36 protein-coding genes are annotated in these 41,982 nt (G+C 59.6%); 15 read left to right on the top strand and 21 right to left on the bottom strand.

The features are described 5' to 3' along the window. The first annotated feature begins 556 nt into the window (after positions 1–556). The 7 genes from CRO06_RS19235 (at position 557) to CRO06_RS19205 (ending at position 8,309) form a co-directional block, all read left to right on the top strand. Positions 557–2,689 (top strand): type VI secretion system Vgr family protein, encoded by a 2,133-nt coding sequence (locus CRO06_RS19235; RefSeq protein ID WP_244902859.1) that lies wholly within the window; start codon positions 557–559, stop codon positions 2,687–2,689. A gap of 47 nt (positions 2,690–2,736) precedes the next feature. Next, complete coding sequence (locus CRO06_RS19230; protein ID WP_097059172.1) at positions 2,737–4,095, top strand: DUF2169 family type VI secretion system accessory protein; 1,359 nt, start codon at positions 2,737–2,739, stop codon at positions 4,093–4,095. Next, a complete protein-coding gene (locus CRO06_RS19225) occupies positions 4,085–5,083 on the top strand; it encodes a DUF4150 domain-containing protein (RefSeq protein ID WP_082439224.1) in 999 nt (332 codons plus the stop codon). The genes CRO06_RS19230 and CRO06_RS19225 overlap by 11 nt, the downstream gene beginning before the upstream one ends. A gap of 128 nt (positions 5,084–5,211) precedes the next feature. Beyond that, positions 5,212–5,562, top strand: a complete 351-nt coding sequence (locus CRO06_RS19220) for a hypothetical protein (RefSeq protein WP_143247775.1) — start codon at positions 5,212–5,214, stop codon at positions 5,560–5,562. A 38-nt stretch (positions 5,563–5,600) separates the two neighbouring features. Next, complete coding sequence (locus tag CRO06_RS20155; RefSeq protein ID WP_051414532.1) at positions 5,601–6,803, top strand: hypothetical protein; 1,203 nt, start codon at positions 5,601–5,603, stop codon at positions 6,801–6,803. Positions 6,804–6,876: 73 nt separating this feature from the next. Continuing rightward, the gene (locus tag CRO06_RS19210; protein ID WP_143247773.1) at positions 6,877–7,839 is read left to right on the top strand and encodes a WD40/YVTN/BNR-like repeat-containing protein; all 963 of its coding nucleotides are present in this window, start codon (positions 6,877–6,879) and stop codon (positions 7,837–7,839) included. Positions 7,840–8,033: 194 nt separating this feature from the next. Then, positions 8,034–8,309 (top strand): hypothetical protein, encoded by a 276-nt coding sequence (locus CRO06_RS19205; protein WP_097059169.1) that lies wholly within the window; start codon positions 8,034–8,036, stop codon positions 8,307–8,309. A 42-nt stretch (positions 8,310–8,351) separates the two neighbouring features. On the opposite strand, the gene CRO06_RS19200 is transcribed toward CRO06_RS19205, so the two are convergent. From CRO06_RS19200 to CRO06_RS19165, 8 genes are all read right to left on the bottom strand, one after another. Further along, a complete protein-coding gene (locus CRO06_RS19200) occupies positions 8,352–8,870 on the bottom strand; it encodes an AmiS/UreI family transporter (RefSeq protein ID WP_097059168.1) in 519 nt (172 codons plus the stop codon). Between the two features lie 45 nt (positions 8,871–8,915). Further along, on the bottom strand, positions 8,916–9,518 hold the full coding sequence (locus tag CRO06_RS19195) for an ANTAR domain-containing response regulator (protein WP_022996199.1): 603 nt from the start codon (positions 9,516–9,518) through the stop codon (positions 8,916–8,918). Then, positions 9,515–10,672: an aliphatic amidase expression-regulating protein AmiC gene (gene amiC, locus CRO06_RS19190; protein ID WP_097059167.1), complete on the bottom strand. Its 1,158-nt coding sequence runs from the start codon at positions 10,670–10,672 to the stop codon at positions 9,515–9,517. Before amiC ends, CRO06_RS19195 begins: the two co-directional genes overlap by 4 nt. Positions 10,673–10,705: 33 nt before the next feature. Further along, positions 10,706–11,827: an AAA family ATPase gene (locus CRO06_RS19185; protein WP_097059166.1), complete on the bottom strand. Its 1,122-nt coding sequence runs from the start codon at positions 11,825–11,827 to the stop codon at positions 10,706–10,708. Between the two features lie 72 nt (positions 11,828–11,899). Beyond that, complete coding sequence (locus CRO06_RS19180; RefSeq protein WP_014994904.1) at positions 11,900–12,940, bottom strand: aliphatic amidase; 1,041 nt, start codon at positions 12,938–12,940, stop codon at positions 11,900–11,902. 344 nt (positions 12,941–13,284) lie between these two features. Next, positions 13,285–14,598, bottom strand: a complete 1,314-nt coding sequence (locus tag CRO06_RS19175; RefSeq protein ID WP_022996202.1) for a sensor histidine kinase — start codon at positions 14,596–14,598, stop codon at positions 13,285–13,287. Beyond that, positions 14,591–15,298: a response regulator transcription factor gene (locus CRO06_RS19170; RefSeq protein WP_425319676.1), complete on the bottom strand. Its 708-nt coding sequence runs from the start codon at positions 15,296–15,298 to the stop codon at positions 14,591–14,593. Before CRO06_RS19170 ends, CRO06_RS19175 begins: the two co-directional genes overlap by 8 nt. A gap of 19 nt (positions 15,299–15,317) precedes the next feature. Continuing rightward, entirely contained in the window at positions 15,318–16,145 is an 828-nt protein-coding gene (locus CRO06_RS19165; RefSeq protein WP_097059165.1) for a MipA/OmpV family protein, read from the bottom strand. Positions 16,146–16,304: 159 nt separating this feature from the next. Between CRO06_RS19165 and CRO06_RS19160 the strand changes: the two genes are divergently transcribed. Then, positions 16,305–18,440, top strand: a complete 2,136-nt coding sequence (locus tag CRO06_RS19160) for an IgaA/UmoB family intracellular growth attenuator (RefSeq protein WP_179746665.1) — start codon at positions 16,305–16,307, stop codon at positions 18,438–18,440. A gap of 125 nt (positions 18,441–18,565) precedes the next feature. Here the strand turns inward: CRO06_RS19160 and CRO06_RS19155 are convergent, their stop codons facing one another. Next, on the bottom strand, positions 18,566–19,444 hold the full coding sequence (locus tag CRO06_RS19155; protein ID WP_097059163.1) for a LysR family transcriptional regulator: 879 nt from the start codon (positions 19,442–19,444) through the stop codon (positions 18,566–18,568). A gap of 141 nt (positions 19,445–19,585) precedes the next feature. On the opposite strand from CRO06_RS19155, the gene CRO06_RS19150 reads away from it, so the two are divergent. Further along, the gene (locus CRO06_RS19150) at positions 19,586–20,029 is read left to right on the top strand and encodes a VOC family protein (protein WP_022996207.1); all 444 of its coding nucleotides are present in this window, start codon (positions 19,586–19,588) and stop codon (positions 20,027–20,029) included. A gap of 21 nt (positions 20,030–20,050) precedes the next feature. Further along, positions 20,051–20,644, top strand: coding sequence for a glutathione S-transferase family protein (locus CRO06_RS19145; protein ID WP_097059162.1), 594 nt, complete (start codon positions 20,051–20,053; stop codon positions 20,642–20,644). Positions 20,645–20,768: 124 nt separating this feature from the next. Here the strand turns inward: CRO06_RS19145 and CRO06_RS19140 are convergent, their stop codons facing one another. Genes CRO06_RS19140 through pqqA form a run of 7 tightly spaced genes read right to left on the bottom strand, consistent with a single transcriptional unit; the run spans position 20,769 to position 28,305 of the window. Continuing rightward, complete coding sequence (locus tag CRO06_RS19140) at positions 20,769–23,261, bottom strand: insulinase family protein (RefSeq protein WP_097059161.1); 2,493 nt, start codon at positions 23,259–23,261, stop codon at positions 20,769–20,771. Further along, entirely contained in the window at positions 23,258–25,135 is a 1,878-nt protein-coding gene (locus tag CRO06_RS19135) for an alpha/beta hydrolase family protein (protein WP_097059160.1), read from the bottom strand. The genes CRO06_RS19140 and CRO06_RS19135 overlap by 4 nt, the downstream gene beginning before the upstream one ends. Continuing rightward, positions 25,110–26,258, bottom strand: a complete 1,149-nt coding sequence (pqqE, locus tag CRO06_RS19130; protein ID WP_097059159.1) for a pyrroloquinoline quinone biosynthesis protein PqqE — start codon at positions 26,256–26,258, stop codon at positions 25,110–25,112. The genes CRO06_RS19135 and pqqE overlap by 26 nt, the downstream gene beginning before the upstream one ends. Beyond that, on the bottom strand, positions 26,230–26,508 hold the full coding sequence (pqqD, locus tag CRO06_RS19125) for a pyrroloquinoline quinone biosynthesis peptide chaperone PqqD (protein ID WP_055099660.1): 279 nt from the start codon (positions 26,506–26,508) through the stop codon (positions 26,230–26,232). The genes pqqE and pqqD overlap by 29 nt, the downstream gene beginning before the upstream one ends. Beyond that, entirely contained in the window at positions 26,505–27,269 is a 765-nt protein-coding gene (pqqC, locus tag CRO06_RS19120) for a pyrroloquinoline-quinone synthase PqqC (protein WP_055099661.1), read from the bottom strand. The genes pqqD and pqqC overlap by 4 nt, the downstream gene beginning before the upstream one ends. Continuing rightward, positions 27,266–28,177 carry a pyrroloquinoline quinone biosynthesis protein PqqB gene (pqqB, locus tag CRO06_RS19115; RefSeq protein ID WP_097059158.1) on the bottom strand — a complete coding sequence of 304 codons (912 nt, stop codon included), beginning with the start codon at positions 28,175–28,177 and terminating at the stop codon, positions 27,266–27,268. The genes pqqC and pqqB overlap by 4 nt, the downstream gene beginning before the upstream one ends. Before the next feature lie 56 nt (positions 28,178–28,233). Further along, positions 28,234–28,305, bottom strand: coding sequence for a pyrroloquinoline quinone precursor peptide PqqA (gene pqqA, locus CRO06_RS19110; RefSeq protein ID WP_081586962.1), 72 nt, complete (start codon positions 28,303–28,305; stop codon positions 28,234–28,236). A 391-nt stretch (positions 28,306–28,696) separates the two neighbouring features. Between pqqA and CRO06_RS19105 the strand changes: the two genes are divergently transcribed. Further along, positions 28,697–29,866, top strand: coding sequence for a putative solute-binding protein (locus CRO06_RS19105; protein WP_425319677.1), 1,170 nt, complete (start codon positions 28,697–28,699; stop codon positions 29,864–29,866). A gap of 130 nt (positions 29,867–29,996) precedes the next feature. Here the strand turns inward: CRO06_RS19105 and CRO06_RS19100 are convergent, their stop codons facing one another. Then, positions 29,997–30,989 (bottom strand): putative solute-binding protein, encoded by a 993-nt coding sequence (locus CRO06_RS19100; protein WP_022996532.1) that lies wholly within the window; start codon positions 30,987–30,989, stop codon positions 29,997–29,999. Positions 30,990–31,793: 804 nt separating this feature from the next. Here CRO06_RS19100 and CRO06_RS19095 point away from each other — a divergent pair. The 3 genes from CRO06_RS19095 to CRO06_RS19085 all read left to right on the top strand — a co-directional run bounded on the left by CRO06_RS19095 (position 31,794) and on the right by CRO06_RS19085 (position 34,354). Beyond that, positions 31,794–32,525: a transposase gene (locus tag CRO06_RS19095; RefSeq protein ID WP_097059156.1), complete on the top strand. Its 732-nt coding sequence runs from the start codon at positions 31,794–31,796 to the stop codon at positions 32,523–32,525. Between the two features lie 33 nt (positions 32,526–32,558). After that, a complete protein-coding gene (locus tag CRO06_RS19090; protein ID WP_097059155.1) occupies positions 32,559–33,446 on the top strand; it encodes a type II secretion system protein N in 888 nt (295 codons plus the stop codon). Positions 33,447–33,643: 197 nt separating this feature from the next. Then, positions 33,644–34,354: a DUF3239 domain-containing protein gene (locus CRO06_RS19085; RefSeq protein WP_097059154.1), complete on the top strand. Its 711-nt coding sequence runs from the start codon at positions 33,644–33,646 to the stop codon at positions 34,352–34,354. 116 nt (positions 34,355–34,470) lie between these two features. On the opposite strand, the gene CRO06_RS19080 is transcribed toward CRO06_RS19085, so the two are convergent. The 3 genes from CRO06_RS19080 to CRO06_RS19075 all read right to left on the bottom strand — a co-directional run bounded on the left by CRO06_RS19080 (position 34,471) and on the right by CRO06_RS19075 (position 36,679). Then, positions 34,471–35,274, bottom strand: coding sequence for an Rpn family recombination-promoting nuclease/putative transposase (locus CRO06_RS19080; protein ID WP_280522557.1), 804 nt, complete (start codon positions 35,272–35,274; stop codon positions 34,471–34,473). Between the two features lie 36 nt (positions 35,275–35,310). Next, positions 35,311–35,490, bottom strand: a complete 180-nt coding sequence (locus CRO06_RS20265; RefSeq protein WP_244902857.1) for a hypothetical protein — start codon at positions 35,488–35,490, stop codon at positions 35,311–35,313. Between the two features lie 220 nt (positions 35,491–35,710). Next, entirely contained in the window at positions 35,711–36,679 is a 969-nt protein-coding gene (locus CRO06_RS19075) for an Rpn family recombination-promoting nuclease/putative transposase (protein WP_179746662.1), read from the bottom strand. A 729-nt stretch (positions 36,680–37,408) separates the two neighbouring features. Between CRO06_RS19075 and CRO06_RS19985 the strand changes: the two genes are divergently transcribed. Further along, a complete protein-coding gene (locus CRO06_RS19985; protein WP_143247770.1) occupies positions 37,409–38,086 on the top strand; it encodes a hypothetical protein in 678 nt (225 codons plus the stop codon). Positions 38,087–38,536: 450 nt separating this feature from the next. Here the strand turns inward: CRO06_RS19985 and CRO06_RS19070 are convergent, their stop codons facing one another. Next, a complete protein-coding gene (locus CRO06_RS19070; RefSeq protein WP_218839907.1) occupies positions 38,537–41,956 on the bottom strand; it encodes an Ig-like domain-containing domain in 3,420 nt (1,139 codons plus the stop codon). Positions 41,957–41,982: the final 26 nt, after the last annotated feature.

Genomic DNA, 41,982 nt, shown 5'->3' with positions numbered 1-41,982 from the left:
GCTGTTTCATGGGCTCGCCCTCGCTGTCGTTGACATGTTTAGAATGCCACCGTGGCGCCTAGACGCCTCGGCGAGGGCGAGTCCATCCGATTACAGCGGCTTCGTGGCCTGGTCCGTGGTAACCCACATTCGGTGAATGTGATTGCCATCACAAAAGCAGGACGAAGAAATTTGTTTGTGTGGCGAAGAGAATGGTCGTTTGGCGTCTGTCGGGATTATGAAAATGTTTTGTTGCCGTACCGAAAAGCTTCCTCATTCCACGCCGAAGAATCGGCGTTAGCGCTCTGATACGATTCACTTTCTTTATTGTCATCGAGCTGTCTTCAACGGATGGCATCATACCGTTTCATGGTCCGTTATAACCCCTTTATAAAGACCTGTTCGTTGTCGTTATTTGGTTGACAAACCTGGTGGTATAAAAGAAAAAGACGAGCTGAGATATTCCTATTACGGATATGGGAATGACACTATCAACAGGGAGCGTTCCTTCTGTGATCTTTCCGCGCACTTCTTCTGATTCCCTTCTGTCTCAACACCGTAGAGCGGCGCCATGAGCATGCTTGTGCAAGCTTTTCGTTCCTTGATCAGCGAGCAGCACAATCGCCTGCTGCGCCTGAAGTTTCCCCATAACGATGGGCCGGATGCGGTACTGCTGCCGGAGCAACTGGATGCGACGGAAGGCCTGTGCCGGGATTTCAGCTACACGGTGACATTGATATCCGATGATGCCCATCTTCATGCCAAGAGTTTCATCGGCCGCATGGTGACTCTGGAACTGGTGCGCAAGGACGGCTCGCTGCGTTATTTCAACGGTTATGTTTTCGAGTTTTCCCGGCGCGGCACCGATGGCGGCTACGCGACCTATGAAATGCAGCTGGGGCCATGGCTTAGTTTCCTGAAGTTGCGCAAGGATAATTATCTGTTCCAGAACCAGACCGTGGCGGAGCAGACCGCGGAGGTCTTCGCGGATTATCCGCTGCGGGACTACCGTACCCATTTTATCAAGCAGGAGGACGATGCCACGCTCACTTTCGCCATGCAGTGGGATGAGTCCGACTACAACTATCTGCATCGGCGCTGGGAGGAGCGAGGCTGGTATTACTGGTACGAGCATCGGGCCGATGGTCATACCCTGGTGCTCAGTGATGACTCCGCCACCTCGGACCCTGTCGATGGTTCGGAGCGGGTGCGTTATCACAAGGAAGGGGGCAGCCGGGTCAGCGACGCCATCAGTGAGTGGTTCGCCCATCGCCGTCTGGCGTCCACCGCTTACAGCGCCTCCAGCTTCAACTTCAAGAATCCGCAACCGCAGATGGCCAGCGCCGCCACCGTCAATGATCAGGGCATGGTGCCGGACCTGGAGGTTTACGAGTACGCCGGCGCCTACGGTTTCAAGGCCCGGGAGAGCGGAGAAATGCAGAGCCGCCGCCGCATGGAGGAAATCGAGGCCCACGCCAAGGTGTTCCAGGGCGAGGGGGATTGCAGCCGGTTGCAGCCGGGCCGCTGGTTCGGACTGATGGATCATTTCGATCATGATGTGGAAGAGGAAAGCGACCACCAGTTTCTGGTAGTGGAGACGCACCATCAGGCGCGTAATAACTACCTTGGCAAGGAGTCGGCTTCCCATTACGAAAACCGCTTCCAGTGTCTGCGCAAGAAAGTGCCCTGGCGGCCCGGGCGCGGCTTCAACAGTCAGCAGCCCAAGCTGTACGGGCTGATGACCGCCACCGTGGTGGGCCCCAGCGGTGAGGAAATTTATTGCGACGAGTATGGGCGGGTGCGGCTGCAGTTTCATTTTGACCGAGAAGGCCAGAGTAACGAGGCCAGTTCCTGCTGGGTCAGGGTGGCATCGAACTGGGCCGGTGAACGCTTCGGTTTCATGGCGGTGCCGCGCATTGGTCAGGAAGTTCTGGTCCAGTTTCTGGACGGTGACCCGGATAAGCCGATCATCACCGGCCGGGTCTATAACCAGGCCAATATGCCGCCCTGGGATCTGCCCGCCAACAAAACCCAGACCGGGATTCTGACCCGTTCCAGCCAGGGCGGCGGCTATGACAACGCCAACGCCATCCGCTTCGAGGACAAGAAGGGCGAGGAGCAGCTCTGGATCCACGCGGAAAAGAACCAGGATATCGAAGTCGAGAACGACGAGACCCACTGGGTCGGTCAGGATCGCAGCAAAACCATCGACCGCGATGAAACCAGCCACATCAAGCGCGACCGCACGGAAACCGTGGACCGTGATGAAACCATCACCGTGCACAACAACCGCGCTGAAAGGGTGGACCGGAACGAGACCATCTCCATTGGCGCCAATCGCACCGAGGACGTGGGCGGCAATGAGAATGTGGTGATCGGCGGCAACCAAACCGAATTGATTAAACAGGCCAAGGCGGAAACCGTGGCCCTGGCCAAGGCGCTGACCATCGGCGGCGCTTATCAGGTTTCCGTGGGCGCGGCCATGAACACCACGGTGGGGCTGTCCCAGTCGGAGCAGGTGGGCATCAATAAATCGGTTCTGGTGGGCAAGCGTTTCACCATCAATGCGCGGGATGAGCTGTCCATCACCGTTGGCAAATCCTCGCTGGTGATGAAGTCCGATGGCACCGTGCGCATCAACGGCGTGCAGTTTGAGTTCGGTGCCAGCGGGCCGGTTCACATCATCGGCAAGGACGTGGATATCAACTAGGGCATCCAGAAGACGCCATTCAAATAGTGTGTACAGGCCCTCGGACGATGGAATTCCGCAACCTCACGCCTTTCGATGCGCTTTGCTACGGTGGTCTGGATCCGGCCGGCGCCGAGCATCGCATCATCGCGATGAAAGTGGGCTACCGTCTTGTACCCGACGACAACGAGGCGGGCGTGTTTCATGCCCGGGTGATGGACGATGAACCGCTGCCGTTGTGTATGGAAGACCGTTACTACGGAGAGCCGGGGCACTCCAGCGCTTTCGAGGAAAGCGATCTGGCGCCATACAAACCCAAGTGCGATGTCCTGCTCAGAGGGCAGGCTCACGCGCCCGGGGGCAAGCCATCCCGATCATGGCGGGTGCGCTTCAAGCTGAGTCTGCCGATGGCTCCCGCGGAGATACAGACACCGCCGCCGCGGCCGCTGAACCCCCGTATGCCGTTGTCGGAAAAACAGCGGGATCAGTGGCAGCTTGAGCTTCAGCAGGCGGAGCGGACTCGATTACAGGCGCCCACCGCCCGCGTGCTGATGGACAAGGTGCTCCAAGTCACCGGGGAGCGTTATTTCAAACGCCGCTGGGGACGCTGGTGGCTGTCCCGCCCGGCCCGTGCGCGGACGGTGCCGTTGCGCTGGGAATATGCCTTTGGTGGGCGTAGTGAAGTCGCCAATCCCGGCCATGCCGGCGATCCGTCCGCGCCTTCTCATTGGCTCAATGAAGTCTGTTTCAGCAACCCTTTGGGCCGTGGCTGGATCGAGCGCCGTCATCGCCGCCTGGCGAACAAGGCCGGTCAGTCGCTGACCCGGCTGCCGGCGCCGCGAATTGAAGACCCGCAACAGCCATGCCGTGAGCTGGTGAGGGGCCGTCATCCGGACGGTGAACAGGACGCCACGGCAATGGCGCGTCTGGCCGCCGGGTACGGCGCCGCGCCGGCGGGGTTTGGCATTGTCGGCCGTGCCTGGGCACCGAGGTTGGCTCATGCCGGGACTTACGATGATGACTGGCTGAAGCGGCGCTGGCCCGGCTTGCCGGAGGATTTCGATTTCGCTTATTGGAATGGCGCGCCGGCGGATCAACAGATCGAGTATCCGTTACCGGGAACGCGTATTGAGTTGTGGCATCTGACCGACCCGTCGCAAACGCCGCGCGGCTATTTGCGAACCGAGCTGCCGCAACACAAGCCCTTTGTTTTGCTGCGGATGAGCAACGGGGCCATGGTGCCGATGCCGCTGTTGACCGACACCCTGATCGTCGATACCGAAACCATGGAACTGCATGTGACCCACCGGATTTCGATTCCCCAGGGGACGCCGGTACGCGTGATCGAAGCCCGGTTTGAGACCGATCCGGAAGCGCCGCTGGTGAAGGCCGGGATCGAAGTGGAGGAAACCACGGATGGCGGATGACTACATCGCCCGCAAGCAAGGTGGCTGGAAGGTAGTGAGCCTGGCCCCGGATGTCTGCAAGACGCCCATGGGCAGCAGCACGCCGCCGGTGCCGTACCCGGTTACCGCCGAGCTGGCGCAGAGCGGCAAGACCGCGGCCACGGTGCGTGCCAACGGCCATGAATTGGTGCTGTTCGATGCCAGTCTGGTGTCCAAAACCCTGGGGGACGCCGCCGGCAGTGCCAAGGGGGTGAAGAGTGGTACGGTGGGGGCGGCGAGCTGGCCCAAGGGGCGCAGCAGCAGTGTCTTCGTACAAGGCAAACCGGTTGTCCGCCACGACGACGAGTTTTGGATGAACGGCAGCCATGGTGGCAACTGGACCATTGCCGAGTTGCTGAAGGTGCTGTGTCCCAAGGATAAGGACGTGGTGGATGATCTGGCCGAGACCGATGTCTACATCGCCGATGATATCTACTATGACGACCTTATCTACGACGGCAGCCAATGGACTGTTGATCGCTTTCCTGGCGGCGGCTCCTGGGGTGGTGATTCGCTGTTGATGCTGGCGACCGGTTCCGCACAAGCCGCCGCGACCACCGCCTATCACGAGCTGATACACAAACATCAGGACCCGTCCATGAGCTGGCAGGCGATGGAGGAAGATGCCTACTACAGAACCGAGGCGTGGGCCATTGAACGAGGGATGCCAGCACCGGATATCGACGGGTTCGAGTTCCGGACCACCAAAGCGGATGGCGCGCTTGTGCCGAACCGTGATGACATCGAGCGGTTCGTACAAGAGACTTATCCTATTCCGGCGGATCCAAACGCGGCTTTTCCGGTGGGAGTGAACGCTTCCGGTGATGTGCAATTGAGCGATGGCACGACGCGGCCACCAGAGAGAGGAGACCGCATAGCGGGACAGGAGGAGACGGCCCGTAAAAGGAAAGTACCTCGCTCGGTATGGAAGTGCCCGGGTGAAAGCGACACCCCGCCCGAGGAGGAATGAATATGCTCAGGGCCATGGAGCGTTGCTCGTTTTTGTTGAGTCTCTTGTGCCTGACCGCCTTGACTCAGGCCTGTGTTGGAAACAACAACGGAAATAACAGCGGGCAGCCCCCGCCAATGGATACCACCATGACCAGTATCGAAGTGAACACCGCCGACGGCGTCCACCCGCTCACCATGGCGGATCTGGAAGCGCTTAAAGAAAACCTGATTGAAGTCCTGTCGGAAAAAAAGCCGGAGCAGGACTACGGTTTCCTGATTGGCGAACTGCGTGATCATTCCGCGCCCATGATCAGTGAAGACGGCGTGGCCAGAATAGGCGGCTGGCGCCTCACTGAGATTTCCGGGAGGCCGGTGTTCGAACGGCAACAGATGCCGCGGGCGCCGATGATGCGTTTTTTCCATGCGCCGATTGCCTTGGATGAAAATGGTCGCTGGCGAATCACGGATGTCATCATCGTCAAGGTGCGGGGCCGATAAGTACCGGACCGGAATGGCTATGGGAAGGGATGCCGGAGATGGATGACGTCATCGTATTACCCCCGATCACGATCTACGGGGGCAGGGAACTGCCGAATGGCGATTGGCTGCATGTGAACCCCAGAACCGAAGGGGTTCTCATGGAGGTGTTCCCGGCGGATGAAACCATTGCAACGCCGTTGTCCCGGGAGCTGCTCAGCTATGACGATTACGCCGCCTACCGAGAGGCGCATCCGGATTTGGATCTTCCCGAGTTCGAACCGCCGGACGAGGAAGAAGAGCAAGCGCCCATCGGCCGCCAGAACCGCTCCATTCAGAGCCACGGCGGTGGTAACACCATAGGGCGAGTGGTCGGCGAAACCGGCGCCACTCCGGGACCGGCCAGCGAGGCCAACCCTCCGCTGGAGCCGGAAACCGAACAGGAAGAAGGGTTCTGGTCCCGGAACGGTGAAGGCATTCTGGATGGCACCCAGTTGGTCCTTGATGGCGCGGGCCTGATTCCCGTGGTCGGAGAGGTGGCCGACGGCATAAATGCCCTGGTCAGTTTGGCGCGCGGCGATTATGCCGGTGCCGCTCTGTCCGCCGCCGCAATGATTCCCTTCGCCGGCTGGGGCGCCACCGCCGCCAAGGGCGTGCGTAAAGGGGCGGACGCCCTGGAAGGCGCGGGCAAGGGAGCCAGGGAAGCGACGGAGCAGGGGGCGAAAAGGGCGAATGAGCCTTCGACGAGCGGCGGCGGTAAAGATGGGAAAGGCGATGGCGCTAAAACCAAGGGGCGGGGGAAATGTGTTCTCAGGCCTTACCGGCCCGACACCTGTAAAGCAGAAGAAAAGATTGGGCATCATGTCGTCCCTGATCGGGCGTTCAGACTCGGAGGTCGTAAAGGTGCGGGGAGACGTCAGATTCCCGGTGGCTTATCCGAGCCGGAGGGTCTTGTGATCTGCCTGACGAGAAGCCAGCATACCCGAGTGCACCGGCTATACGACCAAAAGTATGAGCCTGGAATTGGTGCACTGGGTTCCCCTCCGGGAACGGCCAGCCTGCTTGCTTTGGAGATGGCGGGGGCTAAAGCTGCGGCTTCGGTCACCGGTTGCAAGACATCCAGCCTCGCGGCTCAATTACGCGCTTACCATCAAGCGAAAGGAATGGGGCCGGACTTCAAGGTCAGGGCTAATAAGAGCGGCAAACTGACGCGTGAGCTGTCGTTTGGCGACTTGGGTAGTGAAGGACCCGGGGAATTCTAGAAAAGGCAATACTATGTCAAACACGAAAGGTTCACCGATTACATTCGTAAATGGCTGCGCAATAAATCGGGATATGTACTACATCGCTTCTTCCCCGGACCTATGGACTGAGTCGGAGGATGCGCCTTATTCCGTGATGTTTATATACCAGGATCAGACGGAAGAGAAATGGTTCTATCATGAGCTGCCGAACTGGGAGGTGGTCTCAACGTGTTTCCCGGAACCGATGGCCAATGAAACGCGAAAAGCCTATGCGCTCAACATAGACGGCGAGGTCGAGTGCTACAGCCGGGACGGCACCATCATTGAGGTGATAGACGATGCGGGCGATAAGGAAGGCGGCCCGAATTACGGTCCGGTGAACAGAATTCGCAAGCTGGGAAAACATCTGTACGTTTGCGGCCATGGCGGCCAGGTCTACAGGAGGGTGGATGCAGGTTGGGAGCATTGTGATGCTGGTTTGCTGCAGGCTCCCGTCTCCGCTCAGCCGTCTTCGGGAATCACGGAAGAAGAGCGGCAACAAATGATCCAGAGCATGATTGATGCAATGGATCATGAGGTCGCGCTTTATGATATCAACGGCCCGAATGAGGATGACCTGTATGTCGTCGGTAGTGATGGCTTTATGGCTCACTACGATGGCAAGGTCTGGAGCCAGTTGGATCGTGCTACCGGTTCCCACCTGAATTGTATTCATGTTGTGTCGCCATCGGAGCTGTGGATCGCGGGGAGTGCGGGGACGGTGCTGCGAGGCAATGCGCGACAGGGTTTCAAAGTTGTTGCCCGAAAAACATCGGAATGGGACTTCTTGTCCATTACTTCCTATGAAGGTTCTGTTTATATTGCCGCTGACGACGGCATTTATTCCATGCGAAATGAGAAGCCAGAACGTCTGGATATCAGTGACAAACTGAATTTGAGAGACGTCTCCGATATTGAAGCCAAGGATGGTGTTCTTTGGGCTCTTTCGCCGAAAAAACTGCTTCGCTTCGACGGAAATGAGTGGGAATGCTTTGAACATCCGAATAATCAATAAAAAGACCTGACTCTCAATATCAAGCTGGATATCAAGAGCTGGGAGATCATCTTCAGGATTGTGTTCCGGTGCCGTTTGTAAGGTCAGCAGGCCTTTTTGATCTGGATCAGGATTTGGCTCTCCCGACACGGGCAGACTGCTGTGGTGCGGAGGATGGGGAAAGGAGCTTGGAGGACCCTCATCTGGAGAGCGTCATGGCAATACGGAAACTGGAGTCTGAAGCGGATTTCCAAACCTATGGGCAGGTGTTTCTCGGCTATGTGGTGTACTCGGCCCCGACCCGGACCTACCTTACCCACCGAGGTCGGAGGGAGGGGGAACCGCCCGTGTTGAGCGGCTACCACCCGGCCTGGGCCCATCGGTACGATAGGCTGGAAGACGCCATGGGCGACGCCACGCTTTTGCGAAATGGCGCCGTGGTCATGATACTGGCGGACCAGGCCGGTGAATACTGCCTCCATGAGCTGTAACACGGCAAGGGGCGGTTCGTACCTGGAGCGGGGCTTCGCTGATCAGGCTTGAACAACCTGTTCAAGCAGTAACAATCCCGGTATCCAGCCGGTGAATACGGCGCATAACAGAGTGAGCCATGCCACCGGCTTCTGGATGTTCCGCGACAGCCCCAACAGCAGAAAGAAGCTGAACCACAGCACAGTCCAGGCTACCCAATTGAAGGTATTCCATAGACCGAATTCGCCACCGATGTCCGCCAGTGATTGGATCGCGATGATGCCGGCAGTGAGGCTGACAAACAGGCAGAACCAGCCCAGCCCCTTGCCGTCCACATTGAGAAACTGATTGGCGGCCACCCACAGATAGGTGAAGGCAAACAACAGAGTGAAGGCGCCGGCCTTGATCGATAGCGGGCCGGAGGGTTCGGCGAGAATCAGGAACAGGGCGATGCACAGGCTCAGTGCGCCGACGAACAGGTTGATGACGGCGACCTCGCGGCCGCTGATCTTGTTCATCAGCCAGATGCTGTTGAGAAACAGCACGGCGCCGACGTACAGCAGAGTGAGTCCGAGTATCATGATGTGTACTCCTTGTTGTTATTGGCATGATTCGGGGCCGGCTCTTTACCGTCCCGGGTTCTGTTGCAAAATCTCCCTGGCGATTTCGAGGATGGATTTCCGCTTCTTCATGGCTTCCCGGGAGAGAAAGGTATGGGCTTCCTCTTCCTCCCAGTCGTGGTGCTTCATCAACCGTACCTTGGCGCGGTTGATATCCGCCTGATTGCCCATCCGGTCCTGGAGCTGGGCGTTCTTTTGTTTCAATTTCGCTGTTTCTTCACTGTTGCGGCGGGCGGACACCAGCACTGGCAGCACCTTATGGCTGTCCAGAGGCTGGGTAATGACGCCATGGCAACCCAGTTCCAGGATCTGTGAGAGAACGGCGGGGCTTTCGTATTCCACCAGCGCCACCACCGTGGTGCGCGGATCGCCGGTGGTGACCAGGCTGCTGATCTCTTCATGGTGGCGGCTTTGGAAAATACCGGTGAAGATGACGTCCACCGTCACCTCGCACTTTTCCGGTGGCGGCCAGAAGTGACGCACGGAACAACCGATGCGGATCAATTGCAGTACCAGAGCGTCACTGATGTCCCCAGGCGGATTGATCACCAGGACCTGCAAGTCCCGGAGCGTATTGAGAATGGCCGCGGCGCTGGTCGGGGTGGTCATCGGCGCTCCTCCCGGCCCATGCTGGCGGACCAGTCGTCCAGGTTGTGCACCACCACGTAAGGGTCTGGCCGGATCGGTTGCGGAGACTGCCATTTGACCTGGAATACGCCCCGGGCATCGATTTCAGCGATCCGGGACGTTAAATGGGTGTGATTGTTTTGCCGCTCGATGCGGATCGGTCCCTGAGGGGCATTCAGCTCCAGTTCATAAAGATGACGCCGAACGTCTTCCACGTGCCAGCTGCCAGCGGCCCGCATCGCTCTGGCCAACATCAGGGTTTGGCAATAGGCCGCCTCCGTCCAGGCGGTGATGGTGACATCCTCGGGGAAAAAAGCATGGCAGGCATCGATGAAAGCGCGGCTCGCCGCGGTGTCGATGCTGGAGAAATAGGGGGCTACCACCACATGGCCTTCGGCGACCTCGTTGCCCATCTCCACGACTTCCGCCTCGCTGGTGGTCAGGCTGGCGATGGGGGGACGCGCCGAGGTGCTGTAGTGACGGGCAAAGGCGCGGTACAGTTCCGCCGTGCCGGTGCCCACCACGGTGGAGAACACCACATCGGCCTGTGCTTTGATGATCCTTTCCACCGCATGCTTGACTTCATCATCGGAGGGATAGAGGGGGATATAGATTTCCTCCACCACGCTGCCGCCGTGTTGCCGATAAAGATGGCGCATGACGTGATTGCTTTCCCGGGGATAGATGTAATCCGAACCGATGAAGACCACGCGCTCACCGTAATGATTGATCAGGTAGGCGGCCAGGGGCGCGCTGTTCTGGTTTGGCGCGGGACCGCCATAGAAAATGTTCGGGGAATATTCGAAGCCTTCATACGGTGTGGGATAGCAGAGCAGGGCGTCGGCCCGTTCGATCACTGGCATCACCGCCTTGCGGGTGTGAGACATGTAGCACCCCACCAGCAATTTGACGCCTTGATTGCGAATGAAATCTTCCGCGCACAGCCGGTAGCGGTCCGGATCACCGCCGGGATCGTGGCTGACCGATTCGATCGGGTAGCCGTTCACGCCGCCTTCGCGATTGGCCTGATCGATGGCGAGCAGGGCACCGTAGCGTTGCGAACGCTCGATGTCGGCGGTAACGCCGGTGGCGGAGAACAACAGACCGATGGTGGGGCGGTCCCGGTGGTGGGGCATGGTACCTCTCCTGTTATTGTTATGGGCCCGCCACTACAGTGGTAGGAAGACCACGCGTTGGTGTTCCAGCCGGGCCCAATACGCGGTTGGGGTATCTCCATTGTCGCAGGGGTGATGATGGCGCAGAAGATACTCCGCCAACGGCACTTCCAGATACCGCCGGACACCACGGCGCAGGGAGCGGGCGCCAAATTGCCGATCGAACCCCTGCCTGGCCAGGAACGACACCACCTTTGGGTCCACATCGAGATGGCAATGGTGTTTGATCAGGCGCTGATTGAGCCGGCTGATCTCAAGCGCCACCAGTTGCTCAACGATGTCCGGTTCGATCCAGTTGAACGTGATGGTGGTGTCGATGCGGTTGACGAACTCCGGTGAGAACGCCTTGAGCAGTTTGCCGCGCACCAGCTTGTCGATATGGTGATGGCGGCGGTCGTGGCCCCCTGGCAGCAGGGAGCGGGGAAAGCGGGCGCGCCGTTCGTCGTAATGCTGAATGTCCCGGGCACCAAGGTTGCTGGTCATGAAGATCAGGGTATCGCGAAAACTGTAGGTGCGCTCACCGGACGCCACGGTCAGCATGCCGTTGTCGAAGACGTTCAGCAGCGCCTGAATCACTTCGTCACTGGCTTTCTCCAGTTCATCGAACAGTACGATACCGGGGCGGCCCTGGGTGCCTTCCAGTTTGTCCTGGTCGAGCAGAGTGGTGCCCTCCTTGGCGCCCACATAGCCCGGTGGCGCGCCGGTCAGCGCGGCGGCGTAATGCTCCTGGGACAGGGTGTTCATGTCCACCCGGCAGAACGCATCGGCATCACCATGCAGAGCCCGCGCCAGGGCGCGCACGATCTCGGTTTTGCCGACGCCGGTGGGGCCCAGGAACAGAGCGGTGAACAAAGGCCGGCGTGGGTCGGTGATATCGGCGCGCACCACCTTGAGAATGTCTTCCACCGCCTGCAGAGCCGGGTCCTGGCCGAGGATTTCGCCACGCAGGGTGGCCATGATGGTGCTCACGTCGAAACGATAACGGCTTTGCAGAGCCGATTGATGACGCAAATGGGCTTGCACCACGTTGTGCCGCGCCGCGTTTTCATGATTCAGAGCCAGGTGTTGATCGCGCTGTCTCTGATTTTGTTCGATCATATCGTTGAGAAAGGGCATGGCGTATCCCTATTGTCCGGAAAAAAGCTGTCCGAAAAAGGGGCGGCGTGCCGATCGGCACGCCGCCGCGACTCAGGCTTCTTTCTCCAGGCCCTCGTAGGGCACATTACCCACCGGGCATTGCGCGACACCAGCGCTGGAGCGGGTGATCTTCTCCACGTTTTCGCGCGCTTTTTCCGCGTCGTTGACCCAGGTCTTGTAGAACTCGAAGGGACATTCCGCCAACCCCTTGTCACCGTCGCCGGAGGCGTGCATGCCGCTATAGCCCCGGTGCAGGATCTTGAACAGATGGTTCTGGGATTGATCGTTGGCGCGGGCATCGCGGATTTGCGAGAGCGACAGCTGGGCGAACTGAATACCCATTTCCTCCTCACCGCATTCACCCAGCGTGCGGCCATCGAAACCGATGAGCGCGGAATGCCCGAAGTAGGAATAGACGCCGTCGAAACCGGCGGCGTTGGCCACCGCCACGTAGCAATTGTTGGCCCAGGCCATGGCCTTGGACATCAATACCTGCTGTTCCTTGGCCGGGTACATGTAGCCCTGGCAGCGAATGATCAGTTCGGCGCCTTTCATGGCGCAATCCCGCCAGATTTCCGGATAGTTACCGTCGTCGCAAATGATCAGGCTGATCTTCATGCCTTTCGGGCCGTCGCTGACATAGGTCTGGCCGCCGGGGTACCAGCCTTCGATCGGACACCAGGGAATGACCTTGCGGTACTTCTGGACGATTTCGCCCTTGTTGTCGATCAGGATCAACGTGTTGTAGGGCGACTTGCGCGGATGTTCCTCGTGGCGTTCGCCGGTCACCGAGAAGACGCCCCAGGTGTTGGCCTTGCGACAGGCGCGCGAGAAAATTTCCGTTTCCTCACCCGGCACGGTGGCGGCGGTCTCCATCATTTCGTCGGGGTCGTACATGATCCCCTGCAGGCTGTATTCCGGAAAGATCACCAGATCCATGCCCGGCAGACCTTGCTTCATGCCCACGATCATGTCGGCGATTTTCTGGGCGTTTTCCAGAACCTCGGCCTTGCTGTGCAGGCGCGGCATCTTGTAGTTGACCACCGCCACGCCGACGGTGTCGTTGCTGCTGGAGATATCTCCATGACGCATAACTCGTACCTCTTGTTGTCGTTTTCATTAGGGCAAATGGAGTGGCCGTCACGGATGACGAACCAAAAAAAAGGCTCTTCCGGGACAAGTCCCGGAAGAGCCCATTTGCTCTGTTGGCATTGTGCAATCTGGTTGGCGTAACCGCATCGCCGTTGATGGGCGCCGCCTGTTTGTCACGTTATAGGCGCTCCTTGCCGCCGCTGTCAAGCACTCCAATCCGATGCAGGAGTTGGGATATTCGCTTGCGGACAAGCTCCCACAGGGGCTTCGTAGTGCGGACTGTGGGAGCCAGCCTGCTGGCGAATGTGGCCTCCGGTATGAGGTATTCGCTTGCAGGTTCGCCCCTAAGGTTGGAGCGTAGCGACACTGCTACTCAGATCGAGAGTGGCCCGGGTACCTCCTCCCGGCATCGAATCAAAATCCAGCGTCCAACCAAAATGTTCACAGATCCGCTGGCTCAGAAACAAGCCGAGCCCGGGGCCTGTTCCCGGGGCGGGCAGCGCGCGCAGACTTTGGGTGTAGTCGCGGGCAACCTGTTCCGGGTCGAAGCCCACGCCGGTGTCGGTGATCCGCAATAGCACGCCGTCATCGGTATTGACATCGATTCCGATGGACCCCTGATGAGTATTTTCGGCGGCATTGCGGAGCAGGTTGCTCACGGCGATACGAAGCATTGCGGCGGGCGTGTTCAAAACGGTGGCGGGCAAGGGGGTGAGCTCGAATGCCACCGGTTTGTTCGACACCAGATGTTGATGATCGTGGACCAGCGCGGGCAGAAGCTCACGCAGATCGCACCACTCCCGTGTGCCATTATCCGTAGGTTGCTCCCGTGACAGGAACAGTAGAGCGGCCATGATTTCGTGCAGGTTATCCACCGTCTCCCGAATACGGTGAAGTGGCCGGTGAGCCGTCGCCGGTAACGCCGGCAGGGTATCGAGCACATCCACCGCGCTGGCGATCACGGCGATGGGGGTGCGGAATTCATGGCTGGCCTGATCGAGCAGTTGCCGCTCCCGGTCGATGAATTTGTCCACCCGGTCCAGATAGCCGTTGGCGGCCTGGGCGATGTGGTGAATCTCCACTTCCTTGTAGTCGACCGGCAGACGGGCGCCGGCCTCTCGTGGATCCAGGGACGCCATGCGTTTGGCGATGTCCTTGACCGGCGCGGAGAGGCGCCGGGCCAGAGAACGTACCAGCAGAATCGCCAACATCAAGCTGATGACGGCGATTACCGCGCCGAGCACGGCACCCTGATTTTGTTGTGTTTCCAGTTCCGTGATGTCCAGCGCCAGCACCACTCGCTCGGTGTCATTGGGATGGACCAGAGCCACATAGGTCCGCCCTTGCCATTCAATTTGCCGGCCCTGGAATCCCAGAGGCAAATCACGAAAGGGCGGAGGGGCGGACTCTTCCCCTTGCCTGGCGGGAACGTACCAGCCACGCAAAGGGCCGACCTGCGGCAGCTTCCTGGTTTTCAGGGGTTTGTCGGCATCCAGGTCCGCCAGGGTGGATTCCAGAATGATGCGCCAATACTGACTTTCGAGCAGGGATTGCGACAGGTAGCTATGGAAGGCGATGACGGCGGTCAGAAGAATGATCACCAGCAGGAAGCGGCTGTTGATCCGCCGGCGAAGACTGGTATGCCGGCAGCTATTCATGGTCAAGCTGGCACAACCGGTAACCGACCCGGGGCGCGGTGTGAATCAGCTTTCTGCTGAACGGACGATCCACCACCTTGCGCAGGTGGTACATGTGCGAGCGCAGAATATCCTGATCCGGCGGGCCGTCGCCCCAGAGAGTGGACTCCAGTTTTTCCCGGGGCACGACCTTGGGGGATGCCCGCATCAAAACTTCCAGCAGCCGCCGACCGGCCGGCGGCAGGGAAAGCATGCGGCCGCCGCGTTTGATTTCCAGTGTCTGAGGGTCAAATCGCAAGTCGCCCACGCAGAGGTCGGCGGAGCCGGCGTCCCAGCCCCGGCTGACCAGGGCCCGCAGGCGGATTTCCAGTTCCGCCAGAGCGAAAGGTTTGATCAGATAGTCGTCGGCGCCGGCCTCGAAGCCGGCGATTTTGTCCGGCAGCTGGTCCTTGGCGGTAAGCATCAGCACCGGTGTGGCGAGGCCGGCTTCGTCGCGCAGGCGCTGCAGGAAATCGAGCCCGTTCAGGTGTGGCAACATCCAATCCAGGACGATGACATCGTAGTGGTTATGGGTGGCCAGATGCAGTCCCGAAAGACCATCCGGTGCCGCATCCGGATAATGACCACGGGCTTCCAGGTAATCGAACAGGTTGCCCGCGAGGGCACTGTTGTCCTCGATGATCAAAACTTGCAGGTGGTTACAGCCCGCCAACCGGATCATGGTGCCCTCCCGTGAAGCCTTAAAAGCGGTAGCCGATGGACAGAGCCGCCCGTGGCTGGGTGGCGGAGCCGTGGTCTTCCACCAGCGGGCTGTCGGCGGCGTCGCCGAGCAAGCGCGCCACGCCCACCTGCGCGCGCACCAGCCAATGCCGGCCGGGGGAATAGTTCAGTCCCAGGCTCAGTCCTACATCTTTCATGCCAGCTTCGGCTTCATGCACAGGCAGACCGGTTGTCATCGCCTGATCCGGCGTGATTCCGAAATAGGCATCGGTGAAATCGGCGTCGGCCCAGGTGGCGCTGGCTTCCAGTTCCAGTTGTAGACGCGGATTAAGGGTGAAAGTTCGGCCCGCTTCCAGATCAATGTGCAGGCCGTCGTGGCTGCTGGAGATATCCTGATAGACGGCAAGTTGCGCTTTCCAGGGGCCTCGCCCCACGTTCAGGGCAAGCCCTCCGTCGACACCGGCATCGATATCCTCCAGGCCCTCAAGGATCGAATTGTCGTCGCTGTCGCGGCCGGAATGATAACGGGCCACCGCATCCAGCCCCCACACGCCATTGCCCCATAATCGTGCGCCGGCGGTGGTACCACGCAAATACAAGCGCTCCCCATAGTCAGCGAAGATCAGCGGTACCGCGCGTGTCTCGAGGTCATCGGAGCCCGGGTAGTCGGGACGGTAAAGCGCGCCGGCGCCAAGAATAAGACGCCAGTCCGGTTTACCGTGAGGCTCTTTGCCGGAAGGCGTTGGGGGAAGCGAAGGCGATGGGGGAAAGGCCAATAACAGGATCAGCCGGAGCGCTCGCGCGTTCCGCCAGCCCGGGCGAAGCGCCAATGTGGACGATGGGAACATGTTTTCCTCCAGTCGGCCGGTGGGGCCAGGAGACTCACCCTAGCGTCGCGGGTGTGGAGAAAATGTCGTCGGCTCGCGGGGAAAGCACCGGGCGGCGATTTTTCGTACCGGCGCGAATGCGGTAGCATACGCGCCACTTTTATCAAGGAGGATAAGGCCTTGGAATTATTAGGGCTGCTCAAATTGCTGTTCATCGTGGTAGTGCTGGGGCTCACCGCCAGCAGCCTGATCGGCTATTCATCCCGTCGCCGCCGGAGCAAGAAGGCGTTGGCCGAAGTGCGTGAGCAGGGCGGAGTGATCCGCCGGTTGAGCGAGGCGGAACAGCAGGCCTTGCCGCCGGTCCACGATCCGGCCAAACCGAAGCGTCCGCTGGCGCTGGAAAGCGATGACGTTTTTCTGCTGGAAGGCGCCTATTCCCGTCATGGTATTGAATCCAACGGAACCAGCACCTGGCACGACATCATTGGTGGCGTGGAGGTGTTCCTGCCATATGACGCCGATCTGTTCCTGGCCGAGCACAACCGCGCCGAAGTGGTGTTCGCCGGCAAGATGGCCGTGGTGGTCGGGTTGAACCAGGAGTTCGATTTGCTCAGCGCGGTGGAGCGGGATCAGCGCCGTAACACCGCTGATCAGCAATGGCAGGACGGTGCTCGCGGTGCTCTGCAGGATGTGTTTGTCGACAGCGATGACGATCCGGATCGGGACAAGGAAAAGGACGAAGAGGAAGCGGCACGTAAACGCCGGGTGGACATTTACTCTCAGCGGGACGAGACCGTGGCGGAGATCGAGGCCCGTCGTGGCCGGGGCGTGGGGCTTTTGCCGGGGCTGTTGCTGACATTCGCTTTCATTGGCCTGGGAATCGCCACGGCCCGAACCAGTGTGTTGGCAATGTCCCTGTGGAGTGGTGCCGCCGTGCTGTTGACGGTCTGGGCGTTGTGGCTGTTCTGGCGCCGCTGGCGCCCCGGCCCGCCACGGAAGGTGAATACGGTTGCCGGCACTCTGAATCTGACGCCGCTGCTGTTTGATGAAGCCAACAGCCGTGTGACCGTGGCCCCCACCCTGGGCGACAAGCTGGTTTTCAGCCTGCCGGAGCATTGGCGTCCCCATGTGAGCTATGAGGACGGTCAGCGCTTGGAGATGGATCTGCGCGTGGACGACTACTCGGTGGTCAATTACAACCGCCAGCTGTCCCTGGACGAGGAAATCCGGCGTTTCCCCCCGGCCTACTGGGGGCGGCACCTCACCATGGCTCTGGTGGCGGGCGTGGCGCTGGTGGTGGCGTTGTTGTTGTCACGGGCGCCCTGGGCTGATCTGATGCTGGCCTGGAACGCGGTGTCCGGGAGCAGCTATGTGGAAGCGCGGGAGGCGTCGGATCTGCTGGCGGCGCCGCCGGATCTTGGCAGCATGGTGGATCTGGCCGGTTCGGGGCGGTGCCAGGTGCGTGCATCGATGGGGGATTGGCAGTATCCCAGAGTGCACTGTGACTGGATCCGCTGGGGAGGCGATACTTCCGAGCTGCCCCGGGTGGAGATCGACGAGCTCACCGCCGGGCTGTTCTCCGATGAGGTGGTGAAAACGCGCCGGGATCCGTATGTGGAGATGATGGTGAAGCTGTACGGCCGGGATCCGGGTCAGGCGCCGCTGGTGGTAAGCAACCCCGAGGAGTTGATCGAACTGGTGGAGAATGCTTGCGGGTCGCGGCAACAGCACGCCTGTGCCTACCTGCGCGATACCATCGTCGAACATCTCCGTGTCGCCTTGCCGGAACGGCCCAGCGATTGGCGGACACTGCGCGAGGAGGTGGCCGGCTATGACGGTGAGAAACCGCTGCAAGCGGTAATAGGGCGCTCTCAGCTTAGCCTGGTAAAGCGCCGTCTGCGCGCGGTGGGGCGGGAACGGGCGGAACAGGCGGTGCCGGATCTTGGCCGCCAGATCCATGAAAAGGAAAAAGGCGGCGTGCTGGTGCACATGATTGGCGACCCGGGGCTGACACCGGCATCGATGACGGATATTCAATTGTGGCGGCGTTTCGTCGAACTGACCACGCCAGGTAGCGCGGAGCCGTTCTCGGCCAAGGGGATGGTGGTCCATCGCGGCGAGGACGAATCGGGCGCGCCGATATTGGTGGTGGATGTCACTCGCCAACTGGACTGGCCCTGGCGCTCGCTGCTGCTCAGCTTCTGGATACTGTTGTGCGCCGTGCTGCTGCCGGTTCACCTCTGGCTGGCGGTGCAACAGTATCGCGCCAAGCGTCGCCGCGAGGCGGATCTGGCCCGCCTGCATGGCTGGGCGTGACCGTCCTGACGGGGCACTGTTGCTCGGTCATTGCTGACAACGGTTATTCGCGAGTGAACTCGCTTCCCACAGCGGCTCCGTAGTTTTTTCTGTGGGAAGCGGCTTTAGCAGCGAATGGCAGTCGATCACGCCGCCAGCCGGGGAGTAAGGCGTGGCGCCAGCCAGTCGATCACATAGCGTACCCGCCGTGGCAGCAGTTGCGAGTGCGGGTAGGTCAACAGTACCGGAATGGGATCCGGCTCGAAGGCTTCCAACACTTTTACCAGAGTACCGTCCGTCAGGGCATCGCGTACCTGATAGTGATAGAAACGTCCGAAGCCGAGGCCGGCGATGCAGGCCTGCCGGGCGCTTTCGATCTGGTTGGTGACGAGGGTGGGATCGATCCGTACCGTCTGGTCGTGAAAGCTCCATAGCGGCCCCTGCGGTGCGAACAGCACACAGGGGCGATGTCCCAGTTCTTGCGGCGTCACTGGTTCTCCCTGGCTCTCCAGATAGTCCGGACTGGCGCACACCACCGTCGACATCTGTCCAAGGGGACGGACAACCAGGGAGGAATCCCGTGGATGCCCGATTCGGATCGCCAGATCCAGGCCCGCTTCAACCAGATTCACCACCTTGTCATCCAGCACCAGATTGACGCGCATGGCGGGGTGGTCACTGAGAAAGCGGTTCACCAGGGGCCCCACGTGATAGCGGCCAAAGGTCTCCGGAGCGGTGATTCCCACGATGCCGGAAGGCCCTTTCTGACGTTCCTGCAACGCGCTTTCCGCCTCGCTCACTTCGGTCAGAATGCGCCGGCAGCGCGCCAGATAATCCCGGCCTTCATCAGTGAGCGACAATTGGCGGGTGGTGCGATTGAGGAGACGGACGTTCAGGGAACGTTCCAGCGCCGCCAGGCTGCGCACCACTGAAGCCGGGGATTGTCCTTGCGCGTCCGCCGCCGCGCTGAGACTGCCGCTGTCGACGATACGCACGAAGGTGGCCATCGCTTTCAATTTATCCATGCTTCGCTCTCCAGGCTCCCGCACCGGGCTGATTTGTGCGCCGCGCGTAATACTGTTCTGCGTTCGGGGCCATTTTTCACCTATCCAAACTAGGTCAGCATCGGTGGCCAATCAATAGGCCGAAAGTGGAGGTTTTGGGCTATGCAGGTGGACGACCCGACGACATCGCATGACTGCCCGGTGACGGCGACTGGCTATGACCACGTGGGCATTCGGGTAACCGATCGGCGCCGGTCGCTGCGTTTCTATGAACGCCTGGGGTTCCGGCAAACCCACCATTTTCCCGACGCCGAAGCCAATGAAATGGTCACCACGGCCGGGGTGCGGATCAATCTGATTTTCAATGGCGCTCATCGGCCAGGCGGTCGCAATGTGTTGCTGGATGAACCGGTGAAACTGCCCGGTATGACGCACCCGGCGTTTCTGGTGGAGGACCTGGCCGCGCTGCGGGCCTGGCTGGAACGGGAGGCCATCGTCATTACCGAAGGCCCCAAACGGATCGGTCCGCGCCGGGTGGCGCTGTTTATCCGTGATCCCGACGGCAACGTTCTCGAATTCAATCAACTGATTCCCGAGCGGGACTGATTTCTCGATAGGAGAGCAATGATGAAGCTGTATGACCTGGAGCCTTCGGGCAATTGCTATAAAGTGCGTTTGTTCGCCGCGCTGGCGGGGCTGCCACTGGAGATCGAAGCGGTGGACTTTCTCGCCGGCGAACATAAAGGGGAGCGCCTTTCCGCGCTGAATCCCTGGGGGGAATTGCCCATCCTCGAGGACGGCAAACTGGTGTTGCGGGATTCCCAGGCGATATTGGTGTATCTGGCCGGGCGCTATGGTGGCGAGGCGTGGTGGCCGGGGGAGGCGCACCTTCAGGGTGAGGTGATGCAATGGCTATCGGTGGCCGCCAATGAAATTCAGCATGGTCCCAACGCCGCGCGTCTGGTCGACAAATTCGGTTATGCCCTGGACAAGGCGCTGGCGCTGGAACGCAGCGAGCGGATTTTAAGGTTGCTGGATGATCATTTGGCCACTCACCAATGGCTCGCCGCGGGCCGGCCCACCATTGCCGAATGCGCGGTGTTTCCCTATCTGGCGGTGGCTTGGGAGGGCGGCGTGGATCCGCGCCCCTATCGTCATGTGAATGCCTGGATGGATCGAATCAAGGCGTTGCCCGGCTTTCAGCCCATGCCCGGGATTTAGTCAGAGGTCGCTACAGGGCCGTTGTGGGAGCTTGCCTGCAAGCGAATCTTTCCCCGAGATACAATTCGCTTGCAAGCAAGCTTTCCACAGTGGCTTCGTAGGCCGGTATTCTTGTTGGCGCAAATCACCCGGCGATGGAATAGAGGGTAAATGGCCGGGCCAGGGCGTACCGCTCCAGTACCTCGTCGCGCCAGTTCTTTGCTGTCAGACGGTCCAGCAGAGGAAGCTCCGCGTCGGCTTCTCCGGGGCGCTGATAAAACGCCTGATTCCAGCGTTGCTCAAAGGGGTATCCGGAGGCGCTGTGTTCCCGCTCCACTTCCGCCCGCAGTGACCGTATCGTCCTTTGCCAGTCGTCGAGGGACGCCGCCGTCAAAAGCGCGCCAGCGTTTTCAAGAAAGCCAGACAGGGCCGCTTGCAGCACCCTCTGTCCGTGATCCGGTGACTGCACCAGTAGAAGCAGGCCGCAGCGGCCGTCCGCTTCCTCCTGATAGCGGCAGTCCACCCAATAGCCCAGCTGCTGCCGTAATCGCAGCTGCTGATAGAAGGGGGCGGCCAGATGGCGTTGCAGCAATCGCCAGCACAGGCGGTCCAGTGCGTGGCGATGCGGCGCCGGCAGATAAAGCAGACGGGCGTGATCGGGGTAGGCGCAGGGAACCGCTTGCTGCCCGGTGGGAATCGCCGTGGCGAGGGTGGTGTCCGTGGCGGTATCGGGGAAAAAGCGGGCGGTTATGGGGGACAGCCCCGTGGCCAGCCGTGTCTCCGGCCAGGTTCGTGGGTAAGCGCAGTACAACGACGCGGGAGAGGAAAGGGGCCCCTGGTTTTCCCGCGTCACGCCATCAAGGCGATCCCGCAAAGCCTGAAGCAGGCGGTGCGCCGGCGCTGCCGCGTCCTGTTGCCGGCACCAGATCCGATGCCGGTGTTCCGTCAGACGTTCCCAAGGGGCGTCCGTTGGCGCGAACAGGGTCGCCAGCGTTGTCCGGATAGCGGTGCCATCAGCGGCAAGGTCCAAGATCAGCTTGGTGCCGCTTTGATGGACACGGACCTTGGGACCGGTGAAAGGCGCATGCTCCAGCAACAGGCGCCAATGCAGGCTCAGCCGTTCCACCGCTATTGTCTGATCACCGGGCCAGCGCCAACCGAGCCTGAGGGTGTCCTCGGTATCAACCGGGATGCGAGTGAGCGTCTTCAAGGACGGCGGGGCCGCGGTGGCCGTTGCCGATGGCGCCAGCAATGTCTGGAACGGATCGGTTGCCGCCGGCCGTTGTCGTGGAATGGCACGGTAGGGCGTGCCGGTCCAGGGGGTGAAGCGAGTGAAGTCCCGGCCGTTGTCGTGGTCAATGACCATGGCGCCGGTGTCGCTCAGCCCCCGTAGAGTGTTATGCCAGGTGTGGTCATCGGGCGGGGCTGGGGGCGCAAGCAGGGTATCGGCGTCCGTCTCTGGCTCTCCGGCAACGCGGTGTGCCAGATAGCACAGGCGCGCCAGCCGGGCGTCCGGGGGCGCGGGAAAACCTTCCGGGTTCGGGGTGGCCAGCCGCGCCGTTGACGGCCATCGGGAGGGGACATAAGCCGCCATTCGTGACAGCCAATGCTCCAGCAGGGCGGCGGCCTCCTGGCCGCGCCCGGGTGCGTCCAGCTCAATCAGGCACTCTCCTTGGCTCAACCCTTGGTTCAGCCCCTGGTTCCGGCTGCGGCGCTGCCCGGTCACGGTGATCGTCGAGGCCATGCCGGTGGCGCGCAGGCCGCCCAGCGCGCCGTGATGGCCGGGTTCCCGCAACCAGTGGCGCAACCAGGGCCAGACCCGCTCGTCCTCGGGTAGCGGAAACAGCAGTGTGCAGCTGGTATCGGACCGCGGGGCCCGCCAGAGCCAGTCCTGTTGCTGGATGTCGCTGGGGAATGCGGTGGGCAGAGGTGGCCGGGATGGGATCGGGCCGCTGGGCAGCCGTGAAAGCGTTTCCGCCAGTACGCCATCCACGTTGTCCGGTAGCGCGCCCTGCAGAACCAGTGTCATGTTGCCGGCGCGGAACCAGCAAGCGTGAAAGGCCCGGACCTCCCCGGTCAGGGAAGTCAGGGGGGCGCTCAGGCTGTGGGCGTTGCCGGCGGTGAAGCGGGCCAGCGGATGTGACGGCCGCGCCAGCCGAGCCAACAGCGCCTGACGATGCAGGCGCGGATCCGCCAGCCGGGTTCGGAACTCGGCATCCAAAATCCGTCGCTCCCGCGCCACCGATTCCTCGGTCAGCAAGGGCCGGCTCAGCATGTCGATCAGATGGGCCAGGCAGGGGGCCAGTCCTTCCGCGTCCATGGTGAAGAAGAACGCCATGGTATCGTCCAGGGTGCTGGCGTTGTAGTGGCCATTCCAGCCCTGGATGCGGCGGGCGAAGTGATGGACGTCGGGATAACGCTCACTGCCGGTGAACAGGACATGCTCGAGCAAATGTGCCAGCCCGGGGCGGGTTTCGGGTTCATCGTGACTGCCCACGCCGATTTGCAGCACGGCTGTCACCCGCGACCCTGGCTCCGGCAGCAGCAGGGTGCGCAGGCCGCTCTCGTGATGATAGAGGCGCGCCCGGGAGTGAGACTGTGGCAACCGTCGCGGGTCGTGGACAGTGAATGCGGTCATTGGCCGGACTCCTGGCCAATGGGGGCATGGCGTCGGTAGAAGGCCAGTTCCCGTTCCAGCACCAGTGCCCGGTTGCGCGGCAAGCGAAAGCCATGCTGCTCTTCGGCGAAGCGCACGCACTCCACCGGCACGCCGTTGGCGTGCAACGCCGCCACCATGGCTTCGGTTTGTTCGGGTAGCACGACGGCGTCGCGCAGGCCCTGGAAAAACAGGGTCGGAGTGCGCAGGCGCGCGGCGTTGGCCAACGGTGAGCGGGCCTGATAACGGTCCGCGTCCCGCTCGGGATCACCGATCAGCCAGTCGATGTAGTCCGCTTCGAATTTGTGCGTTTGCCGGCGCAACCGGAGCGGATCGCTGACGCCGTACAAGCTGGCGGCGGCGCGGAATGTGGCCGGCGCGCGGGCCAGGGTGTTGAGCACGGTGAAGCCGCCGGCGCTTTGTCCTCGCAGGAACAGCCGGCGCGGATCCGCCAGCCGTTCCCTTATCAGTGTCTGCACCGCGTACAGCACATCGTCCACGTCGCTGACGCCCCACTGTCCCGCCAGGGACTGACGATACGCACGGCCGAAGCCGACGCTGCCCCGGTAATTCAGGTCCAGCACGGCGAATCCGCGCTGAGTCCAGAACTGTATTGCCGGATTGAACAGCGGAAAACTGGCCGAAGTCGGGCCACCGTGAACCGTCACCAACAAGGGCGGCGGCGTACAGTCGCCGGGGCACGGCGGGTAGTAAAAGCCGTGGCGGTGAGTGTCGTCGGCGCTGGTGAACGTCAGCGTTTGCGGTTCCGATACCGTGCCCGCTTCCAGAGGCAGGGGCGCGGCATCGAGTATGGAGAGATTGCCGCCTTCCTTTGCGCTCAGATGTAATAACGTGGTGCCCCGGCGTGGCCCGGCGGCGAGACAGAACACGCCCAGGGGGCCGGCGCTGATGGCAAGAAAATGCTGATAGTCCGAAGGCATCGCCGCCGGCGGGACGGTGTCTTCCGCAACGCTCAAATGGCCCCGGCCGTCCCGCCACCAGGCCACCACCGGGCTGCCGTCCGGCAGGGTATCGTAGTGGCGGGAGCCGAGCAGCCAGGGGCTGGGGGTGTGATCCGCTTCCCTGCCGGGCAGACATTGCCACTGTCCATGCCCGAACCGCCATGGGCGCCAGTGTCCGCTGCCGTCGAACAGGCAAAGCAAACGCCCTTGCCGGTCGAAACGGGGTTGTTGCGCCGAATGCTCCGGTTTGTCGAGGCCGGGCAGGGCCGTGCCAGGCAGGCCGTGGTCAGTCAGTTTCACGTGGCGCAGGCGGCTGGCCGTCCAGGGCTGATGGGGGCGATCCCATTCCACCCAGGCCAACTGTTGGCCGTCGTCACTGATGGCGGGGGAGGCATAAAAATCGGCGCCCTCGCTCAGCACCCGCAGGGTGCGGTCGCGCCCCACCGCCACCAGCCGGTGCCGTGTTTGCTGGTTCTCCGGCCGCTCTTCCACGGCGATGATCCGGTCGCGTTGATGGTCGTAGGCCAGTCCGCCGTAACGGCGATCCGGGTGATCGGTGAGCGGATGGCATCGCGGCTGCGAAAACCCCTGCCAATAAAGCTGCTGGTCGTCCTCGTTGACGAAGGCCAGACCGTCCGTGCCCAGACACAGAGCACTGCCACCATACTCGTAGACCCGAGAGCGCACGCTGAACCCGTCCGGCGTCAGGGTGCGGCGGCCCGCCGCCGTCCATTCCTGCACCCGAAAGCGCCCGTCGCGGGGATCGCTCCGGGTCCAGATCACCCGTTGCGCGTTGCTGTGCAACTCGCCGAACTCCACCGTGGACGCCACCGCCTGGCGGGCGCTCAGTGGCGATGATCGGGCCGGATCAGCCCCGGTAGATGAGCCGGGCATTGCGTTCATTACGGTAGGTCAGTGGCGGCACCTGATCCAGAGGTGTGCCGGCCTGTTCCCGCGCCGCCACGATGGTGTGGTGATGCGGCGACTTGGCGCACACCGGATCGGCGTTGGCGGCATCGCCGGTGAGCATGTAGGCCTGGCAGCGGCAGCCGCCGAAGTCCTCGTGCTTCTCGTCGCAGGAGCGGCAGGGTTCGGGCATCCAGGCGTCGCCGCGGAAATGATTGAAGCCGGGAGAGCGATGCCAGATGGTCTCGATGGTGTGGTCTCTGACGTTGGGGAAGTCGATCGGCAATTGCCGGGCACTGTGGCAGGGCAGCGCGGTGCCGTCCGGGGTGATGGTCAGGAACATACTGCCCCAGCCGTTCATGCAGGGTTTCGGGCGCTCTTCATAGTAGTCCGGCACCACGAAGATCAACTGGCAGGGATTGGTGGCCTCTTCCAGGCGGCGCCGATAGTCCGCCACCGTTTGTTCCGCTTGTTGCAACTGCGCCCGCGAAGGCATCAGGCCTTGCCGGTTCAAGTGGGCCCAGCCGTAGTACTGGCAGGTAGCCAGCTCCACATAGTCGGCCTCCAGGTCCAGACACAGTTGGATAATATCGCCGATACGGTCGATGTTGTGCCGGTGAATGACGATATTGAGCACCATGGGGAAATCGTGCGCCTTCACCGCCCGGGCCATTTCCAACTTATGCTGGAACGCCTTGCGGGAGCCCGCCATCAATTGATTACCGGCCTCTTCGGCATCCTGGAAACTGATTTGAATGTGGTCCAGACCGGCGTCCGCCAGGGCGCGGACCTTGTCCCGGTTCAGCCCCATGCCGGAGGTGATCAGGTTACTGTAATAACCCAGTTCGCGGGCACCGGAGACCAACTCGACCAGGTCCGGCCGGGTCAGCGGTTCGCCGCCGGACAAGCCCAACTGGGCCGCGCCCATGGCCCGTGCCTGGGCGAACACGTCCAGCCATTGCCCGGTGTCCAGCTCCTGGCCCTGGTCGGCAAAATCCACCGGGTTGGAGCAATAGGGGCATTGCAGCGGGCAACGGTAGGTCAGCTCCGCCAACAGCCATAACGGCGGTCCCGGGCGGATCTCAGCGTTCGGTGAGCCAGTGGTTGCCATGGGCGGCCTCGAGAAAATCCAGCACGTCCGCTTCCAGATCCGGTACCTCCGGGAAGCGCTGATGCAGAGTGGCGACAATGTCCGCGACGCTGCGCTCGCCGTTCACCAGCGTGAGGATCTGGGCGGCACTGTCATTCAGTTTCACCATGCCTTCCGGATACAGCAGCACATGGGCCTGCTGCGCCGGTTCCCATTGCAGACGGAAGCCCCGGCGCAACAGCGGAATGGCGTCGTGATCTGGTGCGCTCATTGCTGCAACCCCCGGTGCCAGACGCCTTTATCGGTGACGGTATGGTAGGGCGGCCGTTCCAGTTCGTAGGCCATGCTCATGGCGTCGAGCATGGTCCACAGAATATCCAGCTTGAACTGCAGAATATCCAACGCCCGCTGCTGGGCCTCGTGGGTAGTGAAATGATCCAGCGTAATGCGCAGACCATGTTCCACGTCCCGCCGTGCCTCGCCCATGCGGTTGCGGAAGTAGTGATATCCATCCTCGCCGATCCACGGATAATGCCGGGGCCAGCTGTCCAGCCGCGACTGGTGAATCTGCGGCGCGAACAGTTCGGTCAGGGACGAACAGGCCGCCTCCTGCCAACTGGCGGCGCGGGCGAACTGCACGTAGGCGTCCACCGCGAAGCGCACCCCGGGCAGCACATGTTCCTGGGAGCGTATTTCTCCGGCGCTCAGGCCCACCGCCTCGCCCAGGCGGATCCAGGCTTCGATGCCGCCTTCGCCGCCGGCGGCGCCATCGTGGTCATGAATACGCTGCACCCATTCGCGGCGGACATCCCGGTCCCGGCAGTTGGCGAGGATGGCGGCGTCCTTCACCGGAATATTCACTTGATAGTAATACCGGTTCGCCACCCAGCCCTGGATTTGCCGGCGGCTGGCGCGGCCCTCATACATGGCCACGTGGTAAGGATGATGGATGTGGTAGTAACGGCCCTTGTCGCGCAACGCCTGTTCGAACTCGGCGCGGCTCAGGGGCAGGGCGGGGGCCTGCTCGCTCATAATCGGATCGCCATTCCATCGTAGGCCACCTCGACCCCCTGGCTTTCCACCCGGGCGCGCTCCTCGGAGCCGTGGTCGAGGATCGGATTGGTGTTATTGATATGGATGAGTATCCGGCGTTGGGGTTCCGGCAGACTGGCCAGCAGCTCCAGCATGCCGCCCGGGCCGCTCTGCGGCAGATGGCCCATTTTGCTGGCTGGTTTGGTGCCGACGCCGGCGTGGCGCATTTCGTCCTCGCGCCAGAAAGTGCCGTCCACCAACAGGCAATCGGCACTGGCCATCAGGCCGCGCAAATCGGCGTCCACCTGGCCAAGGCCGGGCGCGTAGAACAGGCGCTTGCCGTTGGCATCCTCCACCAGCAGGCCGATGTTGTCGCCGGGGTGGGGATCATTTCGGTGCGGAGAATAGGGTGGCGCCGCGCTGCGCAGCGGGATTGGCGTGAGGCTCAGTCCCGGACAACAGGGGATGCGGAACTCACCGGCCAACGGAATCGGGTTCCAGCGTAGTCCGCCGTTCCAGTGGTCGAGGATGCGGAACAGCGGAAAGCCGGTGCACAGATCCTGATGGACCATCTCGGTACACCACACCTCATGGGGGCAGCCCTCGCGCAACATCAGCAGGCCGGTGGTGTGATCGATCTGGCTGTCCATCAGCACGATGGCGCCAATGGCGGTACCGCGTTTGCCGTCCGTCCGGCGCAGTTCCGGCGTGCTTTCCAATTGGGCGCGGATGTCCGGTGAGGTATTACACAGAATCCAGTGCTCGCCATCGTCGGACAGCGCGATGGAGGACTGGGTGCGGGGCACCGCGTCGATGGTGCCCTGGCGCAGCCCGGCGCAATTGGCGCACTGGCAATTCCACTGGGGAAAGCCGCCGCCGGCCGCCGAGCCGAGAACTCGGATATACATAGGCGTCAGAGCCTGGTCCCGCGGATCCCGCCAGCGCGGGACCGCGGGCACCAGCGTCAGCGATTGGAAATGTACATGGTGACTTCAAAGCCGATGCGCATGTCCACATAGCTGGGTTTGGTCCACATAGCGAGCTCCTCGATTGTTATTCGTGTCAGAGATTGGCCGTGATCGGCCGATTCATTTGAGCACTGCCGAGGGAGTCGGATCACTACTACTTTAGTACTGAATGTGCCGGTCCATAGGGCCCGACTCGGCGGTGATTACATTTGCAGGAGCCAGCCCTGCCTGGCTAATCCCGGCCTCCGGTGTGGGTACGTTCGCTTGCAGGCAAGCTCCCACAGCGGCTTCGTAGCGCGAACTGTGGGAGCCAGCCTGCTGGCGAATTTGCAGGGCAAGCCACGCTTCCGCTTGGCATCAACGCCCCTCGCCATGTCGCTTTGGTCAGGCGTTCGCCAGACGGCTTGCCCATAATGCGAAGCCCAGGCATCGGATTCGCTGACCGGAGGTTTCGTGCGTATTTTACGGCTGCTTTGTGTTTCTCTGGTTTTATCCGTTTCTCTCCCTGCCGGTGCCGACAAGGCGCTGGATCTGACCCCGGCGCAGCAGGCCGAGATCAAACGCTTCGCCCCCGGAGTAACGTTGACCCCGGAGCTGGCGGACAAGCTGCGCGCCATCGCCTTTGACCAGGACCGCTCCCTGGATGAGCGTATTCAGGCAATGCAAAAAGTGGCCGGCTATAAGCCGGGAGAGCCGGTTAAACGGCGTATCTGCATCTGGGACATCGCCGGCCGCGCCGGCCCCATCTTCAAGGCCGCCGAGGATCAGCGGAGCCGGGTTCTGAAGTACGGGGTGGATCTGGAAATGGTGCCTTACACCAGCGAAAGCGTGGTGGTGGAGGATCTGAAAGCCGGGATTTGCGACGCCGCCCTGATCAGTGGCCTGCGCGCCCGTTTGTTCAATCAATACACCGGCACCATCGATGCCATCGGCGCGCTGCCTTCCGACGATCACATGAAGCTGTTGTTGCGCGCCATGGCCAGCCCGAAAGTGGCGCCGCGCATGGTAGCCAACGGTTATGTGGTGCTCGGCATCGCCCCGGCCGGACCGGCTTATATCTTCGTCAATGACCGCGCCATCAATACCCTGGCCAACGCCGCCGGCAAACGGGTGGCGGTATTGGATTACGATCCGGTTCAAGCGGAAATGGTGGCGCAAATCGGCGCCACGCCGGTCAACTCCGATATTGTTTCCGCGCCGAACAAATTCAACAACGGCGTGGTGGATGTGCTGGCGGCGCCGATCGTGGCCTATGAAGTGCTGGAGCTGTACAAGGGTATGCGCCCCAATGGTGGCATTATCAATTACCCGTTGGCGCAGATCACCATGCAACTGATCGGACGTGCCGATAAATTCCCCAATGAAGTGGCGCAACTGGTGCGCGAGGAATTCTTCAACGGTTACGACCGGATCATGGCGTGCCTGGCGCAAGAGCAGGCCAAGGTACCGGGTCACTGGTGGATTGAAATTCCGGATCGGGATAAACGCGAGTACGAGATGATGATGCAGGATGCCCGTTTGACCCTGCGCGGGAAGGGGTATTACAGCGCGGACATGTTGACCCTGGAACGCAAGGTGCGCTGCAGGCTGGACCCCAACCGGGGAGAATGTGTCAACCCGGTGGAATAGAGCAGCTGCCCCGATTTCCAACTACTGTAGGAGCCAGCCCTGCTGGCGAATGCTTTTTCTTCCACCGCCAGGGTGATTCGCCTGCAAGGCAGGCTCCTACAGAAGAGAATTAATGCTTCAACCGACAACCTCAGGTGCACTCGGCCCGGGAGGCGTCCAGCTTGCAGCGGATCTTGCGCATGATGGTCAGCATGTCCGGATCGTAATAGCCCTGATCGCGGAGCTGATCGCGAGCTTCCTGCATCATCAATTCGTATTCCGCTTTGTCCTCATCGGGAATTTTCACCCACCATTTTGGATCCACCGCTTTTGATTCCTGTTCCACCTGCTGCCGGAAGCGGTCGAAGTTCTCATAAAAATAGCTGCGTGATTTCTGGAACATCTCCTTGGGAAAGCGATCGGTCTTGGCGATAACCTGCAGGGTCAGTTGCACCAGCGGATAGTCGATGATGCCGCCGTCCGGGGAGAGCCCTTTATACAGTTCCAGCGCCTGATAGACCGCCAGGGGCGCGAAGATCACATCCACCGAACCGTTGTTGAATTTAGTGGAGAAGTTGGTGACATCGGAATCCACTGGCGTGGCGCCCACCTGCGACACCAGGCCGGCCTGGGTTTCATCGTATTCCAGCACCGCCACTTTCTTGCCGGCGGCCTTGTCCAGCGTATTGATCTTGCGATCATTGACGAAGATATAAGCGGGGCCCGCCGGCGCGAAACCGGCGACGGAGTAGTTACCGCCTTCCAACTTGTCCGCCATCTTCGGGCTGGCCAGAACCTGGGAGATGATGCGCAAGTGATCCATGCTGGGCACCGCGCCGATGGCGTCGATGGTGCCGGCGAACTTATTGAATCCGCGGGCGCGGATCCCGGTCACCAGCGCGGCGTCACAGACACCGGCCTTCAGATCCTCGGTGGCGATCAACTCACTGGTATAGGGCAGCAGTTCCACATCCAGGCCCCAGGACAAAGCGGTGGTCTTCCAGTCGCGGGCGCTGTTCATGATCGGCCCGGCGTTGCCGACGATGTCGAACACGCACACTTTGCGCTTGATCGGTTCCGCCAGGGTGGGCAGGGAGAGGGCGATGAGCAGGGGGGTAAGCAAGTACAACGCGGTTCTTTTCATTGGGGGCTCCGTGATCCGACAGAAAATCGGGTCTGTTTTCGCTGTCGAGAGGCTGGCTTCGCTAGGCGTGTGTGGAAACGCGTCCACGAGGGCTTTGAAAAACAGGTCATACCGGACGCTCAGGGCATCGTGACGATACGCGTTTGAATGTATCAGCGGGTATGGAGGCGATCAATTTACCGTACTGGCCGCATCGCCATGGAAGGCAGCAGAAACAGCCAATTGCTTTGCTGGCGGACCGGTGTGGCGCGGTAGTTGGGGAAGGACGTGAAGGACACGGCTTGGCAGCTGATCCGATGTCAGCGGCCAAGGAGCGTCCCCAAATCCTGTCGTCGCTGCCAAAGAGGCCAATGCCGTCCTTGTAAACCGCGCGGGTTTACCTCTCATAAAGAGCGAACAAGTGAACTCTAGGGGCGATCGGAGGCAAAAAAAATGACTAAGCGGAAACGCGCTTATTGCGATTTATTTGGTTCCTGTGTGTGGATGCAAAAAACCGGACGTAAGAACCTTAGAAAGGCGCAAAAACGGGTATACAAAGGCGGTTTCAATATACACCGATTTGTAATCAAGTGAGCGTTTGCTAATCCCGGAAAAGGCTTTAAACGGGGTGCTTAAAAAGGGGACAGGAAATACAAAATCATTGTCTTATTAAAAGTGCACGACTGTAAATATTAAAGGGTTCCTAAAGAGCTCTAAAAGCGTTAGGGTTTTAGTTTCATAACCGTACCAGGAAGTAATGTTATGTAAGCCCGGCGCAGTCTGGGCCGGGGAAGCTCAGCGAAATCAATAACAAGGAGAAGCGCTATGAGCAGCAAGGAACGCGTTTTGCTGCAAGGTGTCCCTCACTATGTAGTGCATAAAACCCGAGACGGCAGCCCGATCTTTCGTACCACGGTGGATTTCAACTACTGCGAGCGGCAGCTGTTGGAATTGCGCAGGGAGTACGAAGTCGAGATCCACGCCTGGTGTCTGCTGCCCGGCGAAGTCCATTTGTTGATCACCCCCACCGGGCGGGCCACGGAAGTATCCCGCTTCATGAAAGGCTTGTCCTGCCGCACCGCTCTGTTCTTCAAGAAGATTCATGGGGAGGAATCGCCTTGGGAAAGCCGTTTCCTGTCCACGCCGGTGCAACCCAGCCAGTGGGTCCTGACCATCATGCGGATGATTGAGCTGCTGCCAGTGACGAGGGGGCTGGTGCAGAAGATCAATCAGTACGCCCATAGCAGCTTGCGCATGCGCTGCGAGAAGACTCAGACCAGCTGGCTGGACGATCCGGAAGAGTACCTGCGTCTGGGAACGAACCGGGATGAGCGTCGCCTCGCCTACCGGGAATATCTGCGTATGGGCAACAACCCGAAGGAAGTGGACTTCATCGTCAACGCGGTGACCCGGGGGCTGGTTACCGGCTCGGACCGCTTCATCCGTGAAGTGGCGGAAAAATACGGTGAGCGCGTGTATGGCCGGCCCCGGGGGAGGCCCAGAAAGAGCCCAAGACAGGAGGGTGAAAGCCCACCGGGCGACGACAGTGAAGAATAATCGGCGGTGCGTTGATCAAGAGGTCTTTTGGCAATGAACCGTCTTGCTCTGATCGCCGTGCTGGGTCGCGCCGCACGCTACCTGATATCGCTGGTGCTGCTTGGCGTGTTGGTATACTTGGTGGTGTGGACCGTGACGCTGCTGATCCACGGCCCCAAGCCGCCGGAACGGATACCCGCGGACGATTTCCCCGTAACCGCGGCTTCGCGAAACCCAACGCTGACGAAAGTGGAAATCGAGAGCTGGAATCTGTTCGGTGAATACCTGTCCGGGAGCGGTACGGTTGAAGTGCATTCCGATGCTCCAGAAACCCGGATGAAACTCACCTTGCTCGGCGTTTTCCATAACCGGATGGACGAGCACGGCTGGGCGATCATCCAGCCCGAAGGTGGAGAAGCGGGGTTGTATCACGTGGGCGATGAGCTGGTCCGTGGCGCCACACTGAATGCATTACGGGTGGATCACGTGTTGCTCAAGCGGGGAGGGCGCCTGGAGAAACTGCCGCTACTCGACTGGGAAGCGATGCCAGGGATCGTGGCCTCGGCACAGCCGGCTCGGGATGACAAGAAAGACGATTCGGAAGTGGAAAAGCTGCTGAGTGACCGGGAAAAGGCCATGAAAACCATGGGCGTCGAGCCGGTGAGCCCGGAGACAGCCAATGGCTACCGGGTGATTGATGAAGAGGGTGACCTGGTCAAGAAGTTCGGCTTCCAAAAAGGCGACATTATCTTTTCCGCCAATGGCTATCCACTGGGAACCAAGGAAGACGACCTGCTGGCCCGCCGCTCCGTGGTGGATAGCGGCATTGGTGAGATCATCGTGAGGCGGGGAAGCAAGGAGTTTCTGATCGAGTATCGCACCGGCAAGAGCGATATTCGAGGCATGGCCGCCCTGACCGCGAAACCCTCCGAAGGCGGGTAGTCCCTGGGGATCACACTACGAAGCCGCTGTGGGAGCCAGCTTGCTGGCGAATCTTTTCATCTTTGTGCCGTTATTAACCAGCAAGCCGGCTCCCACGGATCAAGCGGTTCACAGGTACGCCGCTTCAAGCTGTGGGAGGGCAGAAGGGTGTGCTAAGGTTTTCCTGTTTGAATCATCCCTTGTGCAAGGAGAGCGGAATGACCGATGACAGCCGGGTTGGTCAGGTTGGTGAGTCCTGGAATGATACGTTTGCCTCACGGGCCATGAATATGCCGCCGGATCCTGTTCATATGGAGACCTATGACGAATACCCGAGTAAGTTCAGTCCTCTGTTTTACGTGGTGATTGCCCTTGCCGTGTTCACCGGCGTCTGCAGTTTCTCCCTCTACAGGAGCGGCAATACCAGTGGGTGGCTGATTCTGCTGGTCATGACATTACTGCTGTTGCTTGTACTTCGTGCTTTTCCCAGGCCCGTCGGTCACCGGGACATCGCCTATGAAAACGGCCTGCTGATCCCCGCCATTGTAATCGAGACCAAGCCGCTGACCTTGCTGGCCCTGGCCGATATGCGTGGGCAAGAGGATGTGGATCTGGTGTGGGGGTGTCTGAAGCTGCCCGTGAAGCAACTGCCCAACCACACCATCGCCATTGATGAGAAAGTGCCCTGCGTCTCGATGTTTGGAATGCCGGAGAACGGCTACTGGAGCCTTTTTCTGCCCCGCCCGGTGGCCTGGGGTTACAGCGATCCAACCCTGGTGAAAAAAGTAACCGAAAGCCTCACCGTGGACGATGAGGATGACATTGATGAATGGGCGGTGTTGCAAGAACTCAAGGATGCCATGAAAAAAGCACCGAATAACAAGGTGATCTACTTCGACGCGGCCCTACAGAAAACCGATAAGCCATAGAGTAAAAGAGCGCTGCCATTTCTGATTCCCGCGGAGCCGGGAAGCCACTGTGGGAAGCTTGCTGGCAAGCGAATCCCGGTTCGCGAACCGGAACCGAGCCAGAATCCCCGACCTGATCAGCGAAAGACGTCTTCCAGCTCTTCCACCTCGTAAGGCCGGTCGATCCAGTCTTCCAGCTGTTCCCGGCTGGCGCCGTTCAGTTTGACATCGATGTGTTCAGGGACTGTACCGAAACGGCGTGCCAACTGACGCCGCAGAATATTTCGGGCCTCGGCGGTGGAACCTTCCTCCCGGCCTTCCTTCCGGCCTTCCTCTCGGCCTTCCTCCAGACCTATTTCCCGACCTTCCTCTCGGCCTTTGGTGAGCCCCTCCCGGCGGAATTGGGCTTTCCACTCTTGTATGCGTTCTTCCAGCATGGTGTTCGCCTCCTGTAAGTTTCGAACTTCCCGCCAGCTGATTTCCGGAGCCAGACTGGGGCCCCGGCGATGTAGCCATTCCAGAATAGCTTGTCTGAGTTCACTCTGCTCAGGCCCCTTGAGCCATTCTAGCAAATGGGAGAAGGCCCGAGACAGGTCTTCCGGGGCCTGGCTTTGCTCCAGCCGGAATATAGCGGCGACCAGATTACGCTGCCCAGGCAGGGCGCCCTCGTGAAGCAGAGCGCCCTCATCCAAAAGTAGAAACTGTAGCCGGGGCAAATAGGGGAGCACGGCGTGGGGAGGGGGCTGAATCAAATTGTCCAGGGCCACCGGAGCGCGCCAGCGTCCCTTTCCGTTGTACAGCACTATGGGCAGTACCGGTGGTAACCGGCGGTCTGGGCTTAGTTCCTTACGCCGGATCAGGTCCTGATACAGCAGACCGATGTAAGTGAGGATACGCACCGGCATGAAGCGCTCCACCGTGGACTGAAACTCCAGCATCAGATAGAGATAAACCCATTCGCGTTTCCAGCGTACCCGTCAGAGCGCGTCATTGTGGCGGCTAAGCAGATCCCCGGTAGCGTAGCCGTCACTGACCTTTTCCAGTGAATCCAGATCCAGCTCCCGGACCCAGTCCCCTTCCATGAACCCAAGCAGCAAATCCCGCATCAGGGCGCGATGCGAAAACAGAAATTTATAAGCGGTGTCGTGCTCCCCCATGAATCCTCCCCAAATCAGCAGGGGAGTAATATGACGGGCACCCCGCGATCCGTCTGTCAGCCCTGACGGAATACTCTGTCGGTTGGAAGTGACAGGCATTGTAGGAAGGCTCCCCCTAGGGGTGACGAAGCCGCTGTGGGAGCTTTGTCCGGGCGGCGGGCCGCTGCAAGCGAATCCTGGCTCGTGAACCGGGGCACCGCACCAGAATCCCCAAACCGGATCAGCGAAAGACATCCTCCAGACCTTCCACTTCATAGGTCCGGTCGATCCAGTCTTCCAGTTGTTCCCGGCTGGCGCCGTTCAACTTGGCTTCAATACGTTCGGAAAGAGAGCCGAAGCGGCGTACCAGTTGGCGCCGCAGGATACTACGGGCTTCGTTGACGGAGCCTTGTTCAAGGCCCTGCTGCAACCCTTCCTGCAAACCAGCCTGGTGGTGCATGTCTTTCCATTCCTGGGCGATATCGCGGGTCATCTCCTGAATCTCCTGCAAGTCGATCATTTCCGGGATGGTGATACCGGGCAACCATTGACGTAAACGTCGGAGCAGCCACGCCACGAAACTATGACGCAATCCCGTTAGCTCAGGCGGGTTTAACCAGTCTATCAAATCGGTCAGGACTTCGGCGACTTCAGACAGGGTGCGGCGCCGCTCCAGACGGAACAGAGCGGCGACCAAGTTGCGCATTGATGCCAGTTGATCCAGATCAAAAGCGCCTTGGTCCAAAAGCAGAAAAGCCTGCTCTGGCTGAAGTCCCGCAAACTCCGCCGGACCTGGCTGAATCAAATTCCGGACATGGATCGGAGCCCGCCAACGGGATTCTCCATTATATAGCACGACTGGCAGAACGGAGGGGAGCTTCTGGTTATCATCCACCTCATGGCGGCGAATGAGATCCTGGTACAGCAATCCGGTGTAGGTATGAACCCGTACCGGCATAAACCGCTTCACGGTGGATTGAAATTCCAGCAGCAGATAAAGATAAATCCTCTTCCGTCCCCATCGCACCCGCCAGACCGCGTCATCGTGACGGCTGCGCAGATCATCACTGACATAGCTGCCGTTCACCTTTTCCAGGGAATCCAGATCCAGTGCCCTGAGCCACTCTCCGGAGACGAATCCCTCAAGGAAATCCCTGACCATCCTCGGATGAGAGAACAGCAGCTTGTAACCGGTATCGTGATCCATCATGCCCCCTTACACATCACAAGGGACAGTATGCGGTGGAGACGAAGACGGGTCTGTCAGCCCTGACGGAAAACTCTGTCCGCGGAAAGACGCGGGTAGTGTAGGAAAGCCTCCCCCTCGAATAGCACACCACCTCACTACAAAGCCGCTGTAGGAGCTTGCCTGCAAGCGAATAACCCCCCGCCGGCTCTTCACCACACAACCCCCAAGGCCATCTCCGTCCTTATGGCCCCGCACTAGCTCCTCAACCAAAGTCCCTCTACTGTGGGAAGCTTGCTAGCAAGCGAATAACCGCCGCTCCTTCTCTCCCCTAACATCCCAACAACCAATCACCACCACTTTCGATAGCCGATTTCAGAAAAATAATAATTACCCCAGAAGATCCCGCAAATTCTGGGGTAATTAAAATACCCAAAAAGATCAAGAAAATACCCCAGAAGTTCCCCGAAAATGGCGCAGAAGTGAAAGGTTAAGTGTTTGATTTTGAAAAGGTATTTTCTGTTACATAAATAAAGTCTGGTTTGCATCTGAATTTAATCTGGTTACGTATTGTTAATTTTTTTGGGATTGGTACGGTCGTAATGGCTTGGCTTCAAGGAAGGTCCGTAAGGGCTGAGTAGGGCGCTTCAACGAAGCGTGGGAACAAAGCAGTAAGGCAGCCGAGGGTCGCCTTGAGCTTGGCGGGAAATAACAAATATTCCTCATGCGAAATGGAAATAAAGGAGAAAGATTATGAAAGCGAAAATCATCATGCTGTCGGCACTGGGTGTCGCCTCATTTGGGCTGACTCAGGCGGCTAATGCGAGCTGGGATTCCGGGGCTTGTCCTCAGCCACATACCGGTCCTGCACCGTGTGTGGAGAGAAATATTAATGGAACTTGGGAACACTTTAACGGTGATGGAAGTCACGCTGACGAGTGGCATGGTCCGATTGAATTTGTGGGCACTTCTACTTTGGGCTGCTCAATCGCAACTGCGGAATGTACACTATCTTTGACTGGTAATGTTAAAAAATTCCAAGACGGGAGCGGCAACTGGCACATTGGTATTCAGGTTGTTGACGGCGATGTAACGGGTAGTGGCCTTTGCCCAGGCATCAATCTGAGTGGCTTCCCATGGTATGCAGGCCCTACCACTATGCACACGGGCTTTAGTTCAAGCACAGGAATTCCTTATCCTGGACCGTACGTAGGGAATATGGGGAATATTAACCTAACCGCGCTAGGCGGGTTGATTACCGTTAATAATTCCCACGTGCATGATGTGACGTTTGACAACAATGGTAGTGGCGCATCTTATTTCGATTTCGATAGCCCACTTTATACCGGTGGTAATTCGGACAACGATAGTGGATGCGATGTTGACGGTAGGCTTTTCGTGAATACCTATGATGATATAAATATTTACTGATCGACTTTTTATGAACAACCTGGGGCGACTTAAAGGTCGCCCCTTTTTTGTGCCTGTCATGGATGTATTCCTGGAAAGGCAAATCCTACTGCAGGCTGGCCACAGCTAACAATGCGAAACGCAACTGAGAGAAAGGGTGGGCGACCTGTGGAGAGGAGGTGTGGATGGTGTGAGATGAAGAATCGAAAGAATAGGAGAGGAAGCCCTGGTTGTTGGCTAACGGTTACCTCAGATGTCCGCGTATCGAAGTTCTCTGGGCTAAACCTGGAGTATAAGGGCAACGACAAACCTTCCCCGATAATCAGATAAGGTTGAAGTGGTTCAATGGATGTGACCGGCAGAACACAAACTTGGTGACTTCTTTGCGGTGTAATGGAAGCGGCCTAATCTGAATGAATGGGACGGATAGAGACCAGCTTGTGGCTGGTCTCTATGGTTGTGAAAGGGAAATTACTTTATAGGTTGAGAGATGTAGTTTAGGCGGCTTCCATATTTGGGTATAAATAGGTCTGCGTACCCGCCTAAATATCCTTCGGATGGATGATGAAATTCAACTATAATGTCAACATCATTGGTATTGAATTGCTCGACTGCCATGCGACCATCGTCCATAAAGTGTATATCTCCACTGATTTTCATGGTTATTGGATATGAACGAGTGTTGGCACCATTGGTTGCTGACCCAATACCCCATTCGGTCGTGTATGGAAGGTCCAGATAGAGATCTAGTTCCGTTTCTAGAATCAACCGGCCCTCGTCTGATTTAATCCATGCTGTTATTGGCGCTGATCTGTCAGTGCCGCCATATCTCATGCGAAGAATTTGAGTTCCTGTTATCCCGGGAATTCCGGCTAGAGGAGCACCTACAACGAGATTGCTAAGTGCGTAGAGGTCAATGGAAGTGCCGGCGACTATAGAAGGGTGAAGTTCTACTATGATTCCGTTGTCGTCTATATCGTTGGTTACCTCAGCGATGATTGATGATGTGAGATATGTGAATTTATGCTCCGGGCACTCAAAAGGAGAGTTTTCATCAAAGTATGAGCACCCCATATTAAAGCCAAAGATGCCCTGGCTCGTGTCAATGAATCGGTCTTCGATATCTTGATTTCGAAATCGAGAAAGAACCTTGGCGCTATTCTTTGATGGCTGTACCCCCCCGGGGTCGTAGTCGGGGTATTGTCCATCTGCTTTATTGGATGGGCCGTATTCTTCTTCGGGAAACAGGAACTCGCCTACGGACAGCCCAGGGATCAGCCCATTTCCAATGTTGCTACGTTCGCTAAAGAAATTGTGATTGGTATCTGAGAGCGGGGATGAGTTTAGTATTTGAAGAACGGTTTCCGAAGGGGAGGTGCCTCTAAAAAACTGTATGAAGTCTGGGCCTCCCGCATCAGGAATAGGGCCGCTCATAAGTCCAACATAGTCATGTTCTTGACCTGTTGGGCTACCATCTGGGTTGACAGATTGTACAATGAGATTACCTAGTACTTGGGTTTGGACAGGTAGCCCATTTTTTGAACAAACGGTGTCCTCGCCACATTCATAGTCTGAATGGTCTGCAACTACTCTGGTGCTTCCTTGCTGACAATCAGTAGCATCTTGGCGTTCTGGATCTGTAACTATTTTTCGAAAAGTTTTTCCGTTGCCCTGTAAAGTTTCACAAAGCGCGTAGCCAGAAGATTTTAGTGTGTACCGATATAATGCTCCTTTTCTCCATGGCTTATTGGGGGTAAATTTCAGTAAGGTGCTATTAATGGTCAGATTTCCGTCTACCTCTGATAGGACCTCCTCATTTTCACTTATTTCTTCGACTTTGAATGTTTTTCCTAGAAGAAAGGAGCTGTCTAGCATTTCTTCTGAAAATGATATTAAAATCGGCCGATTGGAGGGGAGCTCAGAAACAGGAATGGCATCGTCTTGAGGCTTGTTATCTTTCTCTGTTCCATTGGCGATTCCTGGAAAAGCTCCGGCACAAAGGCCTGAAATGCCTTCTTGCAGGTTCCTCACTATATCTGTGCCGCCCTCCCCTGCGTCGTCTAGGTATTCTTGCTGCATTGCACAAGGGAAGCCGGGGTAGCTAGCAAGTATGAAGGGAGCGTGATCAATTTCTCTATACTCCGCGTATTCAGGCCTAGCAAATGATGGTCCTCCGGGCATTTTGGCAGCTAGGTTTTTGTGTACAACAGAAGAAGGCATGAAGAACTCTTTAATTAAAGGGGTTGTTAGCTGATTTCCTGCTGCGTCAGTCACAGTTTCATTAATGCTTAGGCGATAACCAACCGGAGCCTCCTCCGGGCTATACTGGAGATCTTCTTCAGGCTTTACCACGATCGCAGCGCCGTCCACATACACCTGCGCCGGCATTTCTTCTTCCGTTCCGCCGTTCACGGTTTTATAGAGAGTGACGTTACCTTCCACGCTCTGTGGATCGATAGGCTCATCAAAATTCAAAATAATCGGATCCCCCGGCTTGGCCAGCAGGGACTTGTCCTCGCCGGTGAGGGTATCCGTGCCCAGGGTCCAGCTTTGCAGGGTAGGGCCGGTGGTGTCTTCCGGGGCCGTGGGGGTATTCATCTGATCCTTGTAGGACTGCAGCTGGAAGCTGAGCAGACCGTAGCCGTATTCCTGGCCGAGGATGTTGGGTTCCACCATGCCGACGGCGTCCAGGTTGAGGACGCCGGCTTCGGTGTCCACTTCGGCCACGCCCACCAGTTCGATGTGCATGATGTCCTGGGTGAAGCCGCCGTTGGCGCGCGGGTCCTCGGTGGCGATGCCCACGTCCATGAGCAGGTGGACGATGCGCAGGGCGTCGGCGCGGTTATGGACGTTGTAGGGGTTGGGCACCAGGTAGCCGGTGGCGTCGCTGGTGAGGCGCATGTCCACCGGGCCGGAGCCGAAGCCGGCGGGGACTTCGCCGCCGATCATCACCATTTCGATGGCGCTGCCGGTGAGCTTGGTGCCGCGGGGCAGGCGGATCGGGGTGACGTCGGGGTATTCGGTGACGTCCGCCAGTTCGGCCACCACGGCGTCGGCGCTGGCCTGGGTGACGTTGACGTCTTCGCCGAGCAGGGTGCCGTTGACGGGCACCTGGTTGATGTTCTTGCCGGTGAGGCGGGACAGGCCGCTCTGGGTGATCCGCTGCACCAGCATGGCCGGTTCGCCACGCGGTGAGGAGTCCGCCGGGGTGAAGTTGATCTCGGTGCCGGCGAAGGCTTCATCAAAGGTGCTGGTGAGACCGTTGGTGAGGCTCAGCGTATAGCTCTGCCCGGGTGTCAGATACTCCGGTTTCGGATCCACGGTCATGTAGTGGCCGTTGATCAGGAGCGTGGCTTCCACGGTTTCGCCGCTGCTGTCGGTGAGCACCACGGTGTCGCCGTAGCGGGCGCTGGCGCGGTCTACCGGCTGGGTGAACTGGAACCGGAAGCTGGAGAAATCCATGATCGGTTCGTTGGTGTCGCCATTGGGCATTTGCCGGTCGATGGCGAAGCCGTCGTCCTTGACCACCAGGCTTCTGGGCCCTTCGGCCAGTGGCCGGGTGGTGAAGCGCAGGGTGCGGTCGGCGGAGGTGCCGTTACGCAGACGCAGGTTCTTGATGGCGATGGTGTAGTCGGTGAGCGGGCTCAGCGATTGCGCCGGTGTGAGGATCACGCCGCGCGGGTCCGGGCCCACGGTTTCGGCGGTGTAGTCCAGGTTGCCGCCTTCGGCGTCACAGCACAGGGTGACGCTCTGTTCCACGTCGCCGAGTGACACGTCACTGGTGAAGCGCAGCACCACCGGTGCCTTGGTGGGCACTTCGGCCTGCCCGTCATCGGGGTAGGCATAGAGGAGGCTTTGCCGCTGGGCGTCGTTGGCGTCGTTGCCAGGCATGTCGGAGCCGTCGCTGCCGCCACAGG

Source organism: Alloalcanivorax xenomutans (assembly GCF_900217905.1).
Taxonomy (GTDB): domain Bacteria; phylum Pseudomonadota; class Gammaproteobacteria; order Pseudomonadales; family Alcanivoracaceae; genus Alloalcanivorax; species Alloalcanivorax xenomutans.
Note: the sequence above shows the minus strand (reverse complement) of the source record. Positions and strands in the feature narration are given on the sequence as shown.

Excerpts from the sequence above, each read along its gene's own strand:
- CRO06_RS19170 (WP_425319676.1), bottom strand. The coding sequence starts at position 15,298 with ATGATCCGGTTGGCGGGCTGTAACCACCTGCAAGTTTTGATCATCGAG.
- CRO06_RS19150 (WP_022996207.1), top strand. The coding sequence starts at position 19,586 with ATGCAGGTGGACGACCCGACGACATCGCATGACTGCCCGGTGACGGCG.
- CRO06_RS19195 (WP_022996199.1), bottom strand. The coding sequence starts at position 9,518 with ATGACCACCCCGACCAGCGCCGCGGCCATTCTCAATACGCTCCGGGAC.
- CRO06_RS19200 (WP_097059168.1), bottom strand. The coding sequence starts at position 8,870 with ATGATACTCGGACTCACTCTGCTGTACGTCGGCGCCGTGCTGTTTCTC.
- CRO06_RS19140 (WP_097059161.1), bottom strand. The coding sequence starts at position 23,261 with ATGACCGCATTCACTGTCCACGACCCGCGACGGTTGCCACAGTCTCAC.
- CRO06_RS19180 (WP_014994904.1), bottom strand. The coding sequence starts at position 12,940 with ATGCGTCATGGAGATATCTCCAGCAGCAACGACACCGTCGGCGTGGCG.
- CRO06_RS19985 (WP_143247770.1), top strand. The coding sequence starts at position 37,409 with ATGAAAGCGAAAATCATCATGCTGTCGGCACTGGGTGTCGCCTCATTT.
- CRO06_RS19085 (WP_097059154.1), top strand. The coding sequence starts at position 33,644 with ATGACCGATGACAGCCGGGTTGGTCAGGTTGGTGAGTCCTGGAATGAT.
- CRO06_RS19090 (WP_097059155.1), top strand. The coding sequence starts at position 32,559 with ATGAACCGTCTTGCTCTGATCGCCGTGCTGGGTCGCGCCGCACGCTAC.
- CRO06_RS19210 (WP_143247773.1), top strand. The coding sequence starts at position 6,877 with ATGTACTACATCGCTTCTTCCCCGGACCTATGGACTGAGTCGGAGGAT.
- CRO06_RS19070 (WP_218839907.1), bottom strand. The coding sequence starts at position 41,956 with ATGCCTGGCAACGACGCCAACGACGCCCAGCGGCAAAGCCTCCTCTAT.
- CRO06_RS19145 (WP_097059162.1), top strand. The coding sequence starts at position 20,051 with ATGAAGCTGTATGACCTGGAGCCTTCGGGCAATTGCTATAAAGTGCGT.
- pqqC (WP_055099661.1), bottom strand. The coding sequence starts at position 27,269 with ATGAGCGAGCAGGCCCCCGCCCTGCCCCTGAGCCGCGCCGAGTTCGAA.
- CRO06_RS19185 (WP_097059166.1), bottom strand. The coding sequence starts at position 11,827 with ATGCCCTTTCTCAACGATATGATCGAACAAAATCAGAGACAGCGCGAT.
- pqqB (WP_097059158.1), bottom strand. The coding sequence starts at position 28,177 with ATGTATATCCGAGTTCTCGGCTCGGCGGCCGGCGGCGGCTTTCCCCAG.
- amiC (WP_097059167.1), bottom strand. The coding sequence starts at position 10,672 with ATGCCCCACCACCGGGACCGCCCCACCATCGGTCTGTTGTTCTCCGCC.
- CRO06_RS19135 (WP_097059160.1), bottom strand. The coding sequence starts at position 25,135 with ATGCCCGGCTCATCTACCGGGGCTGATCCGGCCCGATCATCGCCACTG.
- pqqD (WP_055099660.1), bottom strand. The coding sequence starts at position 26,508 with ATGAGCGCACCAGATCACGACGCCATTCCGCTGTTGCGCCGGGGCTTC.
- CRO06_RS19230 (WP_097059172.1), top strand. The coding sequence starts at position 2,737 with ATGGAATTCCGCAACCTCACGCCTTTCGATGCGCTTTGCTACGGTGGT.
- CRO06_RS19095 (WP_097059156.1), top strand. The coding sequence starts at position 31,794 with ATGAGCAGCAAGGAACGCGTTTTGCTGCAAGGTGTCCCTCACTATGTA.
- CRO06_RS19100 (WP_022996532.1), bottom strand. The coding sequence starts at position 30,989 with ATGAAAAGAACCGCGTTGTACTTGCTTACCCCCCTGCTCATCGCCCTC.
- CRO06_RS19220 (WP_143247775.1), top strand. The coding sequence starts at position 5,212 with ATGACCAGTATCGAAGTGAACACCGCCGACGGCGTCCACCCGCTCACC.
- CRO06_RS19075 (WP_179746662.1), bottom strand. The coding sequence starts at position 36,679 with ATGATGGATCACGATACCGGTTACAAGCTGCTGTTCTCTCATCCGAGG.
- CRO06_RS19155 (WP_097059163.1), bottom strand. The coding sequence starts at position 19,444 with ATGGATAAATTGAAAGCGATGGCCACCTTCGTGCGTATCGTCGACAGC.
- CRO06_RS20265 (WP_244902857.1), bottom strand. The coding sequence starts at position 35,490 with ATGGGGGAGCACGACACCGCTTATAAATTTCTGTTTTCGCATCGCGCC.
- CRO06_RS19175 (WP_022996202.1), bottom strand. The coding sequence starts at position 14,598 with ATGAATAGCTGCCGGCATACCAGTCTTCGCCGGCGGATCAACAGCCGC.
- CRO06_RS19235 (WP_244902859.1), top strand. The coding sequence starts at position 557 with ATGCTTGTGCAAGCTTTTCGTTCCTTGATCAGCGAGCAGCACAATCGC.
- CRO06_RS19165 (WP_097059165.1), bottom strand. The coding sequence starts at position 16,145 with ATGTTCCCATCGTCCACATTGGCGCTTCGCCCGGGCTGGCGGAACGCG.
- CRO06_RS19225 (WP_082439224.1), top strand. The coding sequence starts at position 4,085 with ATGGCGGATGACTACATCGCCCGCAAGCAAGGTGGCTGGAAGGTAGTG.
- CRO06_RS19205 (WP_097059169.1), top strand. The coding sequence starts at position 8,034 with ATGGCAATACGGAAACTGGAGTCTGAAGCGGATTTCCAAACCTATGGG.
- CRO06_RS20155 (WP_051414532.1), top strand. The coding sequence starts at position 5,601 with ATGGATGACGTCATCGTATTACCCCCGATCACGATCTACGGGGGCAGG.
- pqqE (WP_097059159.1), bottom strand. The coding sequence starts at position 26,258 with ATGGCAACCACTGGCTCACCGAACGCTGAGATCCGCCCGGGACCGCCG.